This is a genomic window from Rhizobium esperanzae, assembly GCF_002204185.1.
In the GTDB taxonomy this organism is placed as follows: Bacteria; Pseudomonadota; Alphaproteobacteria; order Rhizobiales; family Rhizobiaceae; genus Rhizobium; species Rhizobium esperanzae.
In genome coordinates, this window is record NZ_MXPU01000003.1 from 227,693 (window position 1) to 285,363 (window position 57,671).

Annotated in this window: 52 protein-coding genes and 1 other RNA gene (2 of these 53 running past the window's edge); 21 read left to right on the top strand and 32 right to left on the bottom strand. The window is 61.3% G+C overall.

Annotation, left to right across the window (positions count from 1 at the left end):
* The 10 genes from B5E41_RS05455 to B5E41_RS05500 all read right to left on the bottom strand — a co-directional run.
* A protein-coding gene (locus tag B5E41_RS05455; RefSeq protein ID WP_088391695.1) for a peptidoglycan D,D-transpeptidase FtsI family protein crosses the window boundary here: on the bottom strand, positions 1-684 show its beginning. The gene continues 1,074 nt to the left of window position 1, outside the view; 684 of the gene's 1,758 nt are visible here — the first part of the coding sequence; its start codon is at positions 682-684; the stop codon falls past the left edge of the window.
* Entirely contained in the window at positions 684-1,178 is a 495-nt protein-coding gene (ftsL, locus tag B5E41_RS05460) for a cell division protein FtsL (protein ID WP_088391697.1), read from the bottom strand. The genes B5E41_RS05455 and ftsL overlap by 1 nt, the downstream gene beginning before the upstream one ends.
* Before the next feature lies 1 nt (position 1,179).
* On the bottom strand, positions 1,180-2,205 hold the full coding sequence (gene rsmH, locus B5E41_RS05465; protein WP_088391699.1) for a 16S rRNA (cytosine(1402)-N(4))-methyltransferase RsmH: 1,026 nt from the start codon (positions 2,203-2,205) through the stop codon (positions 1,180-1,182).
* A 17-nt stretch (positions 2,206-2,222) separates the two neighbouring features.
* On the bottom strand, positions 2,223-2,660 hold the full coding sequence (mraZ, locus tag B5E41_RS05470) for a division/cell wall cluster transcriptional repressor MraZ (protein ID WP_245303060.1): 438 nt from the start codon (positions 2,658-2,660) through the stop codon (positions 2,223-2,225).
* Between the two features lie 409 nt (positions 2,661-3,069).
* Positions 3,070-3,467, bottom strand: an RNA gene (gene rnpB, locus B5E41_RS05475) — RNase P RNA component class A.
* Positions 3,468-3,523: 56 nt separating this feature from the next.
* On the bottom strand, positions 3,524-4,699 hold the full coding sequence (locus tag B5E41_RS05480; protein WP_088391703.1) for an NAD(P)/FAD-dependent oxidoreductase: 1,176 nt from the start codon (positions 4,697-4,699) through the stop codon (positions 3,524-3,526).
* Positions 4,700-4,709: 10 nt separating this feature from the next.
* Entirely contained in the window at positions 4,710-5,897 is a 1,188-nt protein-coding gene (locus B5E41_RS05485) for an NAD(P)/FAD-dependent oxidoreductase (RefSeq protein WP_088391705.1), read from the bottom strand.
* Positions 5,898-6,012: 115 nt separating this feature from the next.
* Positions 6,013-6,540, bottom strand: coding sequence for a lytic transglycosylase domain-containing protein (locus B5E41_RS05490; protein WP_088391707.1), 528 nt, complete (start codon positions 6,538-6,540; stop codon positions 6,013-6,015).
* Between the two features lie 262 nt (positions 6,541-6,802).
* The gene (locus B5E41_RS05495) at positions 6,803-7,564 is read right to left on the bottom strand and encodes an N-acetylmuramoyl-L-alanine amidase (protein ID WP_088391709.1); all 762 of its coding nucleotides are present in this window, start codon (positions 7,562-7,564) and stop codon (positions 6,803-6,805) included.
* Complete coding sequence (locus tag B5E41_RS05500; protein ID WP_088391711.1) at positions 7,561-8,268, bottom strand: J domain-containing protein; 708 nt, start codon at positions 8,266-8,268, stop codon at positions 7,561-7,563. The genes B5E41_RS05495 and B5E41_RS05500 overlap by 4 nt, the downstream gene beginning before the upstream one ends.
* Before the next feature lie 387 nt (positions 8,269-8,655).
* Between B5E41_RS05500 and B5E41_RS05505 the strand changes: the two genes are divergently transcribed.
* The 3 genes from B5E41_RS05505 to B5E41_RS05515 all read left to right on the top strand — a co-directional run bounded on the left by B5E41_RS05505 (position 8,656) and on the right by B5E41_RS05515 (position 11,647).
* Positions 8,656-9,867, top strand: a complete 1,212-nt coding sequence (locus tag B5E41_RS05505; protein ID WP_088391713.1) for a pyrophosphate--fructose-6-phosphate 1-phosphotransferase — start codon at positions 8,656-8,658, stop codon at positions 9,865-9,867.
* 58 nt (positions 9,868-9,925) lie between these two features.
* Positions 9,926-10,561 carry a LysE family translocator gene (locus B5E41_RS05510; protein WP_064803836.1) on the top strand — a complete coding sequence of 212 codons (636 nt, stop codon included), beginning with the start codon at positions 9,926-9,928 and terminating at the stop codon, positions 10,559-10,561.
* A gap of 144 nt (positions 10,562-10,705) precedes the next feature.
* Positions 10,706-11,647, top strand: coding sequence for a lytic transglycosylase domain-containing protein (locus B5E41_RS05515; RefSeq protein ID WP_088391715.1), 942 nt, complete (start codon positions 10,706-10,708; stop codon positions 11,645-11,647).
* A gap of 45 nt (positions 11,648-11,692) precedes the next feature.
* Here B5E41_RS05515 and B5E41_RS05520 read toward each other — a convergent pair whose 3' ends face one another.
* Positions 11,693-13,114 carry a serine hydrolase domain-containing protein gene (locus B5E41_RS05520; protein WP_088391717.1) on the bottom strand — a complete coding sequence of 474 codons (1,422 nt, stop codon included), beginning with the start codon at positions 13,112-13,114 and terminating at the stop codon, positions 11,693-11,695.
* Between the two features lie 194 nt (positions 13,115-13,308).
* On the opposite strand from B5E41_RS05520, the gene B5E41_RS05525 reads away from it, so the two are divergent.
* The 5 genes from B5E41_RS05525 to B5E41_RS05545 all read left to right on the top strand — a co-directional run bounded on the left by B5E41_RS05525 (position 13,309) and on the right by B5E41_RS05545 (position 18,485).
* On the top strand, positions 13,309-14,553 hold the full coding sequence (locus B5E41_RS05525) for a BtaA family protein (protein ID WP_088391719.1): 1,245 nt from the start codon (positions 13,309-13,311) through the stop codon (positions 14,551-14,553).
* Positions 14,550-15,224: a class I SAM-dependent methyltransferase gene (locus tag B5E41_RS05530; RefSeq protein WP_088391721.1), complete on the top strand. Its 675-nt coding sequence runs from the start codon at positions 14,550-14,552 to the stop codon at positions 15,222-15,224. Before B5E41_RS05525 ends, B5E41_RS05530 begins: the two co-directional genes overlap by 4 nt.
* Positions 15,225-15,351: 127 nt before the next feature.
* Positions 15,352-16,149 carry a glycoside hydrolase family 25 protein gene (locus B5E41_RS05535; protein WP_064803846.1) on the top strand — a complete coding sequence of 266 codons (798 nt, stop codon included), beginning with the start codon at positions 15,352-15,354 and terminating at the stop codon, positions 16,147-16,149.
* Positions 16,150-16,230: 81 nt separating this feature from the next.
* Positions 16,231-17,451 (top strand): lytic murein transglycosylase, encoded by a 1,221-nt coding sequence (locus tag B5E41_RS05540; protein ID WP_085860049.1) that lies wholly within the window; start codon positions 16,231-16,233, stop codon positions 17,449-17,451.
* A 128-nt stretch (positions 17,452-17,579) separates the two neighbouring features.
* The gene (locus B5E41_RS05545; protein ID WP_088391723.1) at positions 17,580-18,485 is read left to right on the top strand and encodes a DMT family transporter; all 906 of its coding nucleotides are present in this window, start codon (positions 17,580-17,582) and stop codon (positions 18,483-18,485) included.
* Positions 18,486-18,939: 454 nt separating this feature from the next.
* Here the strand turns inward: B5E41_RS05545 and metF are convergent, their stop codons facing one another.
* The 4 genes from metF to B5E41_RS05565 all read right to left on the bottom strand — a co-directional run bounded on the left by metF (position 18,940) and on the right by B5E41_RS05565 (position 23,521).
* Positions 18,940-19,842, bottom strand: a complete 903-nt coding sequence (metF, locus tag B5E41_RS05550; RefSeq protein WP_020921810.1) for a methylenetetrahydrofolate reductase [NAD(P)H] — start codon at positions 19,840-19,842, stop codon at positions 18,940-18,942.
* A gap of 1 nt (position 19,843) precedes the next feature.
* Positions 19,844-20,869: an ArsR/SmtB family transcription factor gene (locus B5E41_RS05555; RefSeq protein WP_064811733.1), complete on the bottom strand. Its 1,026-nt coding sequence runs from the start codon at positions 20,867-20,869 to the stop codon at positions 19,844-19,846.
* A 163-nt stretch (positions 20,870-21,032) separates the two neighbouring features.
* A complete protein-coding gene (gene ettA / locus B5E41_RS05560) occupies positions 21,033-22,682 on the bottom strand; it encodes an energy-dependent translational throttle protein EttA (RefSeq protein ID WP_011426118.1) in 1,650 nt (549 codons plus the stop codon).
* Positions 22,683-22,780: 98 nt separating this feature from the next.
* Entirely contained in the window at positions 22,781-23,521 is a 741-nt protein-coding gene (locus tag B5E41_RS05565) for a ribonuclease T2 family protein (RefSeq protein ID WP_088391725.1), read from the bottom strand.
* Between the two features lie 249 nt (positions 23,522-23,770).
* Here B5E41_RS05565 and B5E41_RS05570 point away from each other — a divergent pair, with 249 nt between their 5' ends.
* From B5E41_RS05570 to B5E41_RS05585, 4 genes are read left to right on the top strand one after another with little or no spacing between them, the layout of a single operon-like run.
* The gene (locus tag B5E41_RS05570) at positions 23,771-24,700 is read left to right on the top strand and encodes an alpha/beta fold hydrolase (RefSeq protein ID WP_088391727.1); all 930 of its coding nucleotides are present in this window, start codon (positions 23,771-23,773) and stop codon (positions 24,698-24,700) included.
* A 34-nt stretch (positions 24,701-24,734) separates the two neighbouring features.
* Entirely contained in the window at positions 24,735-25,691 is a 957-nt protein-coding gene (locus B5E41_RS05575) for a DMT family transporter (protein WP_088391729.1), read from the top strand.
* A gap of 17 nt (positions 25,692-25,708) precedes the next feature.
* Complete coding sequence (gene caiB, locus B5E41_RS05580) at positions 25,709-26,911, top strand: succinate--glutarate CoA-transferase (protein WP_088391731.1); 1,203 nt, start codon at positions 25,709-25,711, stop codon at positions 26,909-26,911.
* Entirely contained in the window at positions 26,908-28,566 is a 1,659-nt protein-coding gene (locus tag B5E41_RS05585; RefSeq protein ID WP_088391733.1) for a thiamine pyrophosphate-binding protein, read from the top strand. The genes caiB and B5E41_RS05585 overlap by 4 nt, the downstream gene beginning before the upstream one ends.
* A gap of 40 nt (positions 28,567-28,606) precedes the next feature.
* Here the strand turns inward: B5E41_RS05585 and B5E41_RS05590 are convergent, their stop codons facing one another.
* The 3 genes from B5E41_RS05590 to B5E41_RS05600 all read right to left on the bottom strand — a co-directional run bounded on the left by B5E41_RS05590 (position 28,607) and on the right by B5E41_RS05600 (position 30,274).
* Positions 28,607-28,951 carry a RidA family protein gene (locus tag B5E41_RS05590; RefSeq protein ID WP_010066925.1) on the bottom strand — a complete coding sequence of 115 codons (345 nt, stop codon included), beginning with the start codon at positions 28,949-28,951 and terminating at the stop codon, positions 28,607-28,609.
* A 72-nt stretch (positions 28,952-29,023) separates the two neighbouring features.
* On the bottom strand, positions 29,024-29,362 hold the full coding sequence (locus B5E41_RS05595) for a protein tyrosine phosphatase family protein (RefSeq protein ID WP_064803860.1): 339 nt from the start codon (positions 29,360-29,362) through the stop codon (positions 29,024-29,026).
* A gap of 72 nt (positions 29,363-29,434) precedes the next feature.
* Complete coding sequence (locus B5E41_RS05600) at positions 29,435-30,274, bottom strand: DUF4432 family protein (RefSeq protein WP_088391735.1); 840 nt, start codon at positions 30,272-30,274, stop codon at positions 29,435-29,437.
* A gap of 255 nt (positions 30,275-30,529) precedes the next feature.
* On the opposite strand from B5E41_RS05600, the gene B5E41_RS05605 reads away from it, so the two are divergent.
* On the top strand, positions 30,530-31,930 hold the full coding sequence (locus B5E41_RS05605) for a L,D-transpeptidase (protein ID WP_088391737.1): 1,401 nt from the start codon (positions 30,530-30,532) through the stop codon (positions 31,928-31,930).
* Between the two features lie 75 nt (positions 31,931-32,005).
* Here B5E41_RS05605 and B5E41_RS05610 read toward each other — a convergent pair whose 3' ends face one another.
* From B5E41_RS05610 to B5E41_RS05635, 6 genes are all read right to left on the bottom strand, one after another.
* Positions 32,006-32,704 carry a ParA family protein gene (locus B5E41_RS05610; protein WP_085860059.1) on the bottom strand — a complete coding sequence of 233 codons (699 nt, stop codon included), beginning with the start codon at positions 32,702-32,704 and terminating at the stop codon, positions 32,006-32,008.
* A gap of 228 nt (positions 32,705-32,932) precedes the next feature.
* On the bottom strand, positions 32,933-34,084 hold the full coding sequence (locus B5E41_RS05615) for an iron-containing alcohol dehydrogenase (protein WP_088391739.1): 1,152 nt from the start codon (positions 34,082-34,084) through the stop codon (positions 32,933-32,935).
* Positions 34,081-35,466, bottom strand: coding sequence for an aldehyde dehydrogenase family protein (locus B5E41_RS05620; RefSeq protein WP_088391741.1), 1,386 nt, complete (start codon positions 35,464-35,466; stop codon positions 34,081-34,083). Before B5E41_RS05620 ends, B5E41_RS05615 begins: the two co-directional genes overlap by 4 nt.
* A gap of 205 nt (positions 35,467-35,671) precedes the next feature.
* On the bottom strand, positions 35,672-37,039 hold the full coding sequence (locus tag B5E41_RS05625; RefSeq protein ID WP_088391743.1) for a glutamine synthetase family protein: 1,368 nt from the start codon (positions 37,037-37,039) through the stop codon (positions 35,672-35,674).
* Between the two features lie 147 nt (positions 37,040-37,186).
* Positions 37,187-38,749 (bottom strand): amino acid permease, encoded by a 1,563-nt coding sequence (locus B5E41_RS05630; RefSeq protein ID WP_088391745.1) that lies wholly within the window; start codon positions 38,747-38,749, stop codon positions 37,187-37,189.
* Positions 38,750-38,866: 117 nt separating this feature from the next.
* Complete coding sequence (locus B5E41_RS05635) at positions 38,867-39,637, bottom strand: N-formylglutamate amidohydrolase (protein ID WP_088391747.1); 771 nt, start codon at positions 39,635-39,637, stop codon at positions 38,867-38,869.
* Positions 39,638-39,814: 177 nt separating this feature from the next.
* Between B5E41_RS05635 and B5E41_RS05640 the strand changes: the two genes are divergently transcribed.
* The 5 genes from B5E41_RS05640 to B5E41_RS05660 all read left to right on the top strand — a co-directional run bounded on the left by B5E41_RS05640 (position 39,815) and on the right by B5E41_RS05660 (position 44,804).
* Positions 39,815-40,687, top strand: a complete 873-nt coding sequence (locus tag B5E41_RS05640; protein WP_088391749.1) for a MurR/RpiR family transcriptional regulator — start codon at positions 39,815-39,817, stop codon at positions 40,685-40,687.
* A 189-nt stretch (positions 40,688-40,876) separates the two neighbouring features.
* Positions 40,877-41,980, top strand: a complete 1,104-nt coding sequence (locus B5E41_RS05645; RefSeq protein WP_088391751.1) for an ABC transporter substrate-binding protein — start codon at positions 40,877-40,879, stop codon at positions 41,978-41,980.
* A gap of 71 nt (positions 41,981-42,051) precedes the next feature.
* Complete coding sequence (locus B5E41_RS05650; RefSeq protein ID WP_088392011.1) at positions 42,052-42,945, top strand: ABC transporter permease; 894 nt, start codon at positions 42,052-42,054, stop codon at positions 42,943-42,945.
* Positions 42,942-43,730, top strand: a complete 789-nt coding sequence (locus tag B5E41_RS05655; RefSeq protein ID WP_088391753.1) for an ABC transporter permease — start codon at positions 42,942-42,944, stop codon at positions 43,728-43,730. Before B5E41_RS05650 ends, B5E41_RS05655 begins: the two co-directional genes overlap by 4 nt.
* Before the next feature lie 12 nt (positions 43,731-43,742).
* Positions 43,743-44,804, top strand: coding sequence for an ABC transporter ATP-binding protein (locus B5E41_RS05660; protein ID WP_088391755.1), 1,062 nt, complete (start codon positions 43,743-43,745; stop codon positions 44,802-44,804).
* Between the two features lie 382 nt (positions 44,805-45,186).
* Here the strand turns inward: B5E41_RS05660 and B5E41_RS05665 are convergent, their stop codons facing one another.
* The 5 genes from B5E41_RS05665 to B5E41_RS05685 all read right to left on the bottom strand — a co-directional run bounded on the left by B5E41_RS05665 (position 45,187) and on the right by B5E41_RS05685 (position 50,528).
* The gene (locus tag B5E41_RS05665; protein WP_088391757.1) at positions 45,187-46,188 is read right to left on the bottom strand and encodes an ABC transporter ATP-binding protein; all 1,002 of its coding nucleotides are present in this window, start codon (positions 46,186-46,188) and stop codon (positions 45,187-45,189) included.
* Positions 46,189-46,198: 10 nt separating this feature from the next.
* Positions 46,199-47,260: a Gfo/Idh/MocA family protein gene (locus B5E41_RS05670; RefSeq protein ID WP_088391759.1), complete on the bottom strand. Its 1,062-nt coding sequence runs from the start codon at positions 47,258-47,260 to the stop codon at positions 46,199-46,201.
* Entirely contained in the window at positions 47,257-48,096 is an 840-nt protein-coding gene (locus tag B5E41_RS05675; RefSeq protein WP_088391761.1) for a carbohydrate ABC transporter permease, read from the bottom strand. Before B5E41_RS05675 ends, B5E41_RS05670 begins: the two co-directional genes overlap by 4 nt.
* A gap of 9 nt (positions 48,097-48,105) precedes the next feature.
* On the bottom strand, positions 48,106-49,053 hold the full coding sequence (locus B5E41_RS05680) for a carbohydrate ABC transporter permease (RefSeq protein WP_088391763.1): 948 nt from the start codon (positions 49,051-49,053) through the stop codon (positions 48,106-48,108).
* Between the two features lie 215 nt (positions 49,054-49,268).
* The gene (locus B5E41_RS05685; RefSeq protein ID WP_088391765.1) at positions 49,269-50,528 is read right to left on the bottom strand and encodes an ABC transporter substrate-binding protein; all 1,260 of its coding nucleotides are present in this window, start codon (positions 50,526-50,528) and stop codon (positions 49,269-49,271) included.
* Positions 50,529-51,054: 526 nt separating this feature from the next.
* Between B5E41_RS05685 and B5E41_RS05690 the strand changes: the two genes are divergently transcribed.
* Entirely contained in the window at positions 51,055-51,939 is an 885-nt protein-coding gene (locus B5E41_RS05690) for a glucosamine kinase nucleotide-binding domain-containing protein (protein ID WP_088391767.1), read from the top strand.
* Entirely contained in the window at positions 51,936-52,700 is a 765-nt protein-coding gene (locus B5E41_RS05695) for a GntR family transcriptional regulator (protein WP_064803896.1), read from the top strand. Before B5E41_RS05690 ends, B5E41_RS05695 begins: the two co-directional genes overlap by 4 nt.
* Positions 52,701-52,703: 3 nt before the next feature.
* On the opposite strand, the gene B5E41_RS05700 is transcribed toward B5E41_RS05695, so the two are convergent.
* The 3 genes from B5E41_RS05700 to metH all read right to left on the bottom strand — a co-directional run bounded on the left by B5E41_RS05700 (position 52,704) and on the right by metH (position 57,287).
* Positions 52,704-53,105 carry a type II toxin-antitoxin system VapC family toxin gene (locus B5E41_RS05700; RefSeq protein ID WP_088391769.1) on the bottom strand — a complete coding sequence of 134 codons (402 nt, stop codon included), beginning with the start codon at positions 53,103-53,105 and terminating at the stop codon, positions 52,704-52,706.
* Entirely contained in the window at positions 53,102-53,335 is a 234-nt protein-coding gene (locus tag B5E41_RS05705; protein WP_064803900.1) for a type II toxin-antitoxin system Phd/YefM family antitoxin, read from the bottom strand. The genes B5E41_RS05700 and B5E41_RS05705 overlap by 4 nt, the downstream gene beginning before the upstream one ends.
* Positions 53,336-53,513: 178 nt before the next feature.
* Positions 53,514-57,287, bottom strand: coding sequence for a methionine synthase (metH, locus tag B5E41_RS05710; protein WP_088391771.1), 3,774 nt, complete (start codon positions 57,285-57,287; stop codon positions 53,514-53,516).
* A 169-nt stretch (positions 57,288-57,456) separates the two neighbouring features.
* On the opposite strand from metH, the gene B5E41_RS05715 reads away from it, so the two are divergent.
* A protein-coding gene (locus tag B5E41_RS05715) for an AGE family epimerase/isomerase (RefSeq protein ID WP_088391773.1) crosses the window boundary here: on the top strand, positions 57,457-57,671 show its 5' end (the start). Its footprint extends 1,045 nt past the window's final position; the window shows 215 of its 1,260 coding nt (coding positions 1-215); its start codon is at positions 57,457-57,459; its stop codon lies beyond the right edge, outside the window.

Sequence of the window (57,671 nt, forward strand, 5' to 3'; positions counted from 1 at the left end):
CGGCTGGTCGCTCGTCATGCCGACCGAGGCGAGATCGGCGAGTCCCTGGTCGTCGATAAATTTCTCCATACCGGCAACGCCGCGGTTGTCGATGTTGACATAGCCGAGGATGTGCGCCGCGGTTGAGCCGCCAGGATAGAAGCGGCGCTTCTCCGGCCGAAAGCCGATGCCGGGAATGCCGAGCGCCAGGATCTGGCTCTGCTGCTTCGGCGTCAGCTGCCGGCGCAGCCAGGCGAAATGCGAACTCTTGACCGAAAGCTTCTTGTAGGTGTCTCTGACGTCGAGCTCCGGCAAAACAGTTGCAAGCTTCTCCACCGCCTCATCGACGTCAACGATCTTGTTCGGCTCGGCAAACAGCGAGACCGTGCGGATGTCGGTCGCCAGCACCTCGCCATTGCGATCGAGTATGTCGGGCCGCGAGGCCATCAACCGGTCGGGCGGCAGGATGCTGGAGACGACCTCCTGATCCTTCATGGCATATTCGACCAGACGGCCGCCGATGACGACATAGACACCCATGAAGCCAAGGATCAGCAGCCCTACGCGGCTTTTTGCCTGCCCTGTCTTCTTCTTGCGCGACCCCTCGATGGCCACGCCGGCGGAAGGGCCGCCGAAGCGGTTATAGACGCCGGCGGAGAAATGCGCCTGACTCTTCAGGACCATGATTCGGGAAAGAAACGACATTATTCCACCGACCCCGTTTCGATCTCGTCTGCCTCGTCTGCCACCACACCACGCTGCTCAGCTGCGTCACGCTGCTCGGCTGCGTCGTGCTGCTGTACTGCGCCCCGCGGCACGGGCTGCGCTTTGCCGGTCGTGCCTTTGGCGTTGGCCAGGGTCGCACCCTTGGCGCCGGCTTTGGCCTCCGTCACATCCGGTACCGGAACCTCGGACTTCAGCATCGGCAGCTCCTTCGCATGCACGAGCGCCGTCGAATCCGTCGGCTGCAGCTGCAATTCCGCATTGTAGGCATTGACCAGCCGCTCCAGCCGGTTCGGCTGCGATTGCAGAGCCCAATCGGCCTTGAGAAGATCGATTGTGTCCTTCTCGAGCTTGATCTCGGCTTCGAGGCGATGAACCTCCTCGAGCTTCAATTCGGCGCGATGCTTGATCGTGTAGGTGACGGCGGCAGTCGCCGTCATGACGCCGATGAGCACGAGATCGAACGTTTTCAGCATATCAACCTCCAAGCTTTCCGAGAGAGGCAAGATTGGGAAACCCGAAGAGCGACATATCCGCCGCCTCGGCGGCCGCGTCCGTCCGCTGGCCGGCGCGCAGCTTGGCGGAGCGGGCGCGCGGATTGGCTTCAGCCTCCGCCTCGCTCGCCGAAACCATCGTCTTGCCGATCGCCGTGAAGGTCGCCGCCCGCTCATGTGCGGCCGGCAGGTGCCGCGAGCCCGTCGCCTTGCCGGCGCGGTCGGAGAAGAATTTCTTGACGATGCGGTCTTCAAGCGAATGAAAGGTGACGACGACGAGCCGGCCGCCGGGCTTCAGAGCTCGTTCCGCCGCAAACAATGCCTGCGCCAGTTCCCCGAGTTCGTCATTGACGAAAATGCGCAAGGCCTGGAAGACGCGCGTCGCGGGATGGATCTTGTCCTTCATCTTGCGCGGGGTGACCAGTTCGATGAGGCCGGCAAGATCGCGCGTCGTTTCGAAGGGCTTTTCCTCGCGCCGCTTCTCAATCGCATGTGCGATTCGCGGCGCCTGGTTTTCCTCACCGAGAAAATGGAAGATGCGGATTAGATCCGCGACCTTGGCGCGATTGACGACATCGGCGGCCGAAACGCCTGCCCCCGACATGCGCATGTCGAGCGGTCCGCTCTTCTGGAAGGAGAAGCCGCGCTCGGGCTCATCGATCTGCATGGAAGAGACGCCGATATCGAGCACGACGCCATCGAGTCCGCCTTGCGGCGCATGGTCGGCAAGATTCGAGAACTGCGCATGAATGAGCCGGAGGCGGCCGGCATGAGCGGCGACCATCGCCTGGCCCGCGGCAATCGCTGTGGGATCACGATCGAGCGCAATCACCTCGGCGCCGGCCGCAAGGATGGCCGCGCTATAACCACCGGCACCGAATGTACCATCGAGAATGAGCTTGCCGGGTGCGGGCGAGAGCGCTGCGAGGACCTCATTGAGAAGAACAGGAATGTGACGAACCGGTCCGCCACCGGCATCAGTTGAACCTCCGCCAGGATTCGTCGCCATTCCGTTCCCTCGTTCCTTCAGGAACGCTTGCCCGCCAGCTTGCGCTCCCCTCGTGCCTGCGCCTGCGCAACCAAGAATGCCTGCGGCTGCCAGAGCTGAAAATGATCCGCCCGACCGACGAAGGTCACTTCGTCCGAGATGCCGGTGAAGTCGCGGATGAAATCCGTGACCATCAGCCGCCCCTCGGCATCGAGCTTCATGAAGACCCCGCCTCCGTGGATCAGAAGCGACATCGCGTTCGCATCCGGCGAAAATGGATCTTCCGCAGCAATCTGCCGCTCGAATCTTTCGAGAAGATCCGGGCCGCCGATGCTGATCGCCGGAAACACAAAGTCCTGGAAACAGTAAAGCTCCTGAACGTTGCGCTGCGCCAGCACGGAACGAAACGCCGAAGGCACGGAAACCCTGCCCTTGGCATCGATCCTGTTGGTCGCGTTCGAAAGGAAGCGGCTCATGACTCGAAACATCCGTTCCTGCAGGGAGCCGGACAAAAAGACGCCCGAAAGTCCCAATATCAGGCACAGCTTCGCAAGCCGGATGAGCCAAATCCCACCCGACGCTTCTGGAAGGGAAGACGCCTTTGCTTTGCGATGAATGGGCAAATGATTGCCCTGATGCAGTGCGCATTTGGGATAACATGGGACCATATGGGCGTCAATGGGATACGCCCATTTTGCAACGGACGCGTGATCAAACATTTATAAGCTATTAAGTTTAACAAAGGGTTAGCGGCGCCGTTTTACGACAGACACGCATTGATAGCGTCGCACAAAAACACATCTATAAGATGCATGAATATGGGCTTGAAACAGTCGGTTTCAGCGATTTAGGGTGAAAATCCAGCCTGCCGCGGCACGGATGTTAATCGCCAGTTGGCCTGTAAGCCGGGTTCTGTATGGCTCCGGCGTGAACCGGAACGTGGCAGCCATTCCTCTGGGACAGCGCTCGCACGCTGCCTCACGCAACCCACCCGGATGACTGGCCTGGAAACCGGCCGGAGAGCCTTTCGGCCCGCCGCGTCATCCCTATTCGGTCTTGCTCCCGGTGGGGTTTACCGTGCCATATCCGTTGCCGGAGATGCGGTGGGCTCTTACCCCACCCTTTCACCCTTACCTGTCATGACAGGCGGTTTGCTTTCTGTGGCACTTTCCCTGAGGTCGCCCTCGCCGGACGTTATCCGGCACCGTGTTTCCGTGGAGCCCGGACTTTCCTCACCCTACCGCCTTTCGGCATTGGTAAAGCGCGGCTGCCCGGCCAACTGGCAGGGCTCCCATAAACGAGAGAGCCCGTAATTGCTACCGAAATATGGGGGATAGGCTTAACGGAAATTAGGTGTGAAATCCGTGGAGTAGCCCTGTTCGCTGATTCTGCCCGACAAAAGCAGCTCCGCGCCGAGCCTGCTGATTTCGTCCGAACTCTTGGCCGAGGTGCCGGCGCAGCCCGTCAGCACCGCAATCGCGGGCGAAGAGGTATAGCCGATCATCGGATAGCTGCTTTCCGTAAACGAGACAACGCAGGCCGCCGTCGAAATCGACAGCGGCGTCATATCGGGCACAAGGTCGGCTGCGATACGCTGCAGATGCAGGCGCACGCTCTCGCGCCCTTCGGTCCTGAACCAGGCCCGCATCTCGATGTCGTTGTGTAAGACCAGATCGTCGGGATCGCCGCCGATCTTCAAGTAGAATTTGCCATCGGGATAACGGATCGGCGGCAGCAGATAGATATGGATGCCGGGCACGTCGAGAATGAGCGACGGCATCGCCGCAAGGCGGAGCGCATCAGCCTCGCCGACCTCGAACAGCGTTATCGTCCGGCCATAAACCGTCATGTCAACAGGCCGTGGCAACAGATTCTCGGCAATGGAAAATCCGCCCGCCGCCAGCAGCACCTTTTCACCGCGATAGGTGAGGCCCCCGGCAGTCTTGACGGTCGCCAGCCCGCCCTCCTCGCGGATCGAGACCACATGATCCCGGATGACAGTCGCGCCTGCCCTTTCTGCCAGCAGAGATTGTGCCTTGACCAACTTGCGCGGACTGATATGTCCGGCGCCCCTCGCCTCGAATACACCTGCACTGCCGGCGGGAAAGGCAAAGAACGGAAATGCGGTCTTCAATCCGCCCGCGTCCAGAGGCCTGGTCTCGACGCCGAGCGAAACGGCAGCCTGCCGAGTCCTTTCGAGATAATCGCTTCCATTGGGCGCGACGACGACGCAGCCGACCTCCCGATAGAAGTCGATGCCGCTCTCGTTCGCGATTTCGCCGTAGCGACCGATCGAGCGGTTGGCGAGCAGCGCCCAGTTGCGGTCGGGATCGATGGTGCGGGTAATGCGCCCCTCGTCGTAATGGCTGGCGAAAACGCCTGCATGCGCCTTGCGATCATCAGGCTCGTCCGGGCCGATCACCGCGACACCATCCGTCTGCCGCGCCAGATGCCGCGCGGCAGCGGCTCCCATCAGCCCGCGGCCGACGACGATATATTTGAAATCGACTGGCATGATATTCCTCTCAAACGAAGACCGGCGTCAGCTCGCGGCCGAAATCCTCATCCCCGAGCCGCCCTTCCCTGAGAAGCACGGCGCCGAGACGCCCGAGTTCGTCGGAGGATTTGGCCGCGACAAAATTGCCGCCGGTTAGCACCGCGATCCGCGGCGACGGCGTGAAGCCGACGTAGGGATAACCGGTCGGCGTGAAATTCGCCACGCACGGAGCCGATGTAGCCCGGCAGCCCGCCAGCTCCGGCATCAGTTGCAGGGCGATGCGCGAGAGATGATCGCGCTCGGCCACACTGCCGTCGGAACGGAACCATGTGCCGGTCTCTTCCAGCCGGCTGAAGGAAAGCGCCTCGGTATCGCCGCCAAGCTTCAGATAGACCTTGCCGTCCGGATAACGCACCGGCGGCAGGATATAGATGTGATCCTCCTCCCGGTCGCCGAGCACGATGGTCGACGGCATGTCGCCGAAAATCGCCATCTCGCGCTCGCCGATTTCGTAGAAGACAACGGTACGCGCCATGACCCGGAGGTCGAGGGCGCGCGGCAGCAGGGCATGAAAATTGCTGAAAGCGCCGGCCGCGACCAATACGCGCTCGGCGCTGTAGCTTCTGTCGCCGGCCGTCACCTCTACATGGGGACCTGTGTCACGCACCGACGTCGCGGTCGCCTCGATCAGCGAGACGCCGCCCTGTTCGGCGAGCCTGGCTTGCGCGCGCACCAGCGCCCGCGGATTGATGTGCCCGGCGGCCTTGCGCTCGAAATATCCGCTGAAATCAGGGCCGACGGCAAGATAGGGAAAACGCCGGTCGAGTTCCGCCGGGGCGACGATCTCGATATCGCTGCCGAGCGTCCCGCTGACGGTCAGCGCCCTTAGAAGAAAGTCCTGCTCGTCCTTGGGCGGGGGACCGGCAAAAAGGCAGCCGACTTCCGAAAAGAAGGGAATGCCGCTTTTCGCCTCGATGTCGCGGTAGCGTCCGAGCGCCCGCGCGGCAAAAGTTCCCCAGGCGAGATTGCCATCGAAGGTGCGGGTAATGCGCGCTTCGTCATAATGGCTGGCAAAGACGCCGTGATGGGCCTTGCGATCCTCCGGCTCCGAAGGGCCGATCAGCGCGACGCCTTCGGCCATGGAGGAGAGATGCCGTGCCGCCGCCGCTCCCATCATGCCGCGCCCGATGACGATGAACCTGAAATCGATTGCCATGTCTCACCTTATATCGAGGTGGCCACCTCGTTTCGAGGTGGGATATCACGGCGAGCGGTCTGATTCATATCGCAAAAACAGCAGCGGAAGACTTTCCTCCGATCGGGGTGGCGGCTCAGTCGAGCATCGCCAGGACCTTGCCGCAATACGTCTTCGACACCGGGTTCATGCGCGTTGCGCCATGGCCGGCATTATATTTGAGGATGGTGTTGCAGGTCTGCCCGCCGCCGAGCTGATGGGCGGCCGCCAGATACTTCATGCCGTATTTGATGTTAGTCTCGGGATCGAACAGGCCTTTGCGCGTGCCGGAATATCCCATCATCCTGGCCGTTGCGGGCTTGATCTGCATCAGGCCGATTTCGCCGGCGCTGCCGCGTGCCTTTGGATTGAAATTACTCTCGATGCGAACGACCGCCTGGGCGAGCGCCACCGGAACGTTGTATTCAGCTGCATATTTGTTGATCAGCGCAGCATAGGGAATGCTGTTAGAGAAATCGGGCATAGCATAACCGCTCTGGCGATCGACGGTTTTCAGCGGGATGGTTTCGGCCCTGACGCCCCAGTCATCATTAGCCGAGGCAAAGTTATACCCCGCCAGCAGCATGCCAAGGCATGCCGCAGCACCAACAATCAACTTTTTCATATAGTTTCTTCACTCCGACCCAAAGAACTGCAGGACTGCGCGCCTCGCCGTCATCCGGATACACGCGATCAAGGACTGATCGCGTTCCACAGCAATTCTTATCGTTTCATTTGGCGGTCACGGTTACACTTGAAATCAGCCGCGAGCGCCGTTCAGCGGGCGTCCTTAGACCATCGCAATGAGGAGATAATAGGGAAATGATGTGGCGGGGCGGATTTCTCGCTTGTGGCGGCAAAACTGCCCGGAAATCCACCTGCCGTCGTCAGGAAAATCGCGGTAGCGCCGACAGCAGCCGGTGCAGCGTGTCGATCGTCGAGAAATCGGCGATCCCGTCCACTCGTTCGGGCCGGAAATGGCGCTGGAAGGCTTCCACGTCGCCGGCCGTCTTTTCGGAGAATTCGCCCGTAATTTCAGTGGCGTAACCATAAAGCGAAAGCATCGACTGCAGCGCTTCCACCGGCTGGCCGTCGTCCCCGCGCTGAAAGAAACGCCCGCCGGTGATCGTCGCCGGCTCGACCCAATGCCCCACACCCGCCCGATGAAGCTCGGCCCAAGGGAATTTCTCGCCCGGATCGACCTTGCGAATCGGTGCGACATCGGAATGCCCGAGCACTCTTTCCGGCGCGATCGACCAACGTTTGACACAGTCACGACACAATTCGATGACTGCTGCGATCTGTTCTTTCGGATAGTCGGGAAGGCCGCCGGGATGGCCGGCATTGGCGATTTCGATGCCGATCGACAGCGAATTGATATCGCTCTCGCCGTGCCAGCTGCTTTTGCCCGCATGCCAGGCGCGCCGCGCCTCCGGCACGAGTTGGATCACCTCGCCATTCTCGTGCACGAAATAATGGCTGGAAACCTGGCTCTCTTCCCGACAGAGCCAGTCGAGCGCGCCATCGGCCGTCGGCATCCCGGTATAATGCAGCAGGATCATGTCGGGACGCCGCCCGTCCGCCCGCTCGCCGTGGTTGGGCGACGGCCGCACGCAAGCGCCTCGATAATCGGCCTCGAAAGAGGTCATGCGGCGCGGCGTTCCTTCTCGATCGCCGCATAGGCTGCATTCAGCGCCGCCATGCGCTCATTGGCGATCAAATGAAACTCCTTCGGCACCCCACGCGAGATCAGTCGATCGGGATGATGTTCGCTGACCAGGCCGTGGTAACGGCGGCGGATCGTCGGAAAATCGTCGGAAGGCGACACGCCGAGCACCTTGTAGGGATCGCCGCCGGACGAGACGTGGCGAGCGGCGATCTGGTCGAAACGTGTCTCGCTCATTTCAAAGATTTCGGCGATGTGGCGCAGGAAATTCAGTTCCTTCTCATGGATCAGCCCGTCGGCCTTGGCGATATGGAAGAGACCGTCGAGCACGTCTTCCAGCACCGCGCAATTGGCTGCGCAGGTGGTGCAGAGCGTGGAGAGCCGCTCGGCGTAGGCCCCATAGCCGGCAACATCCTGACGCGCGAGGTTATAAAGTCTGGCGACATTCTTGGCTTGATCCGGCGGAAATTCGAAGATTTCCCGGAAGGCCTCGACCTCCCTCTCGCTGACGATGCCGTCGGCCTTGGCCATCTTGGCCGAAAGCGCGATGATTGCCACAGAGAACGCCACTTTGCGCCGGGTTTCGGGGTCGCCTTCGAAAACCGTTCGGATCGCCTCGACGACCGCGGAAAGCGCATTGCCCGCGGTATTGCCAATGGCATTCAACAGTTTTTCCCAGAAGGACATCGAAAATCTCTCGCACGCTTGTCAAGTATGAGAAGTCAGCTTGACCAAAGAATCTGAGCCTTTGCAAGGCGACGATTGGTCGTAGCATCGAAAACAGTTTTCACAATTCGGTAATTATTGCACCGCAGCAAGCGGTCGGTCGCTTTCGCCGGATCTGCCGTAAGAGAGTGCCCGCACCATCTCACTCGATCTTAGCCGCCGATATCCACAAACAGTTCCCGACAAGCAAAGCGGGCTTGAAACGATTATATCGATACTTCGAGCCGCCTTCGCCGTTGAACCCGGCAAAAAGCCGCTTCTTTCGTAGATTCTTTACTTTACAGAGCCCTTTCCCTGCCGCATCCATGCGCTAGCTACGCTGCCGCACTGAACACCATAGGAGGGATCATGGCCAAACAGAAAGTCGCAATGCTGACCGCCGGAGGCCTGGCGCCCTGTCTTTCCTCCGCAGTTGGCGGCCTCATCGAACGCTACAGCGACGTCGCGCCCGAAATCGACATCGTTGCCTATAGGTCCGGTTATCAGGGCGTGCTGCTAGGTGATCGGATCGAGATCACCGGCCAAATGCGGGAAAGAGCGCCGCTGCTGCACCGCTATGGCGGATCACCGATCGGCAACAGCCGCGTCAAGCTCACCAATGCCGCCGACTGCGTCAAGCGCGGTCTTGTCAAGGAAGGCGACAACCCGCTGAGGGTCGCCGCCGAACGTCTTGCCGATGACGGCATCACCATTCTCCACACGATCGGGGGCGACGACACCAATACTACGGCCGCCGACCTTGCCGCCTACCTCGCCGCCAACGGCTACGACCTGACCGTCGTCGGCCTGCCGAAGACGGTCGACAACGATGTCGTACCCATTCGCCAGTCGCTCGGCGCCTGGACGGCCGCCGAAGTCGGCGCGCATTTCTTCGACAATGTCAGCAACGAGCAGACGGCCGCACCGCGCACGCTCGTCATCCACGAGGTGATGGGCCGCCACTGCGGCTGGCTGACGGCAGCCACCGCCCGCGCCTATCTTCAGCGCACCAGCCGCAACCAGTATGTCGACGGCCTGATGATGGACGCGCATCTGAAGAGCATCGACGCCGTCTATCTACCGGAAATGGCCTTCGACCTCGACGCCGAGGCCGCCCGCCTGAAAGACATCATGGACCGCACCGGCCATGCCACCGTCTTCGTCTCGGAAGGCGCCTGCCTCGACGCCATCGTCGCCGAGCGTGAAGCTGCCGGTGAGACCGTCAAGCGCGACGCTTTCGGCCATGTGAAGATCGACACGATCAATGTCGGCGCCTGGTTCCAGAAGCAGTTCGCCAACCTCCTCAACGCCGAGCGTTCGCTGGTGCAGAAATCGGGCTATTTCGCTCGCTCGGCCCCGGCCAATGGCGACGACCTCAGGCTGATCCAGAGCATGGTCGATCTCGCCGTCGAAAGTGCGCTCAATAAGGTCTCCGGCGTCACCGGTCACGACGAAGCGCAGAACGGTAAGTTGCGCACTATAGAATTTCCTCGCATCAAAGGTGGCAAAGCTTTTGACCTGTCGACGGCATGGTTTGCCGAAGTCATGGACAATATAGGGCAGAAATACAAAGAAGCATGATTGACGGACGGTTAATATGGTGTCTTTGCTTGTTCCCGACGGGATAGGAGGAGATTCCATGTCGCTTGAAGCCTGGCTCGCTTTTGCTGCCGCATCCGCCATCATGCTGGCCATACCGGGGCCGACGATACTGCTCGTCGTTTCCTATGCGCTCGGCCATGGCCGCCGGACGGCCTTTGCGACGGTGAGCGGCGTGGCGCTCGGCGACTTCACCGCCATGACAGCGTCCCTCTTCGGTCTCGGCGCGGTGCTCGCCACCTCCGCCGCTCTCTTCACCCTTTTGAAGTGGATCGGCGGCGCCTATCTGATCTGGCTGGGAATCAAGCTCTGGCGGGCTCCGGTGATTGGCGAGCCGGTCGCCGATAACGACAATCTGCCGGAGGAAAAGTCGCTTAAGATCTTCCTTCACGCCTATATCGTCACCGCCCTCAATCCGAAGAGTATCGTCTTCTTCGTCGCCTTCGTGCCGCAGTTCCTCAACCCGGCCCTGCCCTTCTTCGGGCAGATGGCGATCATGGAAGCGACCTTCCTGGTGCTGGCGATCTTCAACGCCGCCACCTATGCTTTTCTCGCCCATTCCGCTCGCGGACTGATTCGCAAGGCGAGCGTCCAGCGCGCTGTCAACCGGACCGGCGGCACTCTGCTGATCGCTGCAGGCGCCGTCACGGCTGGGTATCGCCGTATTGCGGCTTAAAAATCCGGGTATCGCGCTATTGCAGCTTAGAAATATTCCGTGGTTGCCGGAATGCAACGAATAAGTTAATGGGGTCATCGGGTTTAAGCTTTTTGTAACTTTTATAACGCTGCCGGGGCGGCGCGATTTCACGAAAGTGACGGAATGGTAGCGATCGGATTGTCCGGCCTGAAACGCGGTCTTGTCGTTTCCACGATGCTCTGCTGCGGCGTGATCACCGGCTGCACGAGCGTCGAATATACCTCTCAGGCCGAACTGACAGCTACTCAGACAGTGGTGCCGACGCCGAAGCCCGGCGAAGATGCGATGCTCGCCGCGGTCCCGACAGCGGAAGGTGCTGCCGGCCAGGCAATCGCCGGTACCGGTCTTCCCCAGGCAGCTCCCTCGCTCACCGCAACGGCTATGCCGACTGCGCCGGGCTCCCAGCCTGCCGATCTGACCATGCAGGCCGGCATACAGCCAGCGGCCTATGCGCAGATCCCGTTGACGCCTGAGATGACGGCGATCCAGTCCGTCGTGCCGACGCCGCGCCCGGGAACCCCCGCGCCGCCGGCAACGCAGCTTGCCTTCGCCGCTACGCCGCAGAACAGCGCGCTTGCAGCACTTGCTGCAGTCGACACCACGCCGCGCTCCATGGATTACGGCTTCGACGAGTCAGGACCGATCGATCCGCCGACGGCTCCCCCGATGTTCAGCGACGACGACAGGGACGATGCGCCGACGGTCGAGAAGAGCTTCGTCACCAAGCTCATCCAGAAATATTCGAAGATCTACGAAATTCCCGAGACGCTGCTCCACCGCATCGTCCATCGCGAGAGCCGCTACAATCCGAAGGCTTACAACAAGCGCGGCTATTTCGGCCTCATGCAGATCAAATACAACACCGCCAAGTCCATGGGCTATGACGGTGCGCCGGGCGGCCTGTTCGACGCCGAGACCAACATCAAATATGCCGCAAAATATCTGCGTGGCGCTTGGCTCGTCTCCGACAACAAGGAAGACGACGCCGTCCGCCTCTATGCGCGCGGCTATTATTACGACGCCAAGCGCAAGGGCATGAACGACGTCGCCCAGGGTAATTACTGAACCGGGCAGCTGCCGGAACAACCCAATTGAAACAGCGGTCATAGCCTACGGCTGCGGCTGAGCCTGCTGTTGTGATCCGGCCTGCTGTTGCGGCCCTCCCGATTGCGGCAACGCCGCTAGGATCGCCTTCAGAAGCGTTTGCGGCTGATAGCCGAGCCAGCCCGGCGTCAGCCCGAGCCGGACGACGACCAGATTGGCGGAAGGCACGATCGCCATGCTCTGCCCGTCATGCCCCGTGAGCCAGAACGTATCCTCTGGCAACCCGAGCGCGGCGCTGGAGCCACCGGGCGCGAGCCAGGCCTGACCTTGCGTATACCGGCCGTTCGAGGCGGCCGTCGGCGTGCGCATGGCGCCGACGAAGCCCTCCGGCAACAGCCGCTGGCCATTCCACACCCCATCCTGCAGCAGGAACTGCCCGAAGCGTGCCCAATCATGCGCCGTCGCGTAGAGATAGGAGCTTCCGACAAAGGTGCCGCGCGCGTCGAGTTCGAAGACCGCACTCGTCATGCCGAGCGGCAAGAAGAGCGCGTCGTGCGGATAGGAGTAGGCTGCCGGCGCATTGCCGACTCTGTCCATCCAGATGCGCGACAAGAGCACCGCCGTGCCGCTCGAATAGCGGAAGCGCTGACCCGGTGCCGCCTCCATCGGCGCATTGGCCGGCAACGACACCATGTCGGGGTCGAGATAGAGCATGCGCGTCACGTCAGCGACGTTGCCGTAGTCTTCGTTGAATGCCAGGCCGCTCTCCATACCGAGCAAGTCGGATACCTTGATCCTGGCGCGCTGATCGTCCTTCCACTGCGCCAGCAGATGATCATCGTCGAAGGAAATCTTGCCATCGAGCATCAGCCGGCCGAGGATGGCCGCATTCACCGTCTTCGTCATCGACCAGCCGATCAGCGGCGTCTTCGCTGAAAATCCGGAACCATAGGCTTCAGCGACGATTCGGCCATCGCGCACCACCACGATCCCCCGCATGGCTGGGCCGGCAAGCCCTGTATCGTTAAGCACCGCAGCGATCTTTTCGTCCCGACCGCCGACCCCCTCGCCTTCCGGCCACAACGCCGCGTTCGCCTCCATTCTGGCCGGCGCGTCGAAAGCTACCGCATTCGCCGCCGCCTCGAAATCGCCGTCGGGCACGCTCGTGCAGCCGAAAGCGCCCCGGTAGAGTGCGTGGCTCGAAGCAAACAGCCCCAGGAAGCGCGCGGTCACACGGTTGCTGTCGCGGTCGACGCTGACGCGCACGAGCCGCAGCAGCGGATTTCCCGGCGCCTGCACGTCATCCGCCAGCACGTCTTCGGCGTTACGGCCGGCAATGAAGACGTTGGAGCAAACGATCTTGGCGGCATAGCCGTCGCCGACGCGCAGAAGCTCCGGCGGCCGGACGAACAGCCAGGCAGCGCCGGCAACGACGATGAGAACGACAAGGAGAGCAAGCGCCTTCAGGATACGCAGGACAAATCGCATGGCATTCCTCCGAATGCCCGGAGAGAAGCAGGAATTCCGCCTGCCGGAAAGGCCGCGACGCGAAGAATATTCCGTCACCACGATCACTTTCCGAGGAGGGCGATGTTTTCGAACGGCGCAGGCCCACAGCCCGCGTCATCAAACTGTAGCAGTGGCGCGCTACACGCCCTGAACGCTAAAAAGGTGACAGACTCATGTCAGAATTTGCACCGGATGCCGGCTTCCGCAAGAACCGGAAACTCAAGGACGCGCTTCTCCGCCATAAGGCTTTTTCGAAGGAGGGCTTCTCCGAGCGTCTCTTCGGTCTTCTCTTCTCCGGCCTCGTCTATCCGCAGATCTGGGAGGATCCGGATCTCGACATGCAGGCGATGGAGCTGAAGCCCAATCATCGCATCGTCACCATCGGCTCCGGCGGCTGCAACATGCTCGCCTATCTCTCCAAGGCGCCGGCCTCGATCGACGTCGTCGACCTCAACCCGCACCATATCGCGCTGAACCAACTGAAGCTCGCCGCCTTCAAGCATCTGCCCGATCATACGGATCTCGTCCGCTTCCTGGCGATGCCGAACGAGAAGTCGAACAGCCGCGCCTTCGACCGGCATCTTGCCGCCAATCTCGACGAGGCGACCCGCAGCTATTGGAACGGCCGCAAATTCGGACGCCGCCGCGTCACCGTCTTCGACCGCAATATCTATGAAACCGGCTTGCTCGGCCGCTTCATCGGCGCAGCCCATCTCCTTGCCCGTCTGCACGGCGTCAAGCTGCGCGAAATGACCAAGACCCGCTCCATCCGCGAGCAGCGCCAGTTCTTCGACGAGCAGATCGCCCCCCTGTTCGAAAAGCCGGTCGTACGCTGGATCACCGGCCGCAAAAGCTCGCTCTTCGGCCTCGGCATTCCGCCGCAGCAATATGACGAGCTCGCAAGTCTTGCCGCCGATCATTCGATCGCGCCGGTGCTGAAGCATCGCCTGGAAAAGCTCGCCTGTCATTTCCCGATGCGCGACAACTATTTCGCCTGGCAGGCCTTCGGCCGCCGCTACGGCACGCAAGAAGAAGGCCCGCTGCCGACCTATCTGAAGCCGGAGCACTACGAGGTGATCCGCGCCAATGTCGACCGCGTCAACGTCCACCACGCAAGCTTCACCGAACTTCTGGCCCGCGAGCCGGCGGCCTCCCGCGACCGTTACATCCTGCTCGACGCGCAGGACTGGATGACCGACGGGCAACTGAACGACGTCTGGCGGGAAATCACCCGCACGGCGCGCGAAGGCGCGCGCGTGATCTTCCGCACCGCAGCCGAAAAGAGCATCATCGAAGGCCGCCTGTCTGCGTCGATCCGCGATCAGTGGGATTACTTCGAAGAGAAATCGCGAGAGCTGACGGCGCTCGATCGCTCGGCGATCTACGGCGGCTTCCACATTTACGGGAAGAAGGCGTGAGCAAGGTCGGCACCGAGACGGCAGGAAACAGCAACGAACATGCCAGCCTGATGGATGGCATGTACCGCTACCAGCGCCATATCTACGACCTGACCCGCAAATATTATCTCCTCGGCCGCGACAGCACGATTCGCAATCTCGACGTGCCTGATGGCGGCACCCTGCTCGAAGTCGGCTGCGGCACCGGGCGCAACATGGCTTTGGCGCACAGATATTTCCCGAGTGCCAAGCTGTTCGGCCTCGACATTTCCCAGGAAATGCTGATCTCGGCGCGCAAGACCTTCGCCACGAAAGCGACAATCCCGGAATTCCGCGTCGCCGACGCCACGGCGTTTACGCCGCGCGAATTCGGCGTCAGCGGCTTCGACCGTATTCTGATTTCCTATGCTCTGTCGATGATCCCCGACTGGGAGCGCGCCGTCGATGCGTCGATCGCCGCACTCAATCCCGGTGGCCAGCTGCATGTCGTTGATTTCGGCCAGCAGGAAGGCCTGCCGCGTTGGTTCCGCCGCATGCTGCAGACCTGGCTTGCGAAATTCCACGTCACTCCACGCGCCGATCTGGAGGAGGTCCTGAAAGCGCAGGCCGAGGAACACAATGCGCGATTGTCCTTCGAAACAGTCGGCGGCGGTTACGCCTGGCGGGCGGCCATCATCAGCAGGCGCTCATAATTCGCTTGAAACTAACCCATTTTTTACGTTGATATGATGAAAAGAGGGTTATTCCTCTGCTCGGCTCGTCATTTTCGAAGGTCAGGCTGTGGGGCAAAGAGATCATTCGGTTCACGACGGGATACCCATGCGCCGGCTTTTGTTTTGCGTTCTGCCCCTGGCCAGCTTGCTGGCGGGCTGTTCCTCCTCCGGTCACGACTATCTCGAAACCGCATCGATCAAGCCGAAGACGCGCTTCCAGGACACCGATCCGCAGGATTTCGGCCCGAAGCATCCGCAACAGAATGCAATCCACGGCATCGACATCTCCAAATGGCAAGGCGATATCGACTGGGCGACAGTGAGGAATTCCGGCGTCGCCTTCGCCTTCATCAAGGCGACGGAAGGCAAGGACAGGGTCGACCCCCGCTTCGATGAATATTGGCGCGAGGCGCGCGCCGCCGGCATCCCGAACGCCCCCTACCATTTCTATTATTTCTGCTCCTCGGCCGATGAGCAGGCCGACTGGTTCATCCGCAATGTGCCGAAGGAGGCCATGCGCCTGCCGCCGGTGCTCGACGTCGAATGGAACGCCGAATCGAAGACCTGCCGCTACCGCCCCGACGCGAAAACCGTGCGCTCCGAAATGCAGCGTTTCATGGACCGACTGGAGGCCTATTACGGCAAGCGCCCGATTATCTACACCTCGGTCGATTTTCACCGCGACAATCTCGCCGGCTACTTCCAGGACTATCATTTCTGGGTCCGCTCGGTGGCAAAACATCCCGAGGTGACCTATTCCGACCGCCGCTGGGCCTTCTGGCAATATACCTCGACCGGCGTTATTCCCGGCATCAAGGGGCCGACCGACATCAACGTCTTTGCCGGCAGCGCAAAGAACTGGAACAATTGGGTCGCGGCCGTTTCCAAGGATAGAAATTCTTAGTAACGTCTTTCAATCTTTCTTGCTTCCGTCACATTCCTCTGTGAAAGCGACGGGCATCCATTTGCTATAAGGACCGCATTCATGCACCGCTCGCTCACAAGCCGCTCTGCACTCGCCCTCCTGTTTGCCCTCGCTATTGCAGGCGGCGCGGCCGCCCAACAGGCGCCCGCGGCCTCGGCTCCGGCAGCCCCCTGCGGCGGCGATCTGTCTGCCTTCCTCCAGGGCGTCAAGGCTGATGCGGTCGCCGCAGGCGCCAGCGCCGCAGCCGCCGACGAGGCGCTGGCCGGCGCCGAAATCGATCCTAAGGTCCTGAGCCGGGATCGTGCCCAGGGCGTCTTCAAGCAGACCTTCCTCGAATTCTCGCAGCGCACCGTCAGCCAGGCCCGCCTCGACATCGGCCGCCAGAAGATGAAGCAATATGCCGACGTGTTTGCCCGGGCCGAGCAGGAATTCGGAGTTCCCCCCGGCGTCATCACCGCATTCTGGGCAATGGAAACCGATTTCGGCGCCGTCCAGGGCGATTTCAACACCCGCAATGCCCTGGTGACGCTGTCGCACGACTGCCGCCGCCCGGAGCTCTTCCGCCCGCAGCTGATCGCCTTGATCGAGATGGTCGAGCACGGCGACCTCGATCCCGCCACCAATACCGGCGCCTGGGCCGGCGAGATCGGCCAGGTCCAGATGCTACCGCGCGACATCATCGCCTATGGCATGGATGGCGACGGCGACGGCCATATCCACGTGAAGCAGAGCGGCCCGGACGCCGTCCTGACGGCGGCGAAATTCATCCAGCACCTCGGCTTCGAGCGCGGCCAGCCTTGGCTGCAGGAAGTCACCGTGCCCGACAACCTGCCCTGGGAGAAATCCGGCCTCGGCGGCACGATGAAGGCCGGCGAATGGTTCGCCCTCGGCGTCAAGCCGCGCGACGGCAACACCGCTTTCGGCGATCTCGAAGGCGATCTCGTGTTGCCGCAGGGCCGCATGGGACCGGCTTTCATCGCCTACCCGAATTTCAAGATCTATCTCGAATGGAACAAGTCGTTCATCTACACGACGTCGGCCGCCTATTTCGCCACCCGCCTTTCCGGCGCCCCGACCTATCTCAAGGGCGCACCGGAACAAGGGCTGGCCAACGATCAGATGAAGACGCTGCAAACCAAGCTGCAGTCGCTCGGCCACGATGTCGGCGAGATCGACGGCATTCTCGGATCCGGAACACGTATCGCGATCCAGAAGGAACAGCAGCGCTTGGGCATACCGGCCGACGGCTGGGCGACGCCTGCCCTTCTCAACGCTCTCTGATCGCCACTGACACTCCCGCCGCTCGTTTTGCAAGAAACGGGTGGCGCCGCTTACCCCCCGCGTTAAAGCATAATGGTGAGGAGCGCCGCCGGGTCTAAACGATCCGGCTTTGGATGGAGGAAGACGGCATGGACAGCAGAATGAGTGCCTGGATCTGGAGCCTGCTGCTCCTGCTTGGTCTTATCTGGGGCGGCTCCTTTTTCTTCGCACGCATCGCCGTCCAGCATATCCCACCACTGACGCTCGTCTTCCTCCGTCTGCTGCTGGCCGGGCTGGCGCTGCACGTCTATATCGCCGGCCGTTTCGATATCTATCCGACTCTGAAAGCCCGCTGGCGCGAATTCCTGATCCTTGGGCTGATCAACAATGCCCTGCCGCATGCGCTGATCTTCTTCGGCCAGACCCGCATCGGCGCCGGCCTTGCGGCGATCCTGAACGCGACAACGCCGATCTGGACCGTGCTGATCGCCAATTATTTCACCTCCGACGAAAAGCTGTCCTCGGCCAAAATCGCCGGCTGCCTCGTCGGCCTCACCGGAACGATCGTGCTGGTCGGCCCCGGCCTGTCGGCCAGCGGCCAAGCCCCCCTCTGGGCGCTGCTGCTTCCCGTGCTTGCCGCCATCTCCTATGGGTTCGCAGCCACCTACGGCAAGCGATTCAAGGACGTTCCGGCACCAGTCACCGCAGCCGGCCAGTTGACCGCGTCCTCGCTGATCACTTTGCCGCTGTCGCTGCTGGCCGATCGCCCCTGGACGCTCTCCTTGCCGCCGCTCGATGTCCTGCTCGCCGTCCTGGCGCTGGCGCTGTTGTCGACCGCCTTCGCCTACATTCTCTATTTCCGGATCATGGCGGCGGCAGGCGCCACCAACGCCTCGCTTGTCACCCTGCTGGTGCCGCCAAGCGCCATCCTTCTCGGCGTGATTTTCCTCGGAGAACGGTTGGCGCTGGGCGAATTTGCCGGCATGGCGCTGATCGGTTTCGGACTCGTCATCCTCGATGGCCGCGCCTACCGCCTGCTGGTGAAAGCCGCGTGAGAGCTGGTTGTATATCCCTATATTCTCAAGCGCTTGTCGATGTGCCCTGTTTCAGGCACATAGGTAAATTCCCAATCGCCCGATTTAACGACGCGTTAAAAACTGTGAACAAAAATAAACGCGAAATTATCTCGTTTTATCAGCAGCTTGTGAAAACGGTATTCGACTTATCCACCGGCCGCTTCGGCAGCGCAGCATAAAATCCGCTTTTCAACCGACATATTTCAGACATAATATCGGCCAGTTAACGCGAGGAGACAGACATGGGACTCACGCAATCCTTGAATGTTCTGTTGGTCAGTGCAGCGTTTGCTTTCGTCCTGTCCATGCTCTTTATCTGAGCTGACGGGCTGGTGACGCTGATAGTGCCTAAACTCCCCTGATCAATCCGCCAAACGAAAAAGCGCATGTCCCGCCCGACATGCGCTTTTTCACTTTTGAATGTCTGGAAGAATCAAGCGGCGGCGCCCGCACTCTTTGCCGCCCGGCGGGAGTAGCCGAGATTGTCGAGCACCGCGGAAACCAGCGGTGCGCGGTTCATCGTATAAAGATGGAAATCACCGATGCCTCGGCGGACGAGATCCTCGATCTGCTCGGCAGCAACTTCGGCCGCGACCTTTGCCCGATCCTCGGGCTTGTCGTCGAAGCCCGCGAAGCGCTCGTCGAGGAAGGCGGGGATGACCGCGCCGCAGGCGCCGGCGAAACGCTTCAGCTGCGTCAGGTTCTGGATCGGCATGATGCCGGGCACGATCGGAATCGAGATGCCGGCGGCGCGCACCCGCTCCAGGTAGCGCTCGAAATTGTCGTTGTCGAAGAAGAATTGCGTCAGCGCCCGGTCGGCACCGTTATCCGCCTTGCGCTTCAGCATCTCGATATCGGCGGCCGTATCACGGCTTTCCGGGTGTTTTTCCGGATAGGCGGAGACCGAAATCTCGAAATCACCGACCGACTTGAGGCCGGCCACCAGTTCCGCAGCATTGGCGTAACCGCCGGGATGCGGCTGATAGGGCGCGCCGACGCCGCCAGGCGCATCACCGCGCAACGCCACGAAATGCTTTACGCCGACCTTGCGAAACGTATCGATCATTTGATGCGTTTCCTCCTTCGTCGCACCGACGCAGGTCAGGTGCGAGGCGGTGGCAAGCGGCGTCTGCGACAGGAAGCGCGTCACCGCCGAAAGCGTCGGCGCCTTGGTGGTGCCGCCGGCGCCATAGGTCACCGACACGAAATCCGGGTCCCAATCCTGCAGCTTAGCGACGGTATCCCAGAGCTGCCCTTCCATTTCTTCCGATTTAGGCGGAAAGAATTCGAAGGAGATTCCGAAGTTGCGCCCGCGTCCTTCGTTTTTCAAAGCCATGTCATACTCTCCCGGCAATTGTAGGTTCGGCGCCTTCGCTTAGTTGCGAAGCCATGAGGCGCCTCGGATCGCGCGCGAGCCAGACGGTGACCGTCAACCCCTGCCCGCCCTGCTGACCCGGATGAAGATCGACGACCTGCTCGACGTCGAGCCCGGCCTTGCGCAGCCAGTCGGACATCGCCTGGTGCGAAAAGCCGAGACGGACATGGGCATGTTCGTCACGAAGATATTCGAGCGTGTGCGGCGCGAGGTCGATGACCACGAGCCGCCCGCCCGGCCGCAGCATGCGCGCCGCCTCCGCGATCGCAATCTCCGGCTGGTCGAAGAAATGCAGCACCTGATGAATCGTCACCAGGTCGAAATCCTGGCCCTCGAACGGCAGGTTGAGGATATCGGCGTGGCGCACCGTCGCCTTGGTGATACGCGACTTGTCGAGATTAGCGCGCGCCACGCTCAGCATGTCGCGGCTGGCGTCGACACCAATAGCGCGGCGATAGAGCCCGGACAGGAGTTCGAGGATGCGGCCGGTGCCGGTGCCGAGATCGAGCAGCGAATCGATCGGCTGGTTGCCGAGCAGGCGGATGACGGCGGCGTCGACCTCCTCATCAGCCGCGTGCAGGCGGCGAAGCTCGTCCCACTCCGCGGCGTTGCGGCTGAAATAGGCCTGCGCCCGCTCGGCCCGCTGGCGCTTGACCTGCGAAAGCCGTTCGCCATCGCGAAGGATGGTCGGATCATTCTCGGAGACATGTTTCAGCAGCGCCCGCACGAGCATGGCCGCCTTGCCGTCCTGCTTGAGGCGGAAATAGGCCCAGGCGCCTTCTTGGTAGCGTTCGATCAGTTCGGCCTCGCCGAGCAGCTTCAGGTGGCGGGAGATGCGCGGCTGGGATTGACCGAGAATTTCGGTAAGATCGGTCACCGTTAGATCGCCACCGTCGAGAAGCGCCAGAAGGCGCAGACGCGTGGGCTCGCCGGCCGCCTTCAAGACGTCCACCAACCCATCCAGTCCCAGCTTCAAAGGTTCGCTCATCATTGACCCAATCAAGATATAAAGATATCTTTATGTGATTTGAAAAGCGGTGGCAAGCGGCAATTCACACTGTTCGCGAAATTGCCTGCGCAAATTGCGACAGGCTCTGACATGAAAAAGCCCCGGCCGAACCGGGGCTTTCGCAAGCAGAAATGAAGCAGGATCAGCGTGTCAGGCGCTTATGGGCCTGGCTGCCCGGGTTCAGCGCATCCGGGCCGAGGCGGCGGATCTTGTCCTGCTCGTAATCCTCGAAATTGCCTTCGAACCACTCGACATGGCCCTCGCCTTCGAAAGCCAGGATATGCGTGGCCAGACGGTCGAGGAACATGCGGTCGTGGCTGATGATGATGGCGCAGCCGGCGAAATTCTCGAGCGCGTTTTCGAGAGCGCCGAGCGTTTCCGTATCGAGGTCGTTGGTGGGTTCGTCGAGCAGCAGAACGTTGCCACCAGCCTTCAGCATCTTGGCGAGGTGCACACGGTTGCGCTGACCACCCGAGAGATTGCCGACCTTCTGCTGCTGATCGCCGCCCTTGAAGTTGAAGGCGCCGCAATAGGCACGCGAGTTCATGTCGAACTTGCCGAGCTTGATGATTTCGGCCCCGCCGGAGATTTCCTCCCAGACCGTCTTGTCGGCGGCCAGCGCGTCGCGGCTCTGGTCGACATAACCGAGATGCACGGTCTCGCCGATACGGATCGAGCCGCTATCCGGCTTTTCCTGGCCGGTGATCATCTTGAACAAGGTCGTCTTGCCGGCGCCGTTCGGGCCGATGATGCCGACGATGCCGCCCGGCGGCAGCTTGATCGACAGGTCGTTGATCAGCGTGCGACCCTCGAAGCCCTTGGTGATGCCTTCCAACTCGATGACCACCTGGCCGAGCCGTTCGCTCACCGGGATGATGATCTGCGCGTCGCCGGGACGCTGCTTCTCGGCCGCCTCCACCAACTGCTCGTAGGACTTGATACGCGCCTTCGACTTGGCCTGGCGAGCCTTCGGGCTGGAAGCAATCCATTCCTGCTCGCGGCTGATCGCCTTCTGGCGCGATGCCTCTTCGCGGTTTTCCTGCAGCATGCGCTTGGCCTTGGCCTGTAGATAGGCGGAGTAGTTGCCTTCGTAAGGGATGCCGCGGCCGCGATCGAGTTCGAGAATCCAGCCGGTGACGTTGTCCAGGAAGTAGCGGTCGTGGGTAATCATCATCACGGCGCCGGGATAGTCGCGCAGATGCTTTTCGAGCCAGGCGATGGTTTCGGCATCCAGATGGTTGGTCGGCTCGTCGAGCAGCAGCAAATCCGGCTGCGAGAGCAGCAGGCGGCAGAGTGCGATGCGGCGGCGCTCACCGCCGGACAGGCTGGTGACTTCGGCATCGCGCGGCGGGCAGCGCAGGGCTTCCATCGCCATCTCGACCTGACTTTCCAGATCCCAGAGGTTCTGGCTGTCGATGATGTCCTGGAGCTTCGCCCCCTCTTCTGCGGTCTCGTCCGAATAGTTCATCATCAATTCGTTATAACGATCGACGATCGCCGTCTTCGCGGCAACACCTTCCATGACGTTCTCGAAAACCGTCTTGGTGGGGTCGAGTTTCGGCTCCTGCTCGAGATAGCCGACCGTGGCACCCTCGGCGAGCCAGGCTTCGCCGGTATACTCCTTGTCCTGGCCCGCGATGATGCGCAGCACAGTGGATTTACCGGCCCCGTTCGGTCCGAGGATGCCAATCTTGGCATCCGGGTAGAAGGAAAGGTGGATGTTCTCCAGGATCTTCTTGTTGCCATAGGCCTTGTTGAGGCCGGACATATGATAGATGAATTGACGTGCCATGCTGCGCTGCTCCGGGCGGGAAACTTCGTTTCGTGCCGCTATGTAGGCGAAACAGCGCCTGTGGGCAACGCCGAAACCCGGTTTACGCCGGATTCCGGTCAGAAGCCCGCGGCATCGACAACGCCCTCGTCACAGCCGAACGAGGTTTTTCCCGCCCCCTGGATCAGATCGCCAAGGCCCGCGCTTTTTGCCGATGCCGCTCCCGCATCGGCAGACAGGCCGATCGTCAACTCGCTGATCACCCTGACATTGCCGGCTCGCCGGCAGCTCATCTTAACGCGCTCGCCCGCACCCGGCCCGAAGCTTTTGTCGAAAGCCGCCTTGATCGCATCGGACTTGACCGTCTTGCCGATATTGGCGGCGAAGAGGTCGCGCACAGCCGATGCGTTGAGCGCACCCACGAGATGGACGCCGACGGCGAAATAGTCTTCCGCGCTCATTTTCGTGCAGGTGCCATGCTTTGTCCATTCGTGCCGCTCGAGGCCGGACTGCGTGCCGGGCATCGCCTTTGCAAGCGACGCCTGCGTCTCGGCCGATAGCACGACATCAGGCAATGTATCCCATTTGCCGTCCTTGTCGGCAGCCTTCTGGTCGTCGCTGACGCCGCAATAATCCTGCCGCATCGGCCACAGGCCGTGCAGCGAAAAATTCGTCGCGTCATGGCGCTCGCCGGTCTGGCTAGCGCATTCGGGCTTCTTCTGGTTCGTCTGGCAGAAGGCGGGCTGCCAGCTCGCAGCAAGAATGAAACGGGTACGGCCATCGGCTTCCTGCGCCATGGCAGCGCCGGCAAGGATCATCGACGCGGTGAACGTCAAGGTACGCAACTGCATGCTGCTCATTTCAACCCCCAAAGAAGAACAATGCAGGAACAGATAAGCACAAAGAGTAAACGGCAGCAACCCTGAATCGCAACAACTTTGCAATTTGTTATCGATTGCACATCACCGGAAACCGACGACAGTTCCGGGCATCTCGCTGTTGAGGGTTAGGCGAGGACGCTATCGCACTTATAGTTGCAGCATAAAATCGATTCCGCGTTAAGGAATTATGCAGTAGCGATCTGCTCTGCTGCAGCAGGGAGGATCCGGATGTTTTCTGATACGCGAAGGCTCGCCATAGCGGAAGCGTCTCTGGCCTATCACCATGCCGAGGCCACCCACCCGGCACGCGGCATCCTGTTGATATCGCATGGCCTGGCCGAGCACTCGAAGCGATACGGCCACTTTGCCGAGGCGATGGCGGCGCGCGGCTATCATGTCTATGCCCATGATCATCGCGGCCATGGCGAGACGACGGCGCCCGACGCCCCGATCGGCCGCTTCGCGCAGCGGGATGGCGTCGAACGGGTGATCGGCGACATCATTGCCATGCGCGCTCAGGCGGCCTCGCGCCATCCCGACCTGAAGGTCATCCTCTTCGGCCATTCGATGGGCGGTCTCATCGCGCTCAACGCCGCCATCACCGCTCCGGCCGACTTCGACGCAGTCGCCGTCTGGAATTCTAATTTCGCCGTCGGTCTTGCCGGCCGCGCCGCCCAGGCGATCCTTATCGCCGAACGCATGCTGAAAGGATCGGACTTGCCGAGCGGCCTCCTGCCGAAACTCACTTTCGCCGCCTGGGGCCGGTCCATTTCCAACCGCCGCACGGAGTTCGACTGGCTGTCGCATATGCCCGGCGAAGTCGACAGATATGTCGCCGACCCTCTTTGCGGCTTCGACGCCTCGGTTTCACTCTGGCTCGATGTCTTCGAACTGACCTTTCGCGCGCTGCAAAAGGTCCATCTCGACCGGCTGCGGCGCGACCTGCCGATCCATCTGGTCGGCGGCGCGCAAGATCCGGCGACCGAGCGTGGAAAAGCCGTGCTCTGGCTGTCAAACCATTTGAAACGCCAGGGCTTCTCCCGTATCAGCACTGAGATATATCAGGACATGCGGCACGAAACGCTGAATGAGACCCGCGCAGAGGCGGCCATTGCCGCCTTCGCGGACTGGTGTGACGGCGCGGTCGGCAAGCGCTGAACGGCCCAAATCCCCGGATGACGAGAATCCCACCATGAGCAGCACCTCCACCCGGTCCGTTTCATCCCCCTCCGACGTGACGATGGGGCTTGCGCTGATGTTCCTTTCGGTGATGTTCTCGCCGCTCATCGACATCTTCGCCAAGCTTGCCGTCGTCACCGTGCCCTCCGCCGAGGTCACCGCCGGCCGCTTCGTCGTGCAAGCGCTCTGCATGCTGCCGATCGTGTTATGGCGGCGCAGCTTTGCCGATTTCTCCTGGCGCCAGAGCCTGTTCCATGCCATCCGCGGCCTGATCATCACCATCTCGATGATTTCCTTCGTCACCACGCTGAAATACATGGCGGTCGCCGACGCGATCGCGATCTTCTTCGTCGAGCCGATCATCGTGACGATCCTCGGCGGCATTTTCCTGAAGGAGACGATCGGCTGGCGGCGCTACATCGCCTGCGGCGTCGGCTTCTTCGGAGCGTTGCTGATCATCCAGCCGAGTTTCAACGAAGTCGGCTACGTCGCGCTCCTGCCTGTCCTCACCGCGCTCTGCATCGCCATTTTCGTGCTGATGACCCGCGTCCTGTCGCACAAGGAAGATCCCTGGGCAATGCAGTTTCAAATGGGCATCTGGGGCCTGATCTTCTGCGCCGTCCTGCTTTTTGCCGGTGATGGCAGCGGCTCCGATATCTTCGATCCCGTCATGCCCGCAGGCAGCGCCTGGTTCTATGTCGCCGGCGTCGGCGCCATGGCCGCGATAGCGGGCATCTTCGGCGTCTACGCCTATCGCGCCGCACCGGCTTCGACGCTCGCGCCGCTGCAATATTTCGAAATCGTCTCGGCGACGATCTTCGCCTGGCTTGTTTTCGGCGATTTTCCGGATGCGATCAAATGGCTCGGCATCATGATCATCATCGCCTCCGGGATCTACATCCTTTGGCGCGAGCGCCGCTTTGCTTCAAAGCCCGTATCCGATACATCTGAGGTGACGCTGGCGCCGTAAACACCGACGGGAGGAACATGACCGAGACCGCGACGAAAAAGCCGCCGCTTGCCGGCATCCGGGTGATCGAGCTTGCCCGCGTGCTGGCCGGCCCCTGGGCGGGACAGATGCTCGCCGATCTCGGTGCCGATGTCATCAAGGTCGAAAATCCCGACGGCGGCGACGATACGCGCCAATGGGGCCCGCCCTTCGTCGAAGGTGCCGACGGCGAAAACCTCTCGGCCGCCTATTACCACGCTGCCAATCGCGGCAAACGCTCCATTGCCGCCGATCTGAAAAGCCCTGAAGGCCAGGATCTCGTCCGCCGCCTGGTATCCACAGCTGACGTGGTGATCGAGAACTTCAAGCTCGGCGGGCTCGTCAAATACGGGCTCGATTACGACAGCCTGCGTAGGCTGAACCCGAAGCTTGTCTATTGCTCGATCACCGGCTTCGGCCAGACCGGCCCCTATGCCAGCCTCGCCGGCTATGATTACATCGTCCAGGGCATGTCCGGCTTCATGTCGATAACAGGCGAGCCGGACGGCCAGCCGATGAAAGCAGGGGTGGCGATCGCCGACATCTTCACCGGCATCTATGCCGTCGCGGCGATCGAGGCGGCCCTGATCCATGCTTTGAAAACCGGCGAAGGCCAGCTCGTCGACATGGCGCTGCTCGACGTGCAATCGGCCGTGCTCGCCAATCAGAATATGAACTACCTCGTCTCCGGCACTGCACCGACGCGGCTCGGCAACGCCCATCCGAATATCTCGCCCTATGAGGTCGTACCGGCGGCCGACGGCTACCTCATTCTTGCCGTCGGCAATGACGGCCAGTTCGCTCGCCTCTGCGGCATCCTCGGTCTTGACACCGTCGCCGGCGACGAACGTTTCGCCACCAACAGGGCCCGCGTCGGCAATCGGGCCGAACTGCGTCGGCTCGTTTCGACCGAGACGCTGAAATGGCCGAAAGCGGATCTGTTGAAGGCCTGCGAACAGAACGGAGTCCCTGCCGGTGCGATCAATACGATCGAGGAAATGTTCGCCGATCCGCAGGTGCGCGCCCGCGGTCTGCGCATCGACCTTGCGGATGCCGCAGGCACGCTCATCCCGGGGGTCAGGACGCCTGTGGTGCTGTCCGAGACGCCGCTGCATTACGTCAGGCCGAGCCCGCGTCTCGACGAACACAGGGAAGAAATTCTGGCGGAGCTCGCCGAGCGCGAGAGGGAGGCATCGTCATGAAGAAGACCGGTGGGGAACTGGTCGTCGAGGCGCTGAAGGCCAATGGCGTCAAGCGCCTCTCCTGCGTGCCAGGCGAGAGCTTTCTTGCGGTCCTCGATGCCCTGCGCGATAGCGACATCGACGTCCTCGTCTGCCGCCAGGAGGGCGGAGCAGCGATGATGGCGGATTGCTGGGGCAGACTGACCGGCGAGCCAGGCATCTGCATGGTGACCCGCGGCCCCGGCGCCACCAATGCTTCAGCCGGCCTGCATATATCAAGACAGGACTCGATCCCGATGATCCTCTTCATCGGTCAGGTGCAACGCGAAGCCCGCGAGCGCGAGGCCTTCCAGGAGGTCGAATTCCGCCGCGCCTTCACCGAATTCGCGAAATGGGTGGGCGAGATCGACGATGCCGCCCGCATTCCCGAATTCGTCACCCGCGCCTTTGCGGTCGCAACCTCCGGCCGTCCCGGCCCCGTGGTGCTGACGCTGCCGGAGGATATGCTGCGCGACGAAGTCGAAGCGCCCCGCGCCAAGCGTTACACGAGCGTCGAGGCGCATCCCGGCCGCAGCCAGATCGACGATTTCTATATAAGACTGCTGAAGGCCGAGCGGCCGATGGTAATCCTCGGCGGCACGCGCTGGGACGCCGATGCCGTCGCCGATTTTGCAAGCTTCGCCGAGCGTTTCCAATTGCCGGTCGGTTGCTCCTTCCGCAGGCAGATGCTCTTCGATCATCTCCATCCCTGTTACGCCGGCGATGTCGGCATCGGCATTAATCCTGTACTCGCCAAGGAAATAAAGGAAAGCGACCTGCTGATCCTTCTGGGCGGCCGCATGTCGGAAATGCCGTCCTCGTCCTATACGCTGATCGGTATCCCCTACCCCCAGCAATCTCTGGTGCATGTCTATCCCGATCCTTCCGAACTGGGACGCGTCTACCGCCCGGACCTCGCCATCTGCGCCGCTCCTTCCGATTTCGTCGCCGCACTCGCCGATCTCGAAGCCCCGGCCGAGCCGCACTGGACGGAGCGCACACAGCGCATGCACCAGGCCTATCTTTCCTGGTCGAAGCCGCCGGCAACGGGACCGGGCGCCGTTCACATGGGCCCGATCATGGAATGGCTGGAAGCCAATACCGGGCCGGAGACGATCTTCACCAATGGCGCCGGCAACTACGCCACGTGGCTGCACCGCTTCCATCGCTTCCGTCGCTTCAACACCCAGGCCGCCCCAACATCCGGCTCGATGGGCTACGGCCTGCCGGCGGCGGTGGCCGCCAAGCGGCTCTTTCCCGAGCGCGAAGTCATCTGTTTTGCCGGCGACGGCTGTTTCCTGATGCACGGCCAGGAGTTCGCCACCGCCATCCGCTATGGCCTGCCGATCATCGCGATCGTCGTCAACAACGGCATGTACGGCACGATTCGCATGCATCAGGAGCGCGAATATCCCGGCCGCGTCAGCAACACCGATTTGACCAATCCCGATTTCGCCGCTCTTGCCCGCGCCTATCGCGGCCACGGCGAGACGGTGGAAAGCACGGAGGAATTCGCTCCCGCCGTCGAGCGCGCGCGCGCAAGCGGAAAACCGGCGATCATTGAGGTCAAACTCGACCCGGAAGCGATCACACCGACGCGCACGCTGTCCGAAATCGCGCAAACAAAAAGCCGGTAGGGTCGCCCCACCGGCCTTGAGAGACGGAACTGCGGCGACCTTAGTCGAGCGCAGCCGTGACGATGAACTCGACCTTGTATTTCGGCGCGGCGAGCTTGGCTTCGCTGGTGGCGCGTGCCGGCGGATTGGCCGGATCGATCCAGGCTTCCCAGGCTGCGTTCATCTCGCCGAAATAAGCAATGTCGGAAAGATAGACGAGGGTCTGCAGGATCTTGGATTTGTTGCTGCCGGACGCTGCAAGCAGACGGTCAACCTCCGCAAGCGCAGACTTGCACTGATCGGTGACGCTTTCGCCCTCGCCCACCTGGCCTGCGAGGTAGACCGTGTTGCCGTGAATGACGGCGCCGCTCATGCGTGCGCCGACGTCGATACGCTTAATGCTCATTATCGTCTCCTGAGTGAATGGAAGTGGCGGCGCTGCGGAGCAGCGCCTGAAAATCAGCGCCCAATACGACGCTCAATTGCGGATATGGTGGGTTTTCTGGTAGATCGCCGTCGACCGCGCGCCCGAGCGGCAGTAGCCGAGCATTGGCCGCGGGAATTCGTCCAGCGCATCGACCATGCCCTGCACCGCCTCTTCGGTCACGCCCATCGGTCCAACCGGGACATGGGCGATATCGAGTCCGAGCTCTTTGGCACGCGCCTCGATGACGGAGAATGATGTCTGGTCGGGGCTTTCATGATCGGGGCGATGGCAGACGATCGATTTGAAACCCAGCGCCTTGATCTCGTCGAGGTCCTCAAGCGTGATCTGCCCCGAAACCGAATATTCATCGTCGATCTGGCGAATATCCATCGTCTTGTCTCCTCAAAGATCGTGGGCTGATGGTCTACGACGGGAGGCCCGCAAGCGTCAACAACACTTCACTCACAGGAACGCAAAGGTCAGCGCATAGCTGCGGCTTTCGCCCGGGGCGAGCATGTTGAATTCACCTGCCGCCTGAAGCTCGTCGCGCGTGACCCAGCGATGCGACACAGGCTCGATGCCGAGAATATGGGCGGGCGTCATCTGGTTCCGCCACACCTGCAGATAAGGCAGCGTATCGGCGCGGAAGCGCACATTGAGCGTCCTGCCGCCGATTGCGGCGATCGGCCCGAGCCGGACTTCCGCCAAGCCCTCCTCCGTTGCCGTCGCCGGCACACAGAAGATGCCGCCCGGCTCCTCGCCGAATGTCCAGGGGAAGCCGCCATTCTCCAGCATCCGGCCTTCGAGCCGCGTGCCGTCGTCCAGCCATTTGCCGCCGACATTCATATGGTACATCAGGAAGGTAGGCACCACCTGATCGCTGGTATTGATAATCCGGTCTTCGAGCCGCACCTCGCCGGTCGCCCCGTCGATCCGCCACAGCCGCTCGATGCGCTGCGGTAATCCCTCGACCGTGGTGATGTCGATATCGGCGCGGCATTCGGCGTTGCCATTCTCGTATTTCTTCCACAGGATCTTGGCGGCGTGGCCGGAGGCCGATCCGTGCAGCGGATAGACCTTGCCGTCGGCCCGGCCGGCGATCGGCTGGCGATGGCGGATATGGTCCGGGCCGCAGGTGAAGAGGAAACCTTCGAGCGAGTGATCGATTCGCGGATCGCCATCGTCCGGAATGGCGCGCTTTGGCGCAATATCCACGCCGTCGACGATGCATCCACCGACATCCAGCACCGATGTTTCGTCCAGCATCAGGCGCGGCCCGCCTGCAGCGGCAAATTCGATCATCTCGGGTCTCCTCAAGGATTTATCGGCCGCCGTAGCGTTAGGTTTCGCACTGGCTTTCGTCAATCGCGCCGTTCTCCTCTTGCGCTTTTGCCGCAACCGTGGATTTTGCGGAACGGACACAAGGATGCAAACGTTTATGAGTAAAAGGAAATCTTAGGGATTTTCATATTTTGTTCAGCACGCTTTCATAAATTCCACACTAGCGTCAAAATTCGCGGGTGTGTGTCGGCCCAGTCACTGTTCGAGGTGTGAGACGTGAATCGCTTTTTGAAGTCGGCATTTTCGCTTGCGGCCGTGCTGGCAGCCGTTGCGGCTGCAGCACCGCAGGCCGGCGCGCAGCAGTTTCGTGACCGTCGCCAGAGCGATGTCGTGCTGGTCACGCCGAACGGCGAAATCCTCGATTATGTCCCGCGCGGCTTTGCCTATGCCCGCGACCGCAGCGGCAACCGCGTGCTGATCGACGCCTACGGCAACGTTGTCGCCACCGAAATGCGCGCCCGCGGCTACTATCCGCCACGGCCCGGCCCGCGCGACGTTTATGCCGACCAGGGCGGCAATGATCGCTACTATGCCGACGACAACTCCTATGGCGATACGCGTTATTCCGAGCGCGGCGCCGTCACCGGCGGTATCCCGCGCGACGCAGCGATCGAGCGTCTGCCGCTCGGCGAGGAGCCCTATCCTGATGACAACAGTATCGGCAATCCGCAATCGGGCGACGATTACGCCTCGATCGATCCCGATCAGCAGATCCCGCCCGCCGATGCGCCGAAGGCCGCACCTGACGAGCCCGTGATCACGCTGAAGAACAAGTCGAAGCCCGAGATCGTCGCGCTGCAGGTCTTCCTCGACCGCGCCGGCATCTCTCCCGGGGTCATCGACGGGCATATGGGCTCGAACGTCACCAAGGGCATTTATGCTTACGACCAGATGACGGGATCAAAGCTCGACCCGAACGACACCGACGCCATTCTGGAAGAGCTGCGCATGAACGGCGGCCTGCCCGTCGTCAGCTATACGATCACGCCGGCCGATGCCGCTGGTCCCTTCGTCGCGGAGATCCCTGAAGATTATTCGCATAAGGCGCTGCTGCCGTCGCTCGCCTATACCTCGACCACAGAAATGCTGGCCGAGCGTTTCCATATGGACGAGGCCTTCCTCAAGGAAATGAACCCCGGCGCCGATTTCAGCGTTCCCGGCACGGTGATCAAGGTCGTCAATCCCGGCGAAGCGAAGACCGGGGAGGTCGCCCGCATCATCGCCGACAAGGGGCGCAAACAGGTTTTCGCCTATGACGGCGCCGGCAATCTCATCGCCGCCTACCCCGCTTCGATCGGCTCAACCGACACCCCCTCCCCGTCCGGCACGGTGACGGTCGAGCGCGTCGCGTTCAATCCCGGTTACACCTACAACCCGAAGATCAACTTTCAGCAGGGCGCCAACGACAAGATCCTCAACATTCCCCCAGGCCCGAACGGCCCGGTCGGCACCGTCTGGATGGCGCTTTCCAGGCCGACCTACGGCATCCACGGCACGCCGGAGCCCTCCAAGATCGGCCGCACCCAGAGCCACGGCTGCATCCGCCTGACCAACTGGGATGCGACCGAGCTTGCGAAAATGGTCAAGCCCGGTGTGACGGTCGAATTCGTCGACTGAGCCAAAGCCAGACTGATCATAAACGATAAGGCCGCCGGATCGCTCCGACGGCCTTTCTGTTCCATGCTTGGTTATTCAGGCAGCCGTCGCCATGCGGGCCGAGGCTGTCAACCGGACAGGCACCTTGCGCATGATTTCCTCGGCGAAACAGGTGGCGTTCTCACGCGCCTTATCGAGATTGCTGACCCGCGTGGGGTCCATGGTCTGCAGCGTGCCGCCACAGTCGAAGATGTCGCGGAAGGCCGAACGTTCGATGATCGCCGTGTCCAGCACCGGCACGTGCCGCTCGCTGAGCAGCGACTTGACGAGCTGCAGCGCCCGGGTCGTCACCATCGAATTGACGCGGGTCAGCACCACCGAATGGCCGATCTTTATGCCTGCCTTCTCGTCCAGATATTGCAGCAGTTCGAGCACCTGCGCGCCGCCGCGCGCATCCATGGCACAACCCTGGATCGGGATCAGCACGTGGTCGGAAAGGCCGACGGCGGTGGCAAGCAGCGGATTGCGCGCGCCCGGCAGGTCGACGATGAAATAGTCGGTATTATGCTTGTTCTCGCTGATATGCTGAGGCAGCGAGGCGGTCGTCACGAAATCGATCACCGAAATATTGGGTACGTGCCCTGATATCTCGTGCCAGCGTGAAATCCAATGCTGCGGATCGGCATCCAGAATGGTCACGCGATAGCCCTGACGGGCAAGCTCGGTCGCGAGCAGGAGAACAGCGGTCGTCTTGCCGGCGCCGCCCTTGGTGTTTGCGAAAGTGATGACAGGCATGTTCGGTCCTCGAAGGGAAAATGGCGCGAGCCGGCATCGCTCTTTTGCGCACCGTCGGAGCATCGTGCGGTTAAGCCATCCTTTCCAATCATGGTTAACAAATCCTAAACGCGCGCGGTGAAATTGCAGCGGGCATTTTTCACATCCCTAAAATTCAAGATGCCCCCAAGACAAGAAGGCCCGGAAAGCAAGAGCTTTCCGGGCCAATCTGCAGGTCCGCTGATCTTATCAGAAACAGTCCCTGAAAAGTGCCTTGGTATTTTCGAGCGTCATCGGCACCGGGTTGCCGCCAGCACTCGGATCCTCGATCGCCATGGCCGACAATTCGTCGATGCGGTCGGGGGCGATTCCCATCGCCGTCAGCGTATCCGGCACGCCGAGATCGGAACGCAGCTTCAGCACATAATCGTAGAAGCCGTCGAACCCGCCCGAAATGCCGAGATAGGCGGCCGCCCGGCCGATCTTCTCCTCGATGACAGCGCGGTTGAAGCGCAGCACCGCCGGCATGACAACCGCATTGGTCATGCCGTGATGGGTGTTGTAGACCGCGCCGATTGGATGCGACAGCGCATGGATGGCGCCGAGCCCCTTCTGGAAGGCGACGGCGCCCATGGCGGCGGCGGCCATCATGTTGGCGCGGGCTTCGAGATCCGTCCCTTCCTTATAGGCACGCGGCAGGAATTCCTTGACGAGGCGCATGCCTTCGAGCGCGATGCCGGCCGACATCGGGTGATAGAAGGGCGAGGAATAGGCTTCCAGGCAGTGGGCGAAAGCATCCATACCGGTTCCGGCGGTAATGATTTTCGGCATGCCGACCGTCAGTTCCGGGTCGGAAATGACGACGCCGGGCAGGAACTTCGGATGGAAGATGATCTTCTTCACATGGGTGACGGAATTGGTGATGACGCTGGCGCGCCCGACTTCCGAGCCAGTTCCCGCCGTCGTCGGCACGGCGACGATCGGAGCGATGCCTTCGAGGCTCGCACGCGTCCACCAGTCGCCGATATCCTCAAAGTCCCAGACCGGCCGCGTCTGGCCGGCCATGAACGCAACGCACTTGCCGAGATCGAGGCCCGAGCCGCCGCCGAAGGCGACGACGCCGTCGTGGCCACCGTCCTTGAAGGCCTTGACGCCGGCATCGAGGTTCTTCTCGTTCGGATTCGGGTCGACGTCAGCGAAGATCGCCCGGCCGAGGCCGGCATCTTCGAGAATATCGAGCGCGGTCTTCGTGATCGCCATCGAGGCGAGGCCACGGTCGGTGACGAGCAGCGGCTTTTTGATGCCGAGGCTCTTGCAGGCGTCCGCCAGTTCCTTGATGCGGCCCCGGCCGAGCTTGACGGATGTCGGATAGCTCCAGTTTGCGGTGATATTGCTGCTCATGCGGTGACTTTCTTCAGGTGGAAGGATTTTGGACGCGTCAGATTCTGGAAGCCGATAATCGACAGCGAGCCGCCGCGACCGGTCTCCTTGACGCCGGTCCAGCAGAGCGCCGGATCGAGATAATCCGCGCGGTTCATAAAGACGGTGCCGGTTTCGATCTCCCGGCCAAGCCGCGCCGCCCGCTCGGCATCCTTGGTCCAGAGCGAGGCGGTCAGCCCATACTGGCTGTCGTTCATCAAAGCGAGTGCTTCCTCGTCGCCCTTCACCTTCATGATGCCGACCGCCGGACCGAAAGTCTCCTCACGCATGAAGGACATGGAATGGTCGACATCGATGAGGACTTGCGGGGCGAGATAGGCGCCGCCGTCGTCCTGAGGGAAAAGCTTGGGATCGACAAGCGCCTTGGCGCCCTTGGCGACCGCATCGGCAATCTGCTCGCGCACGACCTTGGCGAAACGCTTGTTCGCCATCGGCCCGAGCGAAGTCTCGGGATCGAGCGGATTGCCGAGCTTGTAGTTCGACACCCAGGCGACTGATTTCTCGACGAAGGCATCGTAGAGCGATTCATGCACATAGATGCGCTCGATGCCGCAGCAGCACTGGCCGGAATTATAGGTCGCGCCGTCCATCAGCGTATCGACGGCCGCATCGAGATCGGCGTCTTCCATCACATAACCCGGATCCTTGCCGCCGAGTTCGAGGCCGAGCCCGGTGAAGGTGCCGGCAGCGGCCCGCTCCATCGAGCGGCCGCCTTCGACCGATCCGGTGAAGTTGACGAAATTGAAGCTACCGGCGGCAATCAGCGCCGACGTGGTCTCATGATCGAGGAAAACGTTCTGGAAGACATCCTCGGGAACGCCGGCCTCGATAAAGGCCTGCACCAGCCGTTCGCCGACGAGCAGCGTCTGCGAAGCGTGTTTCAGCACCACCGTATTGCCGGCCATCAATGCCGGTGCGATCGTGTTGATCGCCGTCATATAGGGATAGTTCCAGGGCGCGACGACGAAGACGACGCCATGCGCTTCGCGCTCGATGCGGCGCTCGAAACGCTCGCTCTCCTCGACGACAACAGGCGCCAGCGCATCCGCTGCGATCGAGGCGACATAGTTGGAGCGCTCGTTGAAGCCCTTGTACTCGCCGCCGTACTTGATTGGCCGGCCCATCTGCCAGGCAAGCTCCGGCACGACGACATCGGACATCTCGTTCAGCCGTGCAGCACCCTTCAGGACAAGCTGAACACGCTCTTCAAGCGGTCGTCTCGCCCAGGCCTTCTGCGCCTTGCGGGCGCGCGCCACCACGTCTTTGGCGGCATCAAGCGAAAGTGCTGCGCGCTCCGCGTAAACCGATCCGTCGACCGGTGAAATGCATTGGATCATTGCCATGATCGATTTCCGTCCTCGTATTCATCAAAAATTGAGTGAGGCCGCAGCCCCTTATCCGCCTGCCGGCACCTTCTCCCCGCCCGCGGGGCGAAGGGGGATGGCCGCGACCTGTCCGTTCCTCGCCCGTCTCGCAGGGCACGTCCCCTCTCCCCGTCAGAACAGGGAGAGGGTTAGGGTGATGGGCAAGCAGCCCCCGAAATCCGTATTAAGCTCTTTCGAACCCCCGCGCCACTTCCCAATCGGTGATGCGGCGGTCGTATTCTTCCTGCTCCCATTCGGCAGCACGGGTGTAATGGTCGATGACGTCGTCGCCGAAGGCTTTGCGCAACATCGCCGATTCCGTCATTGCAGTCGTTGCTGCGCGCAGCGTGCGCGGGATTTCGCGAATGTCCTTGCCGCCATAGGCGTCACCGACGAAGGGGGCTTCGAGCTCCAGCTTGTTCTCGATCCCGTCGATACCGGCGGCAAGCAGCGCAGCGAAGGCGAGATAGGGATTGAGATCGGAGCCGCCGACACGGCATTCGATGCGGATCCCCTTGGTCTCCTCGCCGCAGAGCCGGTAGCCGGCGGTGCGGTTGTCCTTGCTCCAGATCGCCTTGGTCGGCGCGAAGGTGCCGGCCATGAAGCGCTTGTAGGAGTTGATGTAGGGCGCCAGGAAATAGGTGATTTCGCTCGCATGGGCGAGAAGTCCGGCAACGTAATTGTGCATCAGCGGCGACATGCCGTATTTGCCGGTATGGTCGAAGAACAGCGGCTTTTCCTCCAGGCTCCAGAGCGACTGGTGGATATGCGAGGAACTGCCAGCGGCGTTGTAATTCCATTTGGCCAGGAAAGTGATGGCCTTGCCCTTCGACCAGGCGATCTCCTTGCAGCCGTTCTTGATGATCGCATGCCGGTCGGCCATGGCGAGCGCATCGGCATAGCGCACGTTGATCTCTTCCTGGCCGGCGGAAGCCTCGCCCTTGGAGTTCTCGACCGGAATGCCGGCGCCCTGCAGCCCGGTGCGGATCGCCCGCATCACCTCTTCCTCCTTGGTGGTCTGGAAGATGTGGTAGTCCTCGTTATAGGCGCTAGCGAGCTTGAGGTTGCGGTAGCCCGAAGCATGTGCCGCCTCATAGCTCTGATCGAACAGGAAGAATTCGAGCTCGGAAGCCATATAGGCCTTCATGCCCATATCTTCGAGGCGCTTCACCTGCTTCTTCAGGATCGCCCGCGGCGAATGGGCGACCTCCTCATGCGTGTGATGGTCGAGTACATCGCAGAGCACGAGCGCGGTGCCCTCCAGCCAGGGAATGCGGCGCAGCGTCGCCAGATCCGGCTTCATCGTATAATCGCCGTAGCCCTTCTCCCAGCTCGTCGCCTTATAGCCGGAGACGGTCTCCATTTCCATGTCAGTCGCTTGCAGATAGTTGCAGCTGTGCGTTTCCTTCCAGGCGCTCTCGACGAAATATTCGGCTTGGAAACGCTTGCCCATCAGCCGGCCCTGCATGTCCACCTGGCAGGCCAGAACCGTATCGATGCGCCCTTCGGCAACATCCTTCCTGAGGTCGTCGATTGTGTAGCTGCTGCTCATGAGTGATCCGCCTGAAATTGGGATTGAAAAAATCGGGGCAACGAAATCGCATGCGCTCGGCCTGGTTTGGCGCCCCGATGCCTTTTCGTTGAACCGGTGATGGGGCCGCAGGAGCGGCCCCGCCATTTGAGAAGGAAGCCTCGATGCTTAACGTTCGCCGCTTTCGCCGACGGCCGCTTCTGCCGCCGCGATTTCGGCCTGGCGCTTCGCCACTTCGGCGCCGATCGGCGGCCCCTTGAAGCGCCGGCTCTCGAAGCCGAACCAGACGATCGCCGTCAGCAAGAGGAACCCGACGGTAACGTAAAGCGCAGCACCGTTCGGCGGCTGGACTCCGAGAACGAAGATCAGGACCATCGCGATGATCGAGAGCACGGCAAAGAGCTTGAAGAGGCCTTCGCCGAGATTCCACGGACCCATCTTGTCCCACTTGGACGTACCCCAGGCGAAGAGGCCGAGCGTGATCGGAATCGCAAAGGAGAAGAACAGGAAGATGACCGTGCACGACACCACGATCGTGTAAACCGGCGTATCGCCGATTTTCACGAAGTCGAGTGAGGTGAACCAAACGAACAACACCGACAGGATCGATCCCGTCCAGATCGCGGCCACCGGAGTGCGGTATTGCGGGCTGACCCTCGACAGCGCCTTGGAGGCCGGTAGGCCGCCGTCACGCGAGAAGGCGAAGATCATGCGGGAGACCGAGGTGACGGTCGCAAGGCCGCACAGCCACTGGCTGACGAAGATCGCAAGATAGAGGATATCCTTGACAACGGGGTTCACCTGGCTGTCCATCGCCCAGAAGAACACGTTCCAGCCCTGTTTGGCCGCGTCGTCCATGTTCGGCAGCATGAGGACGAAGGCGCACAGCATGATGTAGCCGAATAGCGCCGACCACAGGACCGAGGCGACCATGCCGCGCGGAACCGAATGGGCAGCCTTGACCGTCTCCTCCGATGTATGCGCCGAGGCGTCATAGCCGGTGATGGTGTAGATCGGCAGCAGCAGGCCGAGAAGAAAGACCCAGGCCCCCGAGGTCGACGGCCAGACGCTACCGCCGACTTCGCCGGAATAGTTGGCGAAAGTGAAGAGGCGGCCGAACTCATAGGAAGGCGCCGAAAGAAGGCAGACAGCCGCCAGCGCGATCGAGGTTGCGAAGATCAGATAACCCGAGAAGTCCGTGAGCTTCGCGGTCAAGCCAATCCCCATGTGGTTTACCAGCGCCTGCGCGCCGGTAATTATGACGAGGAAAATGATCCGCACCGTGATCGTGTCCGTCAGCCCGAGATACGTGGTGCCGAAGGAGCCCATGAAGAAGTAATAGGTACCGACGTTGATGGCGCCGAGAACGGTGACGAGACCGAGCAGATTGAACCAGGCCGTCAGCCAACCGGTGAAGCGGTTGCCGAGGATCGAGCCCCAGTGATAGAGGCCGCCGGCCGTCGGATAGGCGGAGCTGATCTGCGCCATGGCGACGGCGAAAACGAGCGAGATGAAGCATCCCACGGGCCAGCCGATACCGATCGCCGCGCCGCCAGCGCCAGAGGTCGCCTGGGCCAGCGAATTGATGCCGCCGGAGAGAATGCAGATGATGGAGAATGATACGGCGAAATTCGAGAATGAACTCATTCGCCGTTCGAGTTCTTGGGCATAGCCCATCGAATGCAGGATGTGCACATCCTGCTTCTTGTCCAGTTCGGTATAGTCCGACATGACTTCCCCCTGTTCACGACCGGCCGCGGAATTGCGGGCCGGTCCAGTGCCAATTGTCCGCGGCATTTTCGCCGTGCGGACGTCCGCAGATAAACTGCTCCCTCGGGTCTTTTTTTATCAGGCTTCCAGGCTGTGCTGGAGAAGTCCTGTCAGATAATCGGCCATGACCCTTTGGCCGCCATCGTCTGTGATGAGGTCGTTGCGGACCTCGATCATCACATTGCGCAGGCCGTTCGAAAGCCCGTGCAGGATCAGCGTGTGGGTCACGCCATCCTCGGGTCCGTAAGGCTGGTTGCGTTCAATCCTGTAAAGCGGCGCATCGGCCGCGGCATCCAGCATGCGGTCGGCGAGCCGGCTGTCCTCATCATGCAATATGCCGAGTTCGACGGCGCGTTGCCGGCCGTGATAGACCGGCGTGAAGCTGTGCATCGTCACGATGACGGTATCCTGCCCCCTCGCCCGCCGATCGCGGATCAGTCCGCGGATGGCATCATGGAAAGGCACGTAAAGCGAATCGGTGCGCGCCAGGCGTTCTTCGGCGCTCAAATCCTTGTTGCCGGGTATGGCATAGATCTCGCTGGTCTCCGGCATGGCGCTCGGTGAACTGGGCGGCCGGTTGCAGTCGTAGATGAGCCGGGAGAAGCGCTGGTAGACGAGCGTCGCGTCGACTGCTTGCGATATGCCGCGGGCAACGGCGAGCGCGCCCGGATCCCAGGCGATATGGCTCGACAGCGCTTCGCTGGGCAGGCCGAGATCGCCGAAGCGGGCAGGAAGCGTTTTCGAGGCGTGCTCGCAGACGAGCAATACCGGGCTATGGCCTTCGATGCGCTCGATCCCGACGCAGTCGCCGTCGGCTTCGCTGAGGATGTTCGGCTGGGCCAGCACCAAAGGCGCCACTCCTATCCCTTAATAAAAGCTTTAAAGAAAAGAATTCTTCAGCTTTTGGCGACTGTCAAGCATCCTCTGAAAATTTCTTTTCATGACAGTGGTTGACATGGATTATGACAGCGTTGTTAACTTTGGTTGGGAGAGTGGCGCCAGACCACTCCCGGGGAGCAAAGTCACGTGACCACTGCGTCGAAGACGGTTTCGGACGTCATACATTCGCATCTCGGCGTGTTGACGCGTGCCGAGAAGCAGTTGGCGGAAAGCCTCCTCGACAACTATCCGGTTTCCGGCCTCGGCAGCATCACTACGATCGCAGAGAACGCCGGCGTTTCCACGCCCACCGTCGTGCGGATGGTGCAGAAGCTCGGCTTCAAGGGCTATCCTGATTTTCAGGCGCACCTGCATCTGGAGGTCGAGGCGACGATCTCCAATCCCATTACAAAGCACGACCGCTGGGCGCAGAACGCGCCGGGCACCCATATCCTCAACCGCTTCGCCGATGCCATCATGGGCAATCTGCGCCAGACGCTGACCGATCTCGACACCGCGACCTTCGACAGCGTCGCCTCACTGCTTTCCGACCGCAAGCGCGGCCTCTACTTCGTCGGCGGCCGCATCACCGGCGCGCTTGCCGAATATTTCTTCACGCATATGCAAGTGATCCGGTCGGCGACGACCCTGCTGTCGTCGAATTCCAGCAGCTGGCCGCAATATGTCCTCAACATGAATGCCGGCGATATTCTGATCATCTTCGACATTCGCCGCTACGAGCAGGAAATGGTCAGCCTTGCCACCGCCGCCCGCAAGCGCGGCGCCGAAATTGTTGTCTTCACCGACCAATGGGGCTCACCGGCCGCCAAACTCGCCCGCCACGCTTTCCGCGTCCGGATCGAGGCACCGTCGGCCTGGGATTCATCCGTCGTTACCCTGTTCATTGTCGAGGCGCTGATCGAAGCCGTCCAGAATTCGACCTGGGACGAGACAAAGGAACGCATGAAGACACTGGAGGGTCTGTTCGAGCAGACCAAACTCTTCCGTAAACCGGGTTAGGAGGACAAGACCAAGAGGGAGAAAAACAATGGCGGGTTTTTGCGGATACAGACCGCGCTGTCGCAAATGGAACATCTGTCACAAGCGCCTGCTATTCATGCAAAACCACCGTCATGCAGCCGTCACACAAGCTTCATGTAAGCTCATTAACAGCATCGCCAGACACTGAAAACCCGAAGGAGAACAACAGTGATCTCTAACATTTCTCGACTGCTGTCGCTTTCTACTGCGATGATCGTGGCTTCGACCGCGATTGCTGCCGCAGAACCGAGCGCTGAACTCATCGCCGCCGCCAAGAAGGAAGGCACGCTGACCACGATCGCTCTCCCGCACGACTGGTGCGGCTATGGCGACGTCATTGCCGGCTTCAAGGCCAAGTATGGTCTCGAAGTCAACGAGTTGAACCCGGACGCCGGTTCGGGCGACGAAGTCGAAGCCATCAAGGCCAACAAGGGCAACACCGGCCCGCAGGCTCCCGATGTCATCGACGTCGGCCTCTCCTTCGGCCCGTCCGCCAAGAAGGACGGTCTGATTCAGCCTTACAAGGTCTCGACCTGGGATTCGATTCCGGATTCCGCAAAGGATGCCGAAGGCTACTGGTATGGCGACTATTACGGCGTTCTCTCGTTCCTCGTGAACAAGGATCTCGTCAAGACGTCGCCGGCCGACTGGTCCGACCTGAAGAAGAGCGACTTTGCAAACAGCGTTGCACTCGCCGGCGATCCGCGCACTGCCAACCAGGCCGTCCAGGGCGTTTACGCCGCTGGCCTTTCCGCGTCCGGCGGTGATGCAGCCAAGGCAGGCGAAGAAGGCCTGAAGTTCTTCGCCGAACTCAACAAGGCCGGCAATTTCGTGCCTGTCGTCGGCAAGGCGGCTCCGTTCGCTCAGGGCTCAACGCCGATCATCGTCGCCTGGGACTACAACGCAATGTCCTGGGGTGAAAGCCTGAAGGGCAATCCTCCGTTCGAAGTCGTCGTTCCGAAGACGGGCGTCGTCGCCGGCGTTTACGTCCAGGCGATTTCTGCCTTCGCTCCGCACCCGAACGCTGCCAAACTCTGGATGGAATATCTCTATTCCGACGAAGGTCAGCTTGGCTGGCTGAAGGGCTATTGCCACCCGATCCGCTTCAACGATCTTGCCAAGAACAACAAGATCCCGAAGGAACTGCTCGACAAGCTGCCCCCGGCAGCAGCCTATGAAAAGGCCGTCTTCCCGACGCTCGAAGAGCAGGCCGCCGGCAAGGAAACCATCACCAAGAACTGGGATTCCGTCGTCGGCGCCAGCGTCAAGTAATATTCGATCCTGCCTCCCCGCCTCAGGGCGGGGAGGTCTTTCTCACCCCGATGCCCCAGGATGAGCTTTTCATGAGCACGGTTTCTACGCCTATGGTGAGCAGCGCCCCCTTGATCAACAGAGACCGCGTGATCGACTGGCTGGGCATTGCACCTTTCATTATCTTCTCGCTGCTGTTCCTGATCATCCCCACGCTCTATCTGGTGGCGGGCGCGTTTCTGACGCCCGAGGGTAACTTCACGCTGAAGAATATCGGCGATCTCTTTACCCCCTCGATCATCAGCGCTTACTGGATCAGTATTCGCGTCTCCGTAGCGTCGGCTCTCGGCGGCGCGTTGATCGGCTTCTTCCTCGCGTGGGCCGTCGTTCTCGGTGGCCTGCCCGCCTCCGTCCGCTCGACGCTTCTGACCTTCTCCGGCGTCGCATCGAATTTTGCCGGCGTGCCGCTCGCCTTCGCATTCCTCGCAACGCTTGGCCGCACCGGCCTTGTGACGGTTTTCCTGCGCGAATGGTTCAATTTCAACCTTTACAGCACCGGCTTCAACCTGCTGTCCTTCTTCGGCCTCACCATCACCTATATGTATTTCCAGATCCCGCTGATGGTGCTGATCCTGACGCCGGCTCTTGACGGCATGAAGAAGGAATGGCGCGAAGCCTCTGAGATTCTCGGCGCCACCAACCGCCAGTACTGGACGATGGTCGCACTGCCGATCCTCTGGCCGAGCCTGCTCGGCACGACGCTGCTGCTCTTTGCTAACGCCTTCGGCGCCATCGCCACCGCCTTCGCGCTGACCGGCAGCTCGCTGAACATCGTGCCGATCCTGCTCTATGCGCAGATCCGCGGCGACGTTCTGCACAATGCCAATCTCGGTTACGCTATCGCACTCGGTATGATCGTCATAACAGGCGTCTCCAACGTCCTTTACCTCATGCTGCGCATGCGCGCCGAACGGTGGCAGAAATGAAAGCTCAACGCCTCGGCGCCTGGATCGCCATTATTCTGGGCGCATCCTATTTCGTCATTCCACTGATCGGCACCATCGAGTTTTCGTTGCGTATGCGCCGCGGCGAATACAGCCTCGATGCCTATGAGTCGGTATTCTCAGATGTTCAATTCCGCGAGACCTTTGGCTATTCCATGTTGATGGCGCTCCTGACCATCGTCTTCGGCATGCTGCTCGTCGTGCCGACGGCCTATTGGGTGCGGCTGCGCCTGCCGCAGATGCGTCAGGTCGTCGAATTCATCACGCTGCTGCCGCTCGTCATTCCGGCGATCGTCATCGTCTTCGGTTACCTCAGAATGTACAATTCGTCGTCCTATCTGCCGTTGACGGGTTCGACGACCGGCACCAACGTCCTGCTGGTGTTCTCCTATATCACGCTGTCCCTGCCCTACATGTACCGCGCCGTCGATACCGCCATGCGCGCCATCGACGTCCGCACCCTCACGGAAGCGGCCGAAAGTCTCGGCGCTCGCTGGACGACGATCATGTTCAGATGCATTTTCCCTAATGTCATGAGCGGCGTGCTCTCGGGCGCCTTCATCACGCTGGCGATCGTTATGGGCGAATTCACCTTCGCTGCCCTACTCAACCGTCCGGCCTTCGGCCCCTACCTGCAGCTTGTCGGCGCCAACAAGGCCTATGAGCCTTCGGCGCTCGCCGTCATCGCCTTCTCGATCACCTGGCTCAGCATGGGCCTGCTCAATCTTGTTTCCCGCTTCGGCAAAGCCCGCCCGGCAAAGGCTTAAGGTAACTGGCTCATGTCCTTTCTCACACTGAACAACATTCAGAAATCCTTCGGCCCGGTGCAGGTCGTCAAGAACTTCAACATGAACATCGAGAAGGGCGAGTTCGTCTCCTTCCTCGGACCGTCGGGCTGCGGCAAGACGACCGTTCTGCGCATGATCGCCGGCTTCGAGACGCCGACCGGTGGCACGCTGACCATCAACGGCAAGGACCAGAGCGCGCTCAAGCCGAACCAGCGCAACATTGGCATGGTCTTCCAGGCCTACGCTCTCTTCCCCAACATGTCCGTGCACGATAACGTCGCCTTCGGCCTCAAGGTCGCTGGCGCGCCGAAGCCCGAGATCGACGCCCGCGTTAAGGAAATGCTCGGCCTGATCAAGCTCGATCACCTGGCCGATCGCTACCCCTACCAGCTGTCCGGCGGCCAGCAGCAGCGCGTAGCACTTGCCCGCGCGCTCGCGGTGAAACCGCAGGTGCTGCTGCTCGACGAGCCGCTGTCGGCCCTCGACGCCAAGATCCGCGTGTCGCTGCGCGAGGAAATCCGCCAGATCCAGCAGCAGCTCGGCATCACCACCGTTTTCGTCACCCACGATCAGGAAGAAGCCTTGTCGATCTCCGATCGCATCGTGGTGATGAATGCCGGCAAGGCCGACCAGATCGGCTCGCCATTCGAGATCTACAACAAGCCGGCCACGCGCTTCGTCGCCTCCTTTGTCGGCACGCTGAACCTGATCGAGGCCAAAGTCGTCGATCCCGACACCAACCTCATCCAGATCGGCGATCAGAAGATCACGCTGAAGCAGTCGGTCGCAGCCCACAAGGCCGGCGAGACCATCTCGCTGGCGCTGCGCCCGGAAGCAGGCTCGCTCTCCGACACCGCCAGAAGCGATACGGCGCTGACCGGCCAGGTCGTCTCGGCTCACTTCCTCGGTTCGGTCATCCGCACCCGCATGAATGTCGGCGGTAACATCATTTCCTTCGACATGTTCAACAGCCCCGGTGTTACCCCGCCGCAGGCCGGCGAAACCGTGACGCTGCGCTTCATGGCCGCCGACTTGCTCGTCATCAGTGATTGATATTGCGGAATAGCACTCACGCAAAAGGCGCCGCGAACAAGGCGCCTTTTTTTGAATGACGGAAGAATGAAGCGCGTCGTTGAGTCACGTTTCAGGCGACGCGCTTTGTCTGGTGAAGCACCCGGCACGGTGTGCGTCTATGCGCCAGGGGCGAGTTTGGCAGAAACGCGCCCCCAAACTCCGTCATCCTCGGCCTTGAGCCGAGGATCCATCCCCTCCGCTGATGGATGCCTACATGGATGCTCGGCTCAAGGCCGAGCATGACGTAGGATGGGGTGGGCGAAAGGAGCCATCGTGAATAGACGTGCGTGTCAGGAATGACATCCACAGGCAACACCAAACAATACCAGCCCATAGCTGCGCGATTGATGCTTCCTTTCCCTCAGCGGATCGCCCTGTCGTCCGCATCGAAGCGATGCACGCGCGCCTGGTCTGGCGTCGCGTAAACGATCTCATCGGGCTCATACTGGTGCTCGCCGAAGAGACGCGCCGTCAGCAGGCCGCACTGCTCGGATTCCAGATAGATGATCGTGTCGGCGCCGAGATGCTCGACATGCACAACTTTCGCCGCCCACGTCCCCTGCTCGCGCGACAGCGTCATATGTTCGGGACGCACGCCGATCGTCTTGGCGCTGTGGTCGCCGACCTTCTCGCCCGCGATGAAATTCATCTGCGGCGAGCCGATAAAGCCGGCGACGAAGACGTTGGCCGGGCGGTTGTAAAGCTCCATCGGCGAGCCGATCTGCTCGATCGCGCCGGCATTCAGCACGACGATCTTATCGGCAAGCGTCATCGCCTCGACTTGGTCGTGCGTAACGTAGATCATCGTCGCCTTCAGGCCGCGGTGCAGCCGGGCGATTTCGAGCCGGGTCTGGACGCGCAGCGCCGCATCGAGGTTCGACAGCGGCTCGTCGAACAGGAAGAGTTCCGGTTCGCGAACGATGGCGCGGCCGATCGCGACGCGCTGGCGCTGGCCGCCTGATAGTTCGGCCGGTCGGCGTGCGAGATAAGGTGCGAGCGACAGCATGCCGGATGCTTTGCCGACACGGCTGTCGATCTCGTTCTTGGGCGTGCCTGCCTGCTTGAGCCCGAGCCCCATATTGTCCTTGACCGTCAGGTGCGGATAGAGCGCATAGGACTGGAACACCATGGCGATGCCGCGCTTGGCCGGCGGCGTCAGCGTCTCGTCGCGGCCATTGATGACGACGGCGCCCGAGGTGACGTCCTCGAGGCCGGCGATGCTGCGCAAGAGCGTCGATTTTCCGCAGCCGGACGGCCCGACGAAGATGACAAATTCGCCGTCCTTGACCTCGAGATCGATGCCCTTCAGCACCTCATGCGTACCATAGGTCTTGCGGATGGATTTGAGTTGAAGCGATCCCACTGATTTTTCCTTACAATCTGACCGGCTGGCCGGTGCGCACGCTCTCGTCGGCGGCAAGGCAGATGCGAAGCGACGCCACCGCATCCGCCATGTGGCGATCGAGGTTCAGATCCTCGCGGATCGCCCTCAGCATGAAAGCCTGTTCCAGGTCGCAAAGCGCCTGATGACCGGGCTCGCCCGTCATCCTCATATCCTGGTCGGGCCGGATGAACTTGCCGTCTGGGCCGGTTTCGGCCGTATGCAGACGGATCACCGAGGTCTTGGTGTGCGTATCGATATCGTCGGACTTGGCATTCGGATCCATGACGATCGACACCGCCCCCTTCGGCGACATCACATCCTTCACGAAGAAGGCTGTCTCCGAGATCATCGGTCCCCAGCCGGCCTCATACCAGCCGACCGAACCATCCTCGAAAAGCACTTGCAGGTGGCCGTAATTATACATGTCGGCGGCGATTTCATCGGAGAGACGCAGCCCCATGCCGCGCACCTCGACGGCTCTCGCATCGGTGATCTGGCACATGACGTCGACATAATGCACGCCGCAATCGACGATCGGCGAGGTCGTGCGCATCAGCGATTTGTGCGTTGCCCAGGTCGGGCCGCTGGACTGCTGATTGAGGTTCATGCGGAAGACGTAAGGCGGACCGAGTTTGCGTGCCTCCTCGATCAGCTTCACCCAGGACGGATGATGCCGCAGGATATAACCGATCACCAGCTTGCGCCCGGCCTTCTCAGCCGCCGCCACGACACGCTCCGCGTCGGCGACGGTGGTCGCCAGCGGCTTTTCCACGAAGACATGGCAGCCGGCCTCGAAGGCGGCGACGGCATAATCGGCATGGCTATCGGAATAGGTGTTGATCGAGCAGAGGTCCGGCTTCAGGTCGGCAAGCGCCGTCGCAAAGTCGGGGTGAGCGGTATAGCCCCGCAGTTCGGGCTCCAGCGCCGGCGTCGAGCGGTTGACGAGACCGACGATCTCGAAACCGGGATTGTTATGGTAGGCAAGCGCATGGCTGCGGCCCATATTGCCGAGGCCGGCAACGAGGACGCGGATCGGTTTCTCCCGGCTCACTTGACGGCTCCCGAGGTAATGCCGCGGATCAATTGCCGCGAGAAGATGACGTAGAGGATCAGGATCGGCAGGATGGCGAGCGAGAGCGCCGCCAGCACCGCGTTCCAGTTGGTGACGAACTGGCCGATGAAGATCTGCGAGCCGAGCGTCACCGTCTTGGTGCTTTCCGCCGGTGCCAGGATCAGCGGGAACCAGAGGTCGTTCCAGATCGGGATCATCGTGAAGACGGCGACCGTCGCCATGGCCGGGCGCACCAGCGGCAGCACTAGGCGGAAGAAGATCGCATATTCGGAGAGTCCGTCGATGCGCCCCGCATTCTTCAAGTCATCCGAAACCGTGCGCATGAATTCCGACAGGATGAAGATCGCCAGCGGGATGCCTTGCGCGGTATAGACGAGGATCAGCGCCGTCAGTGTATTGACGAGGCCGGCCGCCACCATGCCCTGCAGGATCGCCACCGTCCCGAGGCGGATCGGGATCATGATGCCGATCGCCATATAGAGCCCGAGCAGTACGTTGCCGCGGAAACGGTATTCCGACAGCGCGAAGGCGGCCATGGCGCCGAACAACAGCACCAGCAGGATCGAGACGATCGTGACGATGAAGCTGTTCTGGAAATAGGTGGCGAAATCGCCCTGCCCCAGCACCGTCTGGTAGCCGACGAGGCTAAAGGTGGATGGTGTCGGGATCATCAGCGGTTCGCGGAAGATCGAGGCGCGATCCTTGAACGAGTTGACGATGGTCAGGAACACCGGAAACAGCGCGACCAGTGTGTAGGCGGAGAGCGCCAAATGCACGAGGCCGGTGCGGATGGGAGATGTGCGTGCCTTAGACATGCGTGCTCCTCAGAACTGGTAACGACGCATGCGCCGCTGGATGACGAACAGATAAAGCGAGACGCCGGCGAGGATGATAAGGAACATCACGGTCGCGATCGTCGCGCCCATCGAGCGGTCGCCGAGTTGAAGCTGGAAACCGAAGAAGGTGCGGTAGAGCAGCGTGCCGAGAATATCGGTCGACATATCGGGCCCTGCAAGCGCCCCCTGCACCGTGTAGATCAGGTCGAAGGCATTGAAATTGCCGACGAAAGTCAGGATCGAGATGATACCGATCGCCGGCAGGATGAGCGGCAGCTTGATCTTCCAGAACTGCGCCCAACCGGTAACGCCGTCGCATTCGGCCGCTTCGATCACCTCTTCGGGAATGCTGAGCAGCGCGGCATAGATCAGCATCATCGGAATGCCGATATATTGCCAGTTGGAGATCAGCGACACGGCGATCAGCGCCGAGCCGGGCTTGCCGAGCCAGGGCGCGAACAGGAATTTCAGCCCGATGAGATCGAGCATCCAGGGTGCCACGCCCCAGATCGGCGAGAGGATCAGCTTCCAGATGAAGCCGACGATGACAAAGGAAAGCAGCGTCGGTAGGAACATCGCCGTGCGGTAGAAAGCCACACCGCGCAGCTTCGGCACCGAAAGCAGGGCGGCGAGCGCAATGCCGATCGGGTTCTGCACGCACATGTGGATGGCGAAGAAGATGACGTTGTTGATGAGGGCGTTCCAGAAATCATGCGCCCAGCGCGGATCGCCGAACAGCACCTTGAAATTCGCCAGGCCGACGAAGGCCGGCTGACCGTCAACCGTGTTGTAGAGCGAGAGCCTCAGCGTTTCGATCAGCGGCAGCACCATGACGGCGGAATAGACGATCACGGCCGGCAGCATGAAGACAAAGATGTGCCAGCGCACCGGTCGCTTGATCGGGACGATATCGGCCGCGTTGTCGGTTTCGCTCATGGCTTTTGCCTGTTCTTGTCGACTGGCCGCAAGGCGCAGCGCAGGTGGAAAACGTTGCGCCTCACCCCAACTCTCTGCCGCCCGGGGAGAGAGGGAACGCCCTGCTGAGATGCTCTATCGGGCTGGGAGGTCGCTGCGAGTCTCCTTCTCCCCGCAAGCGGGGAGAAGGTGGCCGGCAGGCCGGATGAGGGGCTGCGAACGCGCCCCTCACCACATTACTTGGCCGGCTTGTACCAGCTGTCGAGGCCCTTCTGCAGCTTCTCGGCGGCGACCTGCGGCGTATCCGTGCCGTTGATCACGTTGGCCGATTCGACCCAGGTCTCGTTTTCGAGGTTCGGCGTACCGCGCGACAGGATCTGGTAGGTCGAGCGCACGGTCGACTTGTACGGGCCGCGCCAGGAGACGAACTCCTGAGCAAGCGGATCGGACATCTTCACCGGGTTGGAGTTCAGGCTGAAGAAGCCCGGCAACGCGTTGGCATAGATATCGGCGAACTCGGGCGAAGCCACCCAGCTCAGGAACTTCTTGGCTTCCTCGGCATGCGTGCTCTTCGCGTTCAGCGCGACGCCGATATCCGGATGGTCGGAGATATAACCCTGATCGCCGGCCTTCGGAACCGGCGGCGGGAAGGCGCCCATCTTAAACTGCGCCTGCGTGTTGAAGAGCGCGATTTCCCAGGATCCGGCCGGGTAGATGGCGGCGCGGCCGAGCGTGAAGAGGTTCTGGCTGTCCGAATAGGTCTGGGCTTCGAAACCGTCACCGAGATAGGGCTTCCACTTGGCAAGCTCTTCAAAGGGCTTGACCCATTCGGGATCGGTCAGCTTCTGCTTGCCGGCGATCAGCGCTTCGCGGCCCTCTTCCCCCTTCCAGTAGTTCGGGCCGATGTTCTGGTAGCCCATGGTAGCGGCTTCCCAGAGGTCCTTCGTGCCCATGGCGAGCGGAATGTAGGTGCCGTCGGCCTTGATCTTGTCGAGCGCTGCAAAGAACTCGTCTTCCGTCTTCGGCACCGAGATGCCGAGCTTGTCGAAAGCATCCTTGTTGTAGATGAAGCCGTGGATGACCGAAGCCATCGGCACGCAGAAGGTCGACTTGCCGTCGTCGGTGGTCCAGGCGGCCTTGGCGACCGGAGAGAAATTCTCCATGCCCGGCAGGCTGGTGATGTCGACGAGCTGCTTCTTGTTGAAGAGTTCGAGCGAGGCATCGAACGGACGGCAGGTGATGATATCACCTGCTGAACCGGCATCGAGCTTGGCGTTCAGCGAAGCGTTGTATTCGGTCGGCGCGGTCGGCGAGAAGACGACCTTGATGCCAGGATTTTTCGCTTCGAATGCCGGAATGATCTTCTCCTGCCAGATCTGCAGGTCGTCGTTACGCCAGCTTTCGACCGTCAGCGTGACGTCGGCGGCATGGACGAGACCTGCCGAAGTCAGCAGGCTGGAGGCAAGCAGCAGGCTTTTCAGAGCAGTGTTTTTCATTTCCCTCTCCTGTTTTTAGCGCCGAAGGCGCCGTTTTCGATCTGAAACAAGCAATTGGCGTGTCTGAGGAAACACCCAATGCCCCTTGGAGGGCCGCCAGCGAAGCCGGCCCCGAAAGCTCGATGGACCGAAAGCGCATCGCCTGCGGTCGGACTGCGCGCTTTTCGGTGACCCGCACCGGACGCGCCGAAAATAATGGGAAAGCCGATGGATGCCTGAATTCCATCTCCGGCCCGACAGGGCCGCCGGCATTCTGGCAGTCATCCTCGAAGCGGTTCCGGCTTGGTTTTGCTGCCGGTTTTCGTGGGGCTTCGAAACGCTGTTCCCTTTTCCCGAATTAAGTCCAAAAAAATACCAATTGTCCAGACGAATTTTAACTTTTTGGCCTCCAACGTTTCATTAAAAATTTTTATCAAGTAAAATCAATAAGATAAAAAGGCGCAATTTCTCCACCGTTCCCACTTGGTAAATGGTATTTTTTTGGTATTGTATGAAAAACAGGTGAGACGGCGTATTCGGAGGTTCGATGACAGAGCTTGCAATCGGCATAGATGGCGGCGGGACGAGCTGCCGGGCCGCGGTCGCGGACAGAAACGGCACTATCATTGGCCGCGGCAAATCAGGCCCGGCTAATATTCTGTCCGATCTGGAAAACTCTCTCCTCAATATTGTCGAATCCGCCCGGCTGGCTTTGCGCGATGCCGAGCTCGCCGCGGAAACCATTTCCTCCGTCGCAGCGGTCGTCGGCGTCGCCGGCGCTAATGTAACGGATTATGGCCAGCGAATCGAAAAGGCCCTGCCCTTTGCCGAAGGCCGTGTTGTTACCGACGCGCTGATCGCCCTGCAGGGCGCGCTCGGCGATGCCGACGGCATCGTCGGCGCCTTCGGCACCGGCTCGGTCTATAACGCCCGGAAAGATGGTCGGCTGAACGGCATCGGCGGCTGGGGCTTCGTCGTTGGCGACCAAGCAAGCGGCGCTCGCCTGGGCCGCGACCTGATGGAACGATCGCTGCTCGCCCATGACGGCGTACGCCCGGCATCGCCGATGACTGAGGCGATCCTGGCGGAATATGGCGCTGATCCCGAGCGCATCGTCGAATTTGCGCATTCGGCAAGACCGACGGATTTTGCCCGTTATGCACCTGTCGTCTTCGAACATGCAACGAGCGGCGATGCGGTCGCGGTCGGCATCGTCACCGACGCGGCAACGGCGATCGGCGAAAGCCTTGAAGCGCTGCTCTGGCCCGAATGCCCGTCAATCTGCCTGCTTGGCGGTCTTGCGGAAGCCTATGAGCCCTGGCTTCCCCAACGCTACAAACAGCTGCTTGCCAAACCGAAAAACGATGCCCTTCACGGCGCGGTGGAACTTGCGGTCAAGCTCCTGAACGAGCGAGAGAGAGGTGCGGCATGACCGACGATCTCGCAACAATCCTCTCCCTGGAACGCCTGCAGGCCGCCGGCACCGGCCCGCTCTATGTCAAGCTGCGCCGCACGCTCGAAGAGGCCGTGCGCGCCGGCACGCTTGGTCACGGCGACGCGCTGCCGCCGGAGCGCGACATCGCCGAACTTGCCGCCGTCAGCCGGGTCACCGTGCGCAAAGCGATCGACGAGCTCGTCGCCGACGGCCTGCTGGTGCGCCGCCACGGCTCGGGCACCTTTGTCGCCAAGCCGGTCTCCAAGGTGGAGCAGCGCCTGTCGCAGCTCACCTCTTTCACCGAAGACATGGCACGCCGCGGCATGTCCTCCCGCTCGGAATGGCTGCACAAGGGCATCCACACCCCCTCACCCGACGAGATGATGATCCTTGGCCTCGCCGCGGGCTTAAAGGTTTCGCGCCTCTCGCGCCTGCGCATCGCCGACGACCAGCCGCTGGCGATCGAGAACGCCAGCGTCTCCGGCGAATTCCTCCCCGATCCCTCCGCCGTGACCAATTCGCTCTACGCCGAACTCGAACGCCTCAACGTCCGTCCGGTCCGCGCCGTCCAGCGCATTTCGGCTACCAATATGAAAGAAGCCGATGCCCAGCTTCTCGGCGTCTCCGTGGGTGCGGCCGGCCTGTCGATCGAACGCATCTCCTATCTCGGCTCCGGCCGCGCCGTCGAATTCACCCGCTCGCTCTATCGCGGCGACGCTTATGACTTCGTGGCCGAGCTGACGATCGGGGTGACATAAGGCCTACCAGAAGCGGGCAATCCAAAACTGATTTCCGGCGAGTTCATCGAAAATCGTGTCGGCGGAAATGATCGGTATCCCATTCTCCATGGCAGTCGCAGCGAGAAACCTGTCGAACGGATCACCGTGCGCCCAGTCCATCATGGCTGCCGCCAGACAGACATCCGGGGTCAATGCTGCTGCAATGGCGCCCTGCTCCTGCAGTAAGTCCGGCAGCCGGCCGACGAAAGGCTGCATCTCCGGCCATTTGCCGACACGCACTTTCTGCGCGATTTCAAACAGGGATATTGGACTGACAAGAATGGTCTCAGCCTTTTCAATCAGAGCGATCGCCTTGGCCGAGAGCCGCTTGTCGCCGGTCAAAGACCATGCCCAGGCATGGGTGTCGAGCAGAAGCGAATTCACTCGATCCCTTCCCAGGCCGCGACTTCACTTTCGTCAATGGGCTCAAAAAAGTCCGGCCCATCTCCAGCAACCTGCCCTTTGAGCAAACCGATCTTGAAGGAAGACTGCACAATCGGAATGATCTTCACGACAGGCTTGCGCCCCTTGGCGATCACCACCTCCTCACCGGAAAGGGCGGCATCGATCAATTTCGACAGATTGGTCTTTGCGGCATGAATGGTCACTTGCATCGCAGCCCTCATTAGCTAACTTGGCTAAGGATACCATTCCGCGTTCAAATCCGCTATCGAATTCACGAAGCCCGACCACAGGAAATTATCAAGATTAGCAAAAGCATTAAGCCGGAAAGGGTCACTTTCCGGCTTCATTGTTTCTTGATTCATCACGTTAAGAACGGCGAAGGCGTCTCTATGCCGCGTCCTCAATCTCCTCGTCCGCCTTGCGCGGCACGTAGTTCAGCACCGGCCCGAGCCAGCGTTCGACCTCGGAAACCTCCATGCCCTTGCGCTTGGCATAGTCCTCCACCTGGTCCCGCTCCACCTTGGCGACGCCGAAATAATAGGAATCGGGATGGCCGATATAGATGCCGGATACAGATGAGCCGGGCCACATCGCATAGCTCTCCGTCAGCTTCACGCCGGCGGCTTTTTCTGCATCGAGCAGCTTGAAGAGCGTTGCCTTTTCCGTGTGGTCGGGCTGGGCGGGATAACCGGGCGCCGGACGGATGCCGGCATAGGCTTCGCCGATGAGATCCTCGTTGCTGAGGTGCTCATCCCTTGCATAACCCCAATATTCGCGCCGCACCTGCTCATGCATGCGCTCAGCAAAGGCTTCCGCAAAGCGGTCGGCCAGCGCCTTGACGAGGATCGAGGAATAGTCGTCGTTCGACCGCTCGAAGCGTTCGGCGATGGCGATTTCCTCGATACCGGCCGTTACCACAAAGCCGCCGACATAGTCCTGCACGCCGCTTGTGACTGGCGCGACGAAGTCCGAAAGCGCCACATTCGCCCGCCCGTCTCGCTTCGAAAGCTGCTGGCGAAGCGTGTAGAAGGTGGCAAGCTCCTGGCTGCGGCTTTCGTCGGTGAACAGGCGTATGTCGTCGCCAACGGCGCCTGCCGGCCAGAAGCCGATGACGGCGCGCGGGCGGAACCACTTCTCATCGATGATCTTCTTCAGCATGGCCTGCGCATCGGCCCAGAGCGCACGCGCCGCCTCGCCCTGCTTCTCGTCTTCGAGAATGGCGGGGAAACGACCGCGCAATTCCCAGGTCTGGAAGAACGGCGTCCAGTCGATGTATCTCGCGAGTTCGGCCAGATCGTAATCCTCGAACACCCGTATGCCGAAGAACTCAGGCTTGGTCGGCTTGTAGGCCGACCAGTCGATCTTATGCGCGTTCTCGCGAGCCCGCGACAGTGGCAAACGCACCTTCTCCGCTTCACTGCGAGCATGCGCGGCCGCCACCTTGGCGTATTCGGCTCTTATATCGTCGACATAGCCCTGGCGCGTCTCCGGTGAAAGCAGCGCCGAGACAACGCCGACGGCGCGGCTCGCATCGGTGACGTAGACCACCTGGCCCTTGTTGTAGCCGGGATGGATCTTCACGGCCGTATGCACACGGCTGGTCGTGGCACCACCGATCAGGAGCGGGATCTCGAAGCCCTGCCGTTCCATCTCGGACGCAACATGCACCATCTCGTCGAGCGACGGCGTGATCAGACCGGAAAGGCCGATGACGTCGACCTTTTCGGCGATCGCGGTTTCGAGGATCTTCGTCGCCGGCACCATGACGCCGAGGTCGACGATCTCGTAATTGTTGCAGGCGAGCACGACGCCGACGATATTCTTGCCGATATCGTGCACGTCGCCCTTGACGGTCGCCATCAGGATTTTGCCGGCCGACTGACGGTCATCACCGCCGGTGAGGCGCTTTTCCTCCTCCATGTAGGGAAGCAGCACGGCAACGGCCTGCTTCATGACGCGCGCCGACTTGACCACCTGCGGCAGGAACATCTTGCCCGAGCCGAACAGGTCGCCGACGACGTTCATGCCGGCCATCAGCGGCCCTTCGATGACGTGCAGCGGCCGGGCGGCCTGCCGGCGCGCCTCTTCCGTATCGGCCTCGATATATTCGGTGATGCCGTTGACCAGCGCGTGCTCGAGACGCTTCTCGACGCTCCACTCGCGCCAGGAGAGGTCCTGGACACGACCCTCCTTTGCCCCGGCGCCACGGAAACGTTCGGCCACTTCGAGCAGCCGTTCGGTGCTGTCGGGACGGCGGTTCAGCACCACGTCCTCGCAGGCTTCGCGCAGTTCGGGATCAATGTTGTCGTAGACGGCCAGTTGGCCGGCATTGACGATGCCCATGTCCATACCCGCCTGGATGGCGTGGTAGAGGAACACCGCATGCATCGCCTCGCGCACCGGCTCGTTGCCGCGGAACGAGAAGGACAGGTTGGAGACACCGCCGGAGATATGCACGAGCGGCATGCGCTCCCGGATCGTTCGCGTCGCCTCGATGAAGTCGACACCGTAATTATTGTGTTCTTCGATGCCGGTCGCGACCGCGAAAATGTTGGGGTCGAAGATGATGTCCTCGGGCGGGAACCCGATCTTTTCGGTCAGCAGCGTGTAGGCACGCTCGCAGATTTCCACCTTGCGCTCATAGCTGTCGGCCTGTCCGGTCTCGTCGAAGGCCATGACGACGACGGCAGCGCCGTAATTGCGCAGGAGTCGCGCCTGGGCGACGAAATTCTCCTCGCCTTCCTTCAGCGAGATCGAGTTGACGATCGGCTTGCCCTGCACCCGCTTCAGGCCGGACTCGATAATCGAGAATTTCGACGAGTCGATCATCACGGGCACGCGGGCGATGTCGGGCTCGGCGGCGATCAGGTTGAGGAACTCGACCATCGCCTTTTCGGAATCGATCAGGCCCTCGTCCATGTTGATGTCGATCACCTGCGCGCCGTTCTCGACCTGGTCGCGGGCGACGTCGAGTGCTGCCGTGTAATCGGCATTGGTGATCAGCTTGCGGAACTTCGCCGAGCCGGTGACATTCGTGCGCTCGCCGACATTGACGAAGGGAATGTCCTTGGTGAGCTCGAAGGGCTCGAGGCCCGACAACGACATGAAGGGGCGATGCTCGGGAATCCCACGCGGCTTGTACTTGGCAACGGTCTCGGCGATCGCCCTGATGTGTTCCGGCGTCGAGCCGCAGCAGCCGCCGACGATGTTTACCAGGCCTTCGCGGGCGAAGCTGTCGATCTGCGCCGCCATCAACTCCGGCGTCTCGTCATACTGACCGAACTCGTTCGGCAGGCCGGCATTCGGATAGGCGCAAATGAATGTGTCGGCAACGCCCGAAAGCTCCTGCAGGTGCGGGCGCATCGCGTTCGCCCCGAGCGCGCAGTTGAGGCCGATGGTGAAGGGATTGGCGTGACGCACCGAATTCCAGAAGGCAGATGGCGTCTGGCCGGAGAGTGTACGGCCGGAAAGGTCGGTGATCGTGCCGGAGATCATCACCGGCAGGCGCACGCCCTTGGCATCGAAACGCTCCTCGCAAGCGAAGATCGCCGCCTTGGCGTTCAGCGTGTCGAAGATCGTCTCGATCAGGATGATGTCGGCGCCGCCATCGATCAGCCCGTCGATCTGCTCGCCATAGGCTTCCCTGAGATCGTCGAAGGTGACGGCGCGAAAGCCGGGATTGTTGACGTCGGGCGAGATCGAGGCGGTGCGGTTGGTCGGGCCGATGGCGCCGGCGACGAAGCGGCGGCGGCCGTCCTCGCGCTCGGCGCGGATTGCTGCCCGGCGCACGATCTCGGCACCTTCCTTGTTGAGGTCGTAGACGGCGCCTTCCATCTGGTAATCGGCCTGGGCGATGCGGGTCGAGGAGAAGGTGTTGGTCTCGAGGATATCGGCGCCCGCCTTGGCGTATTTGTAATGGATCTCTTCGATCGCATTCGGCTGGGTCAGGATCAGAAGGTCGTTATTGCCTTTCTGGTGGCAGGCGCAGCCAATGAAGCGGGTGCCGCGAAACTGGTCTTCGTCATAGCCGAGGCCCTGGATCTGCGTGCCCATGGCGCCGTCGAGAACAAGGATGCGTTCGCTCGCGGCTTTGCGCAGCGCTGCGAAAACTTCATTGCCGTCACGCTTGCCCGTTTCCGGACCAAAGAGGTTGTCAAACACGGGAGGCTCCTTGACGTCGTAAGACCAGACAGTCCAAATCACATAAAGATATCTTTATGTCAATATATGCCTGTCGATTTCGTGCTTTGCAAGCCTCACCAGATGACAGGCTTGAACGGCCTCTATATAGGCAATTGATACGCATTGCCCACCAAATCGGAGAAGTATCATGGCACCCGCAACCGGCAACGCCGCGCTTGGAAACTGGACGAGCCGCGCCTATCACCGCGCCTGGCTGCTTGACCAGGCAAACGGTCTCTTCGATTTCTTCCAGCACAATTCAGTCAATCCCAAGGGCGGCTTCTACGACCTCGACGACACCGGCAAGCCGCTCGACGCCGAGGGGCAGATCCGCAGCATCCATATTGCGGCGCGCGCGGTCCA

Coding starts and splice junctions, on each gene's coding strand:
- ftsL (WP_088391697.1), bottom strand. CDS start 1,178: ATGCTGAAAACGTTCGATCTCGTGCTCATCGGCGTCATGACGGCGACT.
- rsmH (WP_088391699.1), bottom strand. CDS start 2,205: ATGGCGACGAATCCTGGCGGAGGTTCAACTGATGCCGGTGGCGGACCG.
- mraZ (WP_245303060.1), bottom strand. CDS start 2,660: ATGAGCCGCTTCCTTTCGAACGCGACCAACAGGATCGATGCCAAGGGC.
- B5E41_RS05480 (WP_088391703.1), bottom strand. CDS start 4,699: ATGCCAGTCGATTTCAAATATATCGTCGTCGGCCGCGGGCTGATGGGA.
- B5E41_RS05485 (WP_088391705.1), bottom strand. CDS start 5,897: ATGGCAATCGATTTCAGGTTCATCGTCATCGGGCGCGGCATGATGGGA.
- B5E41_RS05490 (WP_088391707.1), bottom strand. CDS start 6,540: ATGAAAAAGTTGATTGTTGGTGCTGCGGCATGCCTTGGCATGCTGCTG.
- B5E41_RS05495 (WP_088391709.1), bottom strand. CDS start 7,564: ATGACCTCTTTCGAGGCCGATTATCGAGGCGCTTGCGTGCGGCCGTCG.
- B5E41_RS05500 (WP_088391711.1), bottom strand. CDS start 8,268: ATGTCCTTCTGGGAAAAACTGTTGAATGCCATTGGCAATACCGCGGGC.
- B5E41_RS05505 (WP_088391713.1), top strand. CDS start 8,656: ATGGCCAAACAGAAAGTCGCAATGCTGACCGCCGGAGGCCTGGCGCCC.
- B5E41_RS05510 (WP_064803836.1), top strand. CDS start 9,926: ATGTCGCTTGAAGCCTGGCTCGCTTTTGCTGCCGCATCCGCCATCATG.
- B5E41_RS05515 (WP_088391715.1), top strand. CDS start 10,706: ATGGTAGCGATCGGATTGTCCGGCCTGAAACGCGGTCTTGTCGTTTCC.
- B5E41_RS05520 (WP_088391717.1), bottom strand. CDS start 13,114: ATGCGATTTGTCCTGCGTATCCTGAAGGCGCTTGCTCTCCTTGTCGTT.
- B5E41_RS05525 (WP_088391719.1), top strand. CDS start 13,309: ATGTCAGAATTTGCACCGGATGCCGGCTTCCGCAAGAACCGGAAACTC.
- B5E41_RS05535 (WP_064803846.1), top strand. CDS start 15,352: ATGCGCCGGCTTTTGTTTTGCGTTCTGCCCCTGGCCAGCTTGCTGGCG.
- B5E41_RS05540 (WP_085860049.1), top strand. CDS start 16,231: ATGCACCGCTCGCTCACAAGCCGCTCTGCACTCGCCCTCCTGTTTGCC.
- B5E41_RS05545 (WP_088391723.1), top strand. CDS start 17,580: ATGGACAGCAGAATGAGTGCCTGGATCTGGAGCCTGCTGCTCCTGCTT.
- metF (WP_020921810.1), bottom strand. CDS start 19,842: ATGGCTTTGAAAAACGAAGGACGCGGGCGCAACTTCGGAATCTCCTTC.
- B5E41_RS05555 (WP_064811733.1), bottom strand. CDS start 20,869: ATGAGCGAACCTTTGAAGCTGGGACTGGATGGGTTGGTGGACGTCTTG.
- ettA (WP_011426118.1), bottom strand. CDS start 22,682: ATGGCACGTCAATTCATCTATCATATGTCCGGCCTCAACAAGGCCTAT.
- B5E41_RS05565 (WP_088391725.1), bottom strand. CDS start 23,521: ATGAGCAGCATGCAGTTGCGTACCTTGACGTTCACCGCGTCGATGATC.
- B5E41_RS05570 (WP_088391727.1), top strand. CDS start 23,771: ATGTTTTCTGATACGCGAAGGCTCGCCATAGCGGAAGCGTCTCTGGCC.
- B5E41_RS05575 (WP_088391729.1), top strand. CDS start 24,735: ATGAGCAGCACCTCCACCCGGTCCGTTTCATCCCCCTCCGACGTGACG.
- caiB (WP_088391731.1), top strand. CDS start 25,709: ATGACCGAGACCGCGACGAAAAAGCCGCCGCTTGCCGGCATCCGGGTG.
- B5E41_RS05585 (WP_088391733.1), top strand. CDS start 26,908: ATGAAGAAGACCGGTGGGGAACTGGTCGTCGAGGCGCTGAAGGCCAAT.
- B5E41_RS05590 (WP_010066925.1), bottom strand. CDS start 28,951: ATGAGCATTAAGCGTATCGACGTCGGCGCACGCATGAGCGGCGCCGTC.
- B5E41_RS05595 (WP_064803860.1), bottom strand. CDS start 29,362: ATGGATATTCGCCAGATCGACGATGAATATTCGGTTTCGGGGCAGATC.
- B5E41_RS05600 (WP_088391735.1), bottom strand. CDS start 30,274: ATGATCGAATTTGCCGCTGCAGGCGGGCCGCGCCTGATGCTGGACGAA.
- B5E41_RS05610 (WP_085860059.1), bottom strand. CDS start 32,704: ATGCCTGTCATCACTTTCGCAAACACCAAGGGCGGCGCCGGCAAGACG.
- B5E41_RS05615 (WP_088391739.1), bottom strand. CDS start 34,084: ATGAGCAGCAATATCACCGCAAACTGGAGCTATCCGACATCCGTCAAG.
- B5E41_RS05620 (WP_088391741.1), bottom strand. CDS start 35,466: ATGGCAATGATCCAATGCATTTCACCGGTCGACGGATCGGTTTACGCG.
- B5E41_RS05625 (WP_088391743.1), bottom strand. CDS start 37,039: ATGAGCAGCAGCTACACAATCGACGACCTCAGGAAGGATGTTGCCGAA.
- B5E41_RS05630 (WP_088391745.1), bottom strand. CDS start 38,749: ATGTCGGACTATACCGAACTGGACAAGAAGCAGGATGTGCACATCCTG.
- B5E41_RS05650 (WP_088392011.1), top strand. CDS start 42,052: ATGAGCACGGTTTCTACGCCTATGGTGAGCAGCGCCCCCTTGATCAAC.
- B5E41_RS05655 (WP_088391753.1), top strand. CDS start 42,942: ATGAAAGCTCAACGCCTCGGCGCCTGGATCGCCATTATTCTGGGCGCA.
- B5E41_RS05660 (WP_088391755.1), top strand. CDS start 43,743: ATGTCCTTTCTCACACTGAACAACATTCAGAAATCCTTCGGCCCGGTG.
- B5E41_RS05675 (WP_088391761.1), bottom strand. CDS start 48,096: ATGTCTAAGGCACGCACATCTCCCATCCGCACCGGCCTCGTGCATTTG.
- B5E41_RS05680 (WP_088391763.1), bottom strand. CDS start 49,053: ATGAGCGAAACCGACAACGCGGCCGATATCGTCCCGATCAAGCGACCG.
- B5E41_RS05685 (WP_088391765.1), bottom strand. CDS start 50,528: ATGAAAAACACTGCTCTGAAAAGCCTGCTGCTTGCCTCCAGCCTGCTG.
- B5E41_RS05690 (WP_088391767.1), top strand. CDS start 51,055: ATGACAGAGCTTGCAATCGGCATAGATGGCGGCGGGACGAGCTGCCGG.
- B5E41_RS05695 (WP_064803896.1), top strand. CDS start 51,936: ATGACCGACGATCTCGCAACAATCCTCTCCCTGGAACGCCTGCAGGCC.
- B5E41_RS05705 (WP_064803900.1), bottom strand. CDS start 53,335: ATGCAAGTGACCATTCATGCCGCAAAGACCAATCTGTCGAAATTGATC.